The organism is Roseibium sp. RKSG952 (assembly GCF_009711355.1).
Window position 1 is genome coordinate 1 of record NZ_SMMF01000910.1, and the last position, 52,620, is coordinate 52,620.

General features: G+C 58.5%; 32 protein-coding genes. 24 read left to right on the plus strand and 8 right to left on the minus strand.

Annotated features, from left to right (window positions below; translation table 11 throughout):
- The first annotated feature begins 274 nt into the window (after positions 1-274).
- The 3 genes from E1297_RS18525 to E1297_RS18535 all read left to right on the plus strand — a co-directional run bounded on the left by E1297_RS18525 (position 275) and on the right by E1297_RS18535 (position 3,533).
- Positions 275-937: a protein-L-isoaspartate O-methyltransferase gene (locus E1297_RS18525; RefSeq protein ID WP_155140950.1), complete on the plus strand. Its 663-nt coding sequence runs from the start codon at positions 275-277 to the stop codon at positions 935-937.
- A gap of 245 nt (positions 938-1,182) precedes the next feature.
- Positions 1,183-2,580, plus strand: coding sequence for a TolC family outer membrane protein (locus E1297_RS18530; RefSeq protein ID WP_368669608.1), 1,398 nt, complete (start codon positions 1,183-1,185; stop codon positions 2,578-2,580).
- A gap of 257 nt (positions 2,581-2,837) precedes the next feature.
- Positions 2,838-3,533, plus strand: a complete 696-nt coding sequence (locus tag E1297_RS18535) for a PopZ family protein (protein ID WP_155140952.1) — start codon at positions 2,838-2,840, stop codon at positions 3,531-3,533.
- Positions 3,534-3,548: 15 nt separating this feature from the next.
- On the opposite strand, the gene E1297_RS18540 is transcribed toward E1297_RS18535, so the two are convergent.
- A complete protein-coding gene (locus tag E1297_RS18540) occupies positions 3,549-3,983 on the minus strand; it encodes a DUF1284 domain-containing protein (RefSeq protein ID WP_155140954.1) in 435 nt (144 codons plus the stop codon).
- A gap of 167 nt (positions 3,984-4,150) precedes the next feature.
- Here E1297_RS18540 and E1297_RS18545 point away from each other — a divergent pair, with 167 nt between their 5' ends.
- Together E1297_RS18545 and E1297_RS18550 are read left to right on the plus strand one after the other, a co-directional pair.
- Complete coding sequence (locus tag E1297_RS18545) at positions 4,151-7,006, plus strand: valine--tRNA ligase (RefSeq protein ID WP_155140956.1); 2,856 nt, start codon at positions 4,151-4,153, stop codon at positions 7,004-7,006.
- 128 nt (positions 7,007-7,134) lie between these two features.
- Positions 7,135-7,719, plus strand: a complete 585-nt coding sequence (locus tag E1297_RS18550) for a DUF2155 domain-containing protein (RefSeq protein ID WP_368669609.1) — start codon at positions 7,135-7,137, stop codon at positions 7,717-7,719.
- A gap of 57 nt (positions 7,720-7,776) precedes the next feature.
- Here the strand turns inward: E1297_RS18550 and aat are convergent, their stop codons facing one another.
- The 5 genes from aat to E1297_RS18575 form a co-directional block, all read right to left on the minus strand.
- On the minus strand, positions 7,777-8,466 hold the full coding sequence (gene aat, locus E1297_RS18555; protein WP_155140958.1) for a leucyl/phenylalanyl-tRNA--protein transferase: 690 nt from the start codon (positions 8,464-8,466) through the stop codon (positions 7,777-7,779).
- Between the two features lie 30 nt (positions 8,467-8,496).
- Positions 8,497-9,843: an acetyl-CoA carboxylase biotin carboxylase subunit gene (gene accC, locus E1297_RS18560; protein ID WP_155140960.1), complete on the minus strand. Its 1,347-nt coding sequence runs from the start codon at positions 9,841-9,843 to the stop codon at positions 8,497-8,499.
- 11 nt (positions 9,844-9,854) lie between these two features.
- The gene (accB, locus tag E1297_RS18565; RefSeq protein ID WP_155140962.1) at positions 9,855-10,325 is read right to left on the minus strand and encodes an acetyl-CoA carboxylase biotin carboxyl carrier protein; all 471 of its coding nucleotides are present in this window, start codon (positions 10,323-10,325) and stop codon (positions 9,855-9,857) included.
- 281 nt (positions 10,326-10,606) lie between these two features.
- On the minus strand, positions 10,607-11,401 hold the full coding sequence (locus tag E1297_RS18570) for a DsbA family protein (protein WP_155140965.1): 795 nt from the start codon (positions 11,399-11,401) through the stop codon (positions 10,607-10,609).
- A gap of 41 nt (positions 11,402-11,442) precedes the next feature.
- Positions 11,443-12,873 (minus strand): M48 family metalloprotease, encoded by a 1,431-nt coding sequence (locus E1297_RS18575; protein WP_368669611.1) that lies wholly within the window; start codon positions 12,871-12,873, stop codon positions 11,443-11,445.
- Positions 12,874-13,038: 165 nt separating this feature from the next.
- On the opposite strand from E1297_RS18575, the gene E1297_RS18580 reads away from it, so the two are divergent.
- Complete coding sequence (locus tag E1297_RS18580; RefSeq protein ID WP_196223353.1) at positions 13,039-14,202, plus strand: pyridoxal phosphate-dependent aminotransferase; 1,164 nt, start codon at positions 13,039-13,041, stop codon at positions 14,200-14,202.
- A 146-nt stretch (positions 14,203-14,348) separates the two neighbouring features.
- Here E1297_RS18580 and E1297_RS18585 read toward each other — a convergent pair whose 3' ends face one another.
- Positions 14,349-17,093 (minus strand): ribonuclease E/G, encoded by a 2,745-nt coding sequence (locus tag E1297_RS18585; protein ID WP_155140968.1) that lies wholly within the window; start codon positions 17,091-17,093, stop codon positions 14,349-14,351.
- Positions 17,094-17,699: 606 nt separating this feature from the next.
- Here E1297_RS18585 and E1297_RS18590 point away from each other — a divergent pair.
- From E1297_RS18590 to prfB, 3 genes are all read left to right on the plus strand, one after another.
- Positions 17,700-19,055: an N-acetylmuramoyl-L-alanine amidase gene (locus tag E1297_RS18590; RefSeq protein WP_244327806.1), complete on the plus strand. Its 1,356-nt coding sequence runs from the start codon at positions 17,700-17,702 to the stop codon at positions 19,053-19,055.
- A gap of 198 nt (positions 19,056-19,253) precedes the next feature.
- Positions 19,254-21,707 (plus strand): penicillin-binding protein 1A, encoded by a 2,454-nt coding sequence (locus E1297_RS18595; protein ID WP_155140970.1) that lies wholly within the window; start codon positions 19,254-19,256, stop codon positions 21,705-21,707.
- A 126-nt stretch (positions 21,708-21,833) separates the two neighbouring features.
- A protein-coding gene (gene prfB, locus E1297_RS18600) for a peptide chain release factor 2 (protein WP_155140972.1) occupies positions 21,834-22,965 on the plus strand; the annotation gives its coding sequence in 2 pieces (ribosomal slippage) (positions 21,834-21,902 and positions 21,904-22,965; 1,131 coding nt in all).
- A 201-nt stretch (positions 22,966-23,166) separates the two neighbouring features.
- Here prfB and E1297_RS18605 read toward each other — a convergent pair.
- Complete coding sequence (locus tag E1297_RS18605; protein ID WP_196223354.1) at positions 23,167-33,114, minus strand: non-ribosomal peptide synthetase; 9,948 nt, start codon at positions 33,112-33,114, stop codon at positions 23,167-23,169.
- A 468-nt stretch (positions 33,115-33,582) separates the two neighbouring features.
- On the opposite strand from E1297_RS18605, the gene tssB reads away from it, so the two are divergent.
- The 15 genes from tssB (at position 33,583) to E1297_RS18680 (ending at position 52,594) form a co-directional block, all read left to right on the plus strand.
- Positions 33,583-36,627 carry a type VI secretion system contractile sheath small subunit gene (tssB, locus tag E1297_RS18610; RefSeq protein ID WP_155140976.1) on the plus strand — a complete coding sequence of 1,015 codons (3,045 nt, stop codon included), beginning with the start codon at positions 33,583-33,585 and terminating at the stop codon, positions 36,625-36,627.
- Positions 36,627-36,968, plus strand: a complete 342-nt coding sequence (locus tag E1297_RS18615; protein ID WP_155140978.1) for a hypothetical protein — start codon at positions 36,627-36,629, stop codon at positions 36,966-36,968. The genes tssB and E1297_RS18615 overlap by 1 nt, the downstream gene beginning before the upstream one ends.
- Before the next feature lie 25 nt (positions 36,969-36,993).
- Entirely contained in the window at positions 36,994-39,120 is a 2,127-nt protein-coding gene (locus tag E1297_RS18620; RefSeq protein WP_155140980.1) for a type VI secretion system Vgr family protein, read from the plus strand.
- Between the two features lie 11 nt (positions 39,121-39,131).
- Positions 39,132-39,764 (plus strand): hypothetical protein, encoded by a 633-nt coding sequence (locus E1297_RS18625; RefSeq protein ID WP_155140982.1) that lies wholly within the window; start codon positions 39,132-39,134, stop codon positions 39,762-39,764.
- The gene (locus tag E1297_RS18630; protein ID WP_155140984.1) at positions 39,761-40,051 is read left to right on the plus strand and encodes a PAAR domain-containing protein; all 291 of its coding nucleotides are present in this window, start codon (positions 39,761-39,763) and stop codon (positions 40,049-40,051) included. Before E1297_RS18625 ends, E1297_RS18630 begins: the two co-directional genes overlap by 4 nt.
- A gap of 4 nt (positions 40,052-40,055) precedes the next feature.
- Positions 40,056-41,510 (plus strand): type VI secretion system-associated FHA domain protein TagH, encoded by a 1,455-nt coding sequence (gene tagH / locus E1297_RS18635; protein WP_155140986.1) that lies wholly within the window; start codon positions 40,056-40,058, stop codon positions 41,508-41,510.
- A 12-nt stretch (positions 41,511-41,522) separates the two neighbouring features.
- Positions 41,523-41,960: a type VI secretion system lipoprotein TssJ gene (tssJ, locus tag E1297_RS18640; protein WP_155140988.1), complete on the plus strand. Its 438-nt coding sequence runs from the start codon at positions 41,523-41,525 to the stop codon at positions 41,958-41,960.
- A gap of 30 nt (positions 41,961-41,990) precedes the next feature.
- The gene (gene tssK / locus E1297_RS18645) at positions 41,991-43,325 is read left to right on the plus strand and encodes a type VI secretion system baseplate subunit TssK (protein WP_209015850.1); all 1,335 of its coding nucleotides are present in this window, start codon (positions 41,991-41,993) and stop codon (positions 43,323-43,325) included.
- A gap of 22 nt (positions 43,326-43,347) precedes the next feature.
- On the plus strand, positions 43,348-44,799 hold the full coding sequence (gene tssL, locus E1297_RS18650; RefSeq protein ID WP_155140990.1) for a type VI secretion system protein TssL, long form: 1,452 nt from the start codon (positions 43,348-43,350) through the stop codon (positions 44,797-44,799).
- A gap of 3 nt (positions 44,800-44,802) precedes the next feature.
- Positions 44,803-48,390 (plus strand): type VI secretion system membrane subunit TssM, encoded by a 3,588-nt coding sequence (gene tssM, locus E1297_RS18655; RefSeq protein WP_209015851.1) that lies wholly within the window; start codon positions 44,803-44,805, stop codon positions 48,388-48,390.
- The gene (gene tagF, locus E1297_RS18660) at positions 48,390-49,088 is read left to right on the plus strand and encodes a type VI secretion system-associated protein TagF (protein WP_155140992.1); all 699 of its coding nucleotides are present in this window, start codon (positions 48,390-48,392) and stop codon (positions 49,086-49,088) included. The genes tssM and tagF overlap by 1 nt, the downstream gene beginning before the upstream one ends.
- Complete coding sequence (locus E1297_RS18665; protein WP_155140995.1) at positions 49,066-49,794, plus strand: PP2C family serine/threonine-protein phosphatase; 729 nt, start codon at positions 49,066-49,068, stop codon at positions 49,792-49,794. The genes tagF and E1297_RS18665 overlap by 23 nt, the downstream gene beginning before the upstream one ends.
- A 3-nt stretch (positions 49,795-49,797) precedes the next feature.
- A complete protein-coding gene (locus E1297_RS18670) occupies positions 49,798-50,808 on the plus strand; it encodes a hypothetical protein (RefSeq protein WP_155140997.1) in 1,011 nt (336 codons plus the stop codon).
- Positions 50,809-51,044: 236 nt separating this feature from the next.
- Complete coding sequence (locus E1297_RS18675) at positions 51,045-51,863, plus strand: M15 family metallopeptidase (RefSeq protein WP_155140999.1); 819 nt, start codon at positions 51,045-51,047, stop codon at positions 51,861-51,863.
- A 98-nt stretch (positions 51,864-51,961) separates the two neighbouring features.
- On the plus strand, positions 51,962-52,594 hold the full coding sequence (locus E1297_RS18680; protein ID WP_155141001.1) for a hypothetical protein: 633 nt from the start codon (positions 51,962-51,964) through the stop codon (positions 52,592-52,594).
- Positions 52,595-52,620 lie beyond the last annotated feature (26 nt).

A 52,620-nucleotide genomic window follows, 5' to 3' on the forward strand; every position in this document is an offset into this window, starting at 1 on the left:
TCCGCTGCGTCACCACTCCGCCAAGAGGCCCCGAAATGGTGTGAGGTCAGGCTTATCGGGGAGTTGCGGGGGGTTGTCAATCGGCCGATTGCGAAAATCCGTGTTGATTAGTGGATAGTGAGAGAATTCCCTGAAGGACCCCTTTGGATAATGGCCGAAAAAGAAGAGGTAAAACCGGTGCGTCTGGCATAATGTGGATCAGGTGCTTGTCACGAGGGGCACGTCTCGCTAATGAACGGCGCAGAAGTGCCCGGCGATGAGGAAGAGGGTTGACATGACGGACTATGCCCAGTCCCGTACACAGATGGTGAACACCCAGCTGCGAACCAATGATGTAACGGATCACCGGATCCTGGACGCAATGGAGATGGTCCCGCGGGAAAAGTTTGTGCCGGCGTCCAAGCGGGTCGTGGCCTATATTGACGAAGATCTGCCGATTGGCCCTGCCGGATCAGGGCGTTTTTTGTTGAAGCCGCATGTTTTTGGGAAGTTGATCCAGCTGCCCAACATCACGGCGGATGAGGTTGTGCTCGTTGTTGGTGCCGGTACGGGCTATGCGGCGGCGGTCCTGTCGAAGCTGGCGGCGTCGGTTGTGGCGGTCGAGGAGGATCAGGGCCTGGCGCAATCTGCGGGAGAGGTGCTTGTCGAGCTTGGCATCGACAACGCGGCAGTTGTTGAGGGTAAGCTTCGGGAGGGTTTCGCTTCTGAAGGTCCTTATGATGTCATTGTCATTAATGGGGCAGTGGATGTTGTGCCCGAGGCGATCGTCAAGCAGCTGAAAGACGGCGGACGTCTGGTGGTAATTGAAGGGCGGGGCGGTGCAGCCCAGGCGCGGGTCTATTTCAATTCCGGCGGAACGGTAAGCAGCCGGTTCGGTTTTAATGCATGTGCAGCCGTGCTTCCGGGATTTGAAAAGGCGTCGGAATTCGTCTTTTAATTTCATGGTCGGCGGGGACTTTCCCGAACTGGATAGTCTCTGATGGCGGCATTCAGGGTTTTTCACAACAAATCAAACCACTCTGACCAGTCTCCATTTCATTGTCAAAATTAGACTTTGTCTGTTGCGTTCTTGCCTCAGTCATTTCTTTTTGACCAGATACGGGGGGGTTCCGGTTGCGTTCGGAAATCCGGTCAGTTTACTTAAGTCCTATCAGTGCGGTGGGGTCGCTCAAGGAGCATCAGGTGTATTTCGGTTTTATGATGAGATCCGGTTTTGCGAAGTTACTCACGGCCACCGCCTTGTCTGCTGCAGGGGTTGGCGGTTCGGTGGTTTCGGCCAGTGGTGAGAGTATCCAGGAGGCCTTGGCCCGCGCTTATTCAAACAACCCGACCTTGAATGCGGCGCGCGCGACCTTGCGTGTGGTTGACGAAAATGTCCCGCAGGCACTCGCGGGTTGGCGCCCGACAGTCTCGGCATCAGGCACGATTGGACGGGAGGTCATTGATGCAGGCAGTTCAAGCAGTTCGAGCGGGTCACTCAATCAGGCCACAGGTTCGGTAACTGTCAGTCAAACGGTTTTTCAGGGTTTTCAAACCATCAACTCAACCCGTCAGGCGGAGTCCCTTGTCTTTGCGCAGCGAGAACTATTGCGCGAAACAGAGCAGGAAATCCTTTTAGATGCGGCCGAGGCTTATGTGACGGTCATTGAGGATACTGCGCTTGTTGCGCTTCAGCGGAGCGATGTGAAGTTTCTGGAAGAGCAGGTGCGGGCTGCAAAAGATCGGTTTGAAGTAGGTGAAGGGACACGTACGGACGTTTCCCAGGCAGAGGCCCGCTTGGCGGAAAGCCAAGCGACCCTTGCCTCTGCGATCGCAACACTCAACTCGGCCAGAGCGACCTATGTCCAAATTATTGGTGTCGAACCCAAGAACCTTTCAGCGCGGACAAATATCGACCGGCTCGTGCCGAAATCTCTGGAAGAAGCGCTGAAAATATTCGAAGAGTTCGAACCTTCCATTCGCGCAGCACGCTACGAGATGGACGCGGCGCTCTTTAATGTGAAGGCGACCGAAGGGCAGTTGTTGCCGACAGTCACTCTCGACGGAAGTTTGTCTCGGAGCGTCAATCCGTCAGCTTCGATCGTGGGTTACAACACTGCCGAAATCGTTGGGAGTGTCAGTATTCCGATCTATCAGGCGGGAACGGTAAGCTCGGAAGTGCGTCAGGCCAAGGAAGAGTTGGGTCAGGCGGAGATACAATTGGACGAGGCGCTGGCTCAAATTCGAGCGGATGTTGTATCGGCTTGGGGGAACTATCAGGCCTCCGAGCAGGCGATTGTTGCAGCCCGTGCTGCGGTCGCAGCGCAGCAATTGGCGCTTGAGGGTGTGATCGAGGAGCAGCGTGTCGGGCAAAGAACGACGCTGGATGTTCTTGATGCGCAGCGTGAACTCATTAGTCAGCAATCAGACCTGGTGACGGCTCAGGCAGACCGTATCACCTACGGTTACACTTTGGTGAGTGAAGTCGGAAAGCTGGATGCGGCAACGCTGGATCTCCCAGCCAAGCGCTACAACCCGGAACAGCACTATCGCGCTGTTCGCGGCAAGTGGTTCGGACTGCGTACACCTGACGGCCGGTAGCCGGCAATTTTGCCGGAAAGCCGGAGGCCGTTATTCAGACTGTTGCCGCAAGGACCTGCTGTGCGTACACTGTCGTCTGGTGATCTTGTTTGAATACGGAGCAGGTCTTTGAGCCTCGTTTTCAACGGGAAAATCTGTCGCGCTTAAGGTGATGGCTGTTCGCTTTTTCCTGACTTCCTCTATAGTCGCTCGGGACGAATCATAGATTGAATACGGTGTCCCTGGCGGATGCTGTAAAGGGAAACTGGGGGGGGTGCATGGCAAGGGCGAACCGGGCGGACGAACCGTCAATGGAAGAAATCCTGGCCTCGATCCGCCGCATCATTGCCGATGAAGAGGCTCCTGCAACGGGCGCGGGTGCCGTCGCCGCGCAGGGACACGCAGTCAAAAACATTGAGGAAGTCGGGGCGTCGGAAGATATGGGCAACAGCACGGAAATGTCCCAGGAAGATCTGGACAAGCTGTTCGATATGGATGGCGACGATGTTGTCGATGATCCAGATGAAATGGCGGCAGATGCAGTGCGGGATCAAATTTCCGGTGACGATGATATCCTGGAATTGACCGAAGATCAGGCCGTTTCCGATAAAGGCTCAGGGCACCCTGTCGAAAGCAGCAGTTCGCAGGACGGCGATGGCGATGTCTTTGATGAAGATGAGACCGGTTACGGTGCCGGCGAGCCTGCTTCGCATGGCATAACGCCAGAGCCCGAAGATGACTTGCCTCGGGTCTCTGACGAAGAGCCGCTGACTTCGGTCGCGACCGGTCAGGCGGTGCATGCGGCGATCGATAATCTGTCACACATGTTCGTCGGGTCGCAGGCACAAACGCTGGAAGACCTGGTTCGCGACATGCTGAGACCAATGTTGAAGGCCTGGCTTGATCAGAACCTTCCGCCAATGGTGGAGGACATGGTCAAGAAGGAGATCCAGCGCGTGACCCGCAGGCGCTAATCGAAAGCGAATTGGTCATTTCCTTGGTGCCGGGAATAGCTGGCATCCGGCATATCCGCTCGACGCTATGCCGGAGCACAGCTCATGCCATTCACAACCTGCACATGCCGTCCGAATCTGACCATCGGCGAATGCCTCTCGTAGATGGGAGATGTCGGCAGCGGCCAGGGTAAACCGGGGTCCCGGCTCTATGCGCCGCCGCAGCTGTTCTTCAATGTCGTGGCGAGCAAGCCTGTCGCGTTCCCTGACGCTGTCATTGAGGCAATGACAGGCTGAGGTGCCGAGTTCCGGCGCGCAGATATCATCCGGACCACTGACCAGAACGGCTTTCTCACCTTGTGACAAGCGCCGCACGATGCGGGTGTAGTTCGCAACAAATGCAGGCGAATAACCCTTTCCGGCGTATGTCAGCATGCAGAGTAGATGATGGGCGCGAAGTCTGATGGTCATGAAAAAAAAGCCGGTTCGGACTTGTGTGGGTTTACAGGAGTGCGAGCGCTTGCGCGTTTTGGCATTCGCGCGCAAACAGCCTTCGTCAGCGGTTGACTTGCGGCCCGCCTTCCGATTTACACGGGGGCTCACAAAACAAATGCATAATCTCCATTTGAGTACACCAGATGCTGGATAAAACCTATGACGCGGCGAGTGTCGAGCCGCGGATTTACGAAACCTGGGAAAAGGCAGGGGCCTTCAAGGCCGGAGCAGGCGCTCAAGAAGGGGCTCCGGCTTACTCCATCGTAATTCCGCCGCCGAATGTGACCGGCTCGCTGCACATGGGCCACGCATTGAACAACACGCTTCAGGACATACTGGTCCGCTTCGAACGCATGCGCGGCAAGGATGTGCTCTGGCAGCCGGGGATGGATCACGCCGGTATCGCCACGCAGATGGTGGTCGAACGGCAGCTGATGGAGCGTCAGGAACCCGGCCGTCGGGACCTGGGGCGTGAGAAATTCGTCGAGAAGATCTGGTCCTGGAAGGACGAATCCGGCGGCATGATCTTCAATCAGCTGAAGCGCCTCGGGGCCTCCTGTGACTGGAGCCGGGAGCGCTTCACCATGGACGAGGGTCTGTCGCGCGCTGTCCGCAAGGTTTTTGTCCAGCTCTACAAGGACGGCCTGATCTATCGCGGCAAGCGCCTTGTCAACTGGGACCCGAAGTTCGAAACCGCGATTTCCGATCTCGAAGTCGAGAACCGGGAAGTTGACGGCCACATGTGGCATTTCAAGTACCCGCTGGCCGGCGGCGAAACCTATGAGTATGTCGAGAAGGACGAAGACGGAAACGTCACGTTCCGCGAAACACGTGACTATATTTCCATCGCGACCACCCGTCCTGAAACCATGCTGGGGGACGGTGCCGTTGCAGTCCATCCGGATGACGAGCGCTACAAGCCGATCATCGGAAAGCTGTGTGAGATCCCGGTTGGCCCCAAAGAGCACCGCCGTCTCATTCCGATCATCACCGATGATTACCCGGATCCGGATTTCGGGTCGGGTGCGGTCAAGATCACCGGCGCACATGATTTCAACGACTATCAGGTCGCCAAGCGCAACGGGATACCGCTTTACCGGTTGATGGACAATGTCGCGGCCATGCGTGCTGATGGTGCGGCTTATGCGGAGTGTGCAAGACAGGCGCAGGAGATTGTCGAGACCGGGGACCTCCCGCCGGAAGCCGATGTGGATGCGATCAACCTGGTTCCCGACGAGTATCGCGGCCTTGATCGATTGCAGGCCCGCACAAAGGTTGTCGAGGCGATCAATGCGGAAGGACTTGCCGTCACCATCAAGGATGATGAGGGCAATGACATTCCCTATGTCGAATCGAAAAAGATCATGCAGCCCTTCGGGGACCGTTCGAATGTCGTGATCGAGCCTATGCTGACCGACCAGTGGTTTGCCGATGCCAAGACCATGGCCGAGCCGGCAATCGCAAGCGTTCGTGAAGGCCGCACGAAGTTTGTTCCGCAGAATTGGGACAAGACCTACTACGAGTGGATGGAGAACATCGAGCCCTGGTGTATCTCCCGTCAGCTGTGGTGGGGGCACCGGATCCCGGCGTGGTACGGCCCGGACGGAGAGGTGTTTGTTGCCACGAGCGAGGAGGAAGCTGCAGCGGAAGCCGCCACCCACTATGGCAAGGCGGTCGAGCTGAGGCGCGAAGAGGATGTTCTCGATACCTGGTTCTCCTCGGCGCTCTGGCCGTTCTCGACCCTCGGCTGGCCGGATGAGACGCCGGAACTGGCGACCTACTTCCCGACCACGACGCTGATCACCGGTTTTGACATCATCTTCTTCTGGGTTGCCCGGATGATGATGATGTCGCTTCACTTCATGAAGCAGGAGCCGTTCGAGACGGTGTATATCCATGCCCTTGTCCGTGACGAGAAGGGGCAGAAGATGTCGAAGTCGAAAGGCAACGTCATCGATCCTCTGGCACTGATCGAGGAGTATGGTGCGGATGCCCTGCGCTTCACCCTGACAGCCATGGCCGCTCAGGGGCGGGATCTGAAGCTCTCGACCAGCCGTGTGGCCGGATACCGCAACTTTGCCACCAAGCTCTGGAATGCGGCGCGTTTTGCCGAAATGAACGGCTGTGCCCGCCGCGAGGGTTTTGATCCGGCGTCTGCAACGCTGACGTTGAACCGCTGGATCATGACCGAGACCGGCCGGTGTGCCGAAGAGGTGACGGCGGCCATCGAGGGCTATCGCTTCAATGATGCGGCGGCTAGCGTTTACCGTTTTGTCTGGAACACGTTCTGCGACTGGTATCTCGAGCTGGCCAAGCCGGTCTTCAACGGCGGTGATGAAGCCGCCAAGGCGGAAACCCGGGCAACGGCAGCCTGGGCGATCGACGAAATCCTGAAGATCCTCCACCCCTTCATGCCGTTCCTCACCGAGGAGCTGTGGGAGCGGTTAGGTGACGAGGGCGCACAGGCTGATGGATTGCTGATGCAGGCCAGCTGGCCAAAGGCTGAGATGGAGGATGAGGCAGCGGCCGGTGAAATCAACTGGCTGGTGACGCTGATCTCGGAAATCCGCTCGGTGCGTGCCGAGATGAATGTGCCCGCGGGGGCCAAGGTCTCGGTTGTTCTGGCGGAGGCCAATGAAGAGACCAGGGCCCGTTTGAAGACGCATGAAGCGGCAATTTTGCGCCTTGCACGCGCAGAAAAAATCGAAACGGCTGATGAAGCCCCATCAGGGTCTGCCCAGATCATCGTCGGCGAGGCAACTGTTTGCCTGCCTCTGGCGGGGGTTATCGACCTTGGTGCGGAACGGGCCCGTCTCGGCAAGGAGGTCTCCAAGCTGGAAGGGGAGATCGCCCGTATTGAGAAGAAGCTCGCCAATCCGAAGTTTGTCGAAAAGGCACCCGAAGACGTGGTTGACGGAGAACGGGAGAAAAAGGCCGAGCTCGGAGAGCGTCTCGACAAGGTCAAGGTGGCGGTTGGGCGCCTGGCTGAGATCGGCTAGTTTGCCCTGAATAAACAAGGAGGTCCGGAAACGTGTCTTTTCCGGGCCTTATTCGGGTGTTACCGCGAAACCCAAGTGGAAAGTCAAAGCAGGCTTGGCGCGTTTCCGGATCCAGAATGACAACCAGAATGACGGCAGAATTTATGGGCAAGGTCCAAAAGCGAATGCAATCGGTTTTCGGAATGGCGATCGCATCATGCGCCGGATTGGTGTTTGCCGGTATTGCACATGCGCAGGCCCAGTTCGGGGCTCTGCCACAAACCGACGTCCAGCCCGGCAAAATCGAAAATCCGGTCGCCGTCTTTTCCGGGCTCGACAAGATCACCGGCCGTATCATTTCCTTTGATGTCTATATCGGGGAGACGGTTCAGTTTGGGGCATTGCAGGTGACCCCGAGGGTCTGCCATACCCGTCCGCAAACGGAATCGCCCATGACCACGGGTTTCGTGCAGGTCGACGAAATCACGCTCAACAATGAAGTCCGGCGGATCTTTTCCGGCTGGATGTATGCCGCGAGCCCCGGGCTTCATGCCGTGGAGCATGCGGTCTATGACGTCTGGCTGACCGATTGCAAGCTGAGCTCGGATGTGCCGCCGCCCGAGAACTATTCGGGTCCGGCGATCCGCGAAACGGTGGCCAATGCAGCCGATCCGCTCGCGGGATCCGATGACGGTATCACGTCTCCCGGAATACCCCGGCCGAAACCCTTTTAACGCTGGCTGCCAGAGCCTGATACCAACCGCCCGAATGATTTAATTCGGGCGTTGTTACTACCGGCGCGTGCCTGTGTTCCAGTTGTCCAGAACATTGAGGACTTCCGTACCCGTTGCATTGACCGGGAAGGCGAAAAAGTCCGTTTCAAGCTGCAAGGCGTAGTTCAGACGCGCAGTGTAGTCTTCTTGCGAGATCTCCATTGTGCCGAAACGGCTCAGGTGATCGGTGACAAACTGCGTGTCGAGCAGGGAAAAGCCGCCAACGATCAGGCGCGCGACCAAATGGGCCAGGCACACCTTTGAGGCGTCGGTCCGGAACGTGAACATGCTTTCGCCGAAAAACGCGCCATTCAGGCTGACGCCGTAAAGCCCGCCAACCAGCTCGCCATCCTGCCAGGCCTCGATCGTGTGGCAATGCCCCATGTCGAATAGCTCGCCATAGAGGCGCCGGATTTCCGTATTGATCCAGGTCTTGGGCCTGTCTGGCATCGGGGCGGCGCAGCCGTCGATCACGCCGTGGAAGTCGCTGCTGACGCGGATTTCGAAAACATCATTGCGGATTGTGCGCCGCAGGCGGCGGGGGAGGTGAAATCCATCCAGAGGAAGGATGCCCCGCCGCTCCGGTTCGAGCCAGAAAAGGCCCGGATCGTCGGCAGATTCGGCCATCGGGAACAGACCGCAGGCATAGGCCTTCAGAAGCACCTGCGGTGTGATTTCCATGACAATGTCGTCTTGATAACCTGCCATCTGCCGTCTTCATCCAACGGGCTGAAAGGGTCAGTCCGTCTTTTCCGCCAAGTACTTTTCCAGCCAGTGAATATCATATTGGCCGTTCGCGATGTCCTGATTGTCCACCAGGTCGCGAAAAAGCGGAATTGTCGAATTGATCCCGTCAACCACGAACTCGTCCAAACACCGCCGCAGCCGCATCATGCATTCGACCCGGTTGCGCCCGTGCACGATCAATTTGCCAATCAGACTGTCATAGTATGGCGGAATTTTGTAGCCCTGATAAACACCGGAATCCACACGAACGCCGAGGCCGCCGGGTGGGTGGTAGTAGGTGATCAGGCCCGGAGACGGCGCGAATGTGCGCGGATCTTCGGCGTTGATCCGGCATTCGATGGCATGCCCTTCGAACAGAATGTCCTCTTGAGACATGTCCAGCGAACCACCGGCTGCAATCCTGATCTGTTCGTTCACCAGATCGATCCCGGTGATCATTTCGGTGACCGGGTGTTCCACCTGCAAGCGGGTGTTCATTTCGATGAAATAGAACTCGCCGTTTTCATAGAGGAATTCGACCGTGCCGACGCCGCGGTATTTCAGCTTGCGCATGGCGTTGGCAACGATTTCGCCGATTTCGCTGCGCTGGCTTTCGTTCAGGCTCGGGGAGGGGGCTTCCTCCAGAACCTTCTGGTGCCGGCGCTGAAGCGAACAGTCACGCTCGCCCAGATGCACCGCATTGCCCTTGCCGTCGCCCAGGACCTGGATCTCGATATGGCGCGGCTTGCCTAGGTACTTTTCCATGTAAAGCGCATCGTCGCCAAATGCGGCTTTTGCCTCCGCGCGGGCCGTGGAGAGTGCGGATTCCAGCTCTTCTTCGGTGCGGGCCACTTTCATGCCGCGGCCGCCGCCGCCTGCAGCCGCCTTGACCAGAACCGGATAACCGATGTCCCGCGCGATGGCGTGGGCATCGTCTTGCGGGGTCACAGCCCCGTCAGAGCCCGGTACAACCGGAATGCCCAGATCCTTGGCGGTTTGCTTCGCCTGGATCTTGTCGCCCATGATCCGGATATGTTCGGCGGTCGGGCCAATGAACTCGATGTTGTGGGCTTCGAGGATTTCCGCGAAGCGGGCGTTCTCGGACAGGAAGCCGTAGCCGGGATGCACCGCGTCGGCGCCGGTGATTTCACAGGCCGCCAGAAGTTGCGGGATGTTCAGATAGCTGTCGGTTGCCGAGGGCGGGCCGATGCAGACACTTTCATCGGCGAGGCGGACATGCATGGCATCCGCATCAGCCGTCGAATGCACGGCAACCGTCGAAATGCCGAGTTCCTTGCACGCCCGCAGGATGCGCAAGGCAATCTCGCCGCGGTTGGCAATCAGGATTTTGGAGAACATGGGAGGCCCCTTTATTCGACGATGATGAGGGGCTCGCCGAACTCGACCGGCTGGGCATTTTCGACCAGAATCTGTTTGACGGTGCCGGACTTGGTTGCCGGGATATGGTTCATCGTCTTCATTGCCTCGACGATCAGGATCGTCTGGCCTTCGGTGACCTTGTCGCCGATTTTGACGTAATCAGGCGCGCCGGGCTCCGGTGCCAGGTAGGCTGTGCCGACCATCGGTGAGGTGATGGTGCCCGGATGCGGGCCTGCAGCAACCGCCTGCGCGGATGCATCCGCGGGAGCTGAAGCCGCTTGCGGCGCCGGGGCAGGAGCGGCCTGAGCGTAGGAGATGGGGGCTTCGATATTCAACTGGCGGGCGACGCGAATCCGGAAATCGTCTTGCTCGAGCTCGATCTCGCTGAGATTGGTCTCGTCCAGAAGGACGGCCAGATCGCGGATCAGGGCCGTGTCAAATTTCTTGTTATCTTTCGACATGTTACATTGGCTTTCGTGTTCGGGCCGCATGACATTTGCATCCATGAAACATTGCGCGATCCCGAAAGGATCCTGGCTCGGCGCGAACCGCAAACCCGGCCCGCGCGACGCAATCACTCACAGACACGCACGCTGAGCGCCGTTCCCAACAACAGGAGGAATGGAGCCGGCGCACAAAAACATGGCCCTTCCTTCCCAAAAGGCAGGGCCATGCACCTTATAAGGATTGATTGGACTTAGGAAAAGCCCTGATTAATCCAGAGACATGTTGGCGCTTTGTTTCAACAGCTTGTCTGGCCGCAATCGGACAAGGCGCTCACTTTTGACTGTAACGTATCGTAGCCGACAGCGCCCATCACGACATCTTCGCCGATTACGTAAGATGGCGTGCCGGTAAGGCCTAGGCGGTTGGCGAGGCTGTAGACTTCCTCGAATGTCTGACCCGCTTCGTCGGTTGCCATGGCTTCTTGCAACTTGGCCTCGTCGATACCGGCATCAATGGCGGCTTTGATTGCCGATGCCCGGTTGGCCTGCCCCCGTTGCATCATCAGGCTTTCGTGAAACGCGCCGTATTTGTCAGGGGCAACCGCGTTCACGGCGACAGCCACCTGAGCGGCCTCTACCGAGGGCTGGCCAAGCACCGGGAATTCCTTGAGCACGACGCGCAGCTCCGGGTTTTCGTCGATCAGGCGTACCATGTCGCCATAGGCGCGCTTGCAATAGCCGCAGTTGTAGTCGAAAAACTCGACCAGTGTGACCGAACCTTCCGGATTGCCCATGACCACCTGGCGGGTGGAGTTGAACAGGACGTCAGAGGCATCGGTCAGTGCCTGGCGGCGGGCTGCCGCTTCGGCTTCCTGTTGCCGCTTGTCCAGTTCGGTCAGGGCTTCGGAAATGATTTCCGGGTTTTGCAGGATGTATTCCCGCACGATTTTTTCGACCGCACCGCGATCGATCTCTTCAGACCGGGCCGGGCTTGCGACGAATGTCATGGCAATGACCGCGAACAGGGCCAGTGTGACAACGCTGGTTGTCATCCGGCCTCCGGTGCGGGAGACGCACGCAATCAGATTCATTTGGTGCTCCTATGAGGGCCTTTCTTCAACTGGATGATCGCTTAGCGGCGGCGTTCCAGCTGGGGTGGCTTGTATGACACAATATCATCGGCCTGAAGCCAGGACGGTGATCCGCGCTTCAAATTCTGTTGAGCGCGTTGTGCGTATCGCTTCGCGCCCTGAAAATCGCCGCTGACCATCAGGCCCTTCGCGGTTGCGAGGTCTGCCTGCGGGCGTTCTCCCTGACGTGAATGGGCTATTGCGAGCTGGCTGTAGGCTACGCCGGAGTTGGGGTCCCTCTGAATTGCCTTTTTCAGCAGGTTTTCAGCCTCGGGAAGGTTGGCCGGATTGTTGGCGGCGACGAGCGCATAGCCAAGCCAGACCATGAATTGCGGCTCGTTCGGCTTGATTGAAAGCGCCTTGCGGAACGGTGCGATGGCGCTGCGCGGATCTCCGCCTTCGAGGAGTGCCTGCCCCTTCAGTTCATGAAAATAAGGATTGTTCGGGTGCTGACGGATTAACTTGTCGATCTCTGGAACAGCTCCCTTGCCCCGGCTTTTCATCGCGCCGATGGCCCTTGCATATTGCGCGGCCAGGCTCTTGTCGGATCGCGGATAAGCGCGGGCGACGGATTGCGGGTGGCTTGTATAGGCGATCAGTTTGGCACGGACCATGTCGTGCCGGTACTGAAGCACCGGATCCTCGGCCTTGTTGAAATACTTGCTGTTGCGCGCCGCGTTTTCCAACGAATTGTGGCGGTCGCGGGCCATTGGGTGGCTTTGGGCGTAAGGGTCTGCATAGCGGGCGGAAAACAGTTGCTGTTCCGCCATCCGGTCAAATGTCTTCAGCATCCCGCGCGCACTTTGTCCGGTCGCATCCAGATATCTGAGTGCCGCCCGGTCTGCGGCCGCTTCTTCCCCGCGCTGGTAGGACAGGAATGTCCGCTGTCCGACAGAACCGGCGCCAAGAGCTGTGACCAGGCCGCCCTGAGCAACGCCGTCTGTGCCCGATGCCGTGCCCGCGGCGATGGCCCCGGCACCAAGCAGGGTGCCGATAACCGACATGATTGCCGCATTGGAGGCCGCTGCCCTGAGGCGAACGAGATGGCGGCCTTCAATATGACCGCTTTCATGGGCGATAACGCCAATCACCTCGCCGGGGGTTTCCGCTTCCATCAGGACGCCGATATTGATGAACATCCGGCGTGAATCGGGAACAAAGGCGTTAAAGCTCTTGTCGTTGACCAGAATGATTTCGGGCTCGGAACGGGCAATGCCGGCAGCGCGGAAAATCGGCTTGGCATAATCCCGCATCAACGCTTCCGTTTCAGCGTCTCGAATCAGGGACAGTTTTCCCCGTTGCGCTTCCGCGGGCGTGGGAGCGGCGATCGGGCTGGCCACGGCGGCAGCCAGTGCCAGAGCAAGAACCTTTCCGGGCAGTCGGGAACCTTTAGGGGACGTGAAATTGCGGAGCATGCGCGTAGAAACAGTCACTTTGTCGCTAAACCTCATGGGCAATCGGGCCAACGGCCATTTTGTCAGCGACCGTAGGAGCGCGTCCGGACCGGGTCAAGCACGGAGGTGATACCAAATGATCCGTAACTGGTGTAGGAACGGCAGCCTGAATGCGGCGTATCGCAGGGAAAATTGGAGTTTTTTATGGCAGCCCATGGCCTTGGACCCTCTCGCAGAAGTGATGTTGCCCCTTTTCTGGCCATGGATGTCCTGGCAAGGGCAGCCGAACTGGAAGCCGCTGGCCGGTCGATCATTCACATGGAGGTCGGACAACCGGCGGCACCAGCACCCAAGATTGCGAGACAAGCGGCTGCAGACGCGCTTGAAAATGGTGCGATCGGCTACACCCATGCACGTGGCATCGCCCCGCTTCGAAACCGCCTTGTCCGTCATTATCGGGATGCGTATGGCGTGGAGATCGAAGACAGCCGCATCATGGTCACGACAGGCTCGTCGGCGGGGTTTAATCTTGCCTTTCTTGCGGCGTTCGATCCCGGTGACCGGGTTGTTCTGACCGCGCCCGGTTATCCTGCCTACAGAAACATTTTGAAGGCGTTGGGGCTGGTTCCGGTGGAGGTGGAAGTGGGGCCGGAGACCCGATGGAGCCTGACACCGGAGTTGATTGACAAAGCCGCGCTGGATGGTCCGGTTAAGGGTGTTCTTGTCGCAAGCCCTGCGAACCCGACCGGGACCATGATGACGCCGGAGGCGCTGTCCGATCTCGTCCGCTATTGCGATGCAAACGGCATCTGGTTCATTTCCGACGAGATCTATCACGGGCTTGTCTATGAGTGTGAGCAGGCAACGGCCTTGTCTACATCCGGCAATGCCATCGTCATCAACAGTTTCTCGAAATATTATTGCATGACCGGATGGCGTATTGGCTGGATGGTGCTTCCGGAGGTCCTGGTCCGTCCGGCCGAGCGAATAGGTCAAAGCCTTTATATTTCGCCGCCAGAACTGTCGCAGATTGCCGCGATGGCAGCACTGGATGCCACACAGGAACTTGAGCGCGTCCGTCAGGGCTATGCCGCGAACCGTGACTTTCTGCTGGAGAGCCTGCCGGCTATCGGCTTTGACAAGCTGTTGCCTGTCGACGGCGCATTTTACATCTACGCAGACACGAGCCGTTTTGCGCCCGACAGCCTTGCGTTCACGCGGCGCATGCTGGAGGAGGCCGGAGTTGCCGCGACGCCGGGCGCAGACTTTGATCCGGTTCATGGGGCCGAGTTTACGCGGTTTTCCTTTGCCGGCCGCCTTGAGGACATGAGAGAGGCGGTCGAGCGTCTGAAAGACTGGCTGGCTTGATCCGGGTTGTACCGCTCAGCCAAGAATCCGAAGCCTTGCACGGTGTATAAAAAAGGCGGCCTTGAGGCCGCCTTTTGTCTTTCAGAGTGTCTCTGTTCACTCAAAAAATACCGGAGAGCTGGAGAGAATCCTTCAGCGATTCCGTCTTAAAAGAAGGAACGGCGTTGCCACCATCCGCCGCGCTTCGGCTTATCGTCTTTTTCTTCCTCTTCAGCCGTTTCACTTGTCAGAACCGGCTGTTTCGGAAGGGCCTGCTCGACCGGTTCGGCGTCGTCCGAAGGTGAGGCCGTGCTGGCGTCTTCAGTTTCAGATGCCTCGACCGCCGGTTCCGAAGTCTCTGCCCCGCCATTCAGGTGTCCGGCTGGCGTTGCTTCGGAAGTGCTCTCGAGGCTTTGGTCCGCTGCTTCCGATGTCTCGGTGGTGACTTCGATTGCAGCTGCTTCGACCGTCACTTCGCCTGTTACAGCCTCGGAAGATTCGCTCCCGGCCTGTTCAGGAGCAGCTTCACCTTCGGAAGTGGAGTCCGCTGGTGTGTCGTTTGACGAACTGTCCGTCTCGCTGGCTACGGCAGCTGTACCGTCGCCGTCTTCGGACGCCAGCTGCTCTGATTCGGTCCCGTCTTCATTCCGGCGTCCACGGCGGCCGCCCCGGCGTCCCCGGCGGCGTTTTCTGCGCGGTTCATCACCATCTTCGCCGGCCTCGACGCGGTTTTCCGTGTCTTCGTCCGTGGTTTCACCGTCTTCGCCGTCACCGTCCTGAGCGGCATTGGCTTCTGGCTGATCATCCTGAGCACCGCCCCGGCGGCGCTTGCGGCGGCGGCGGCGCTTGCGGTCCCGGTCGTCGGAATTCTCGTCCGATTGCTCAACGCGAGTTTCCTCTTGTGGAGCCGGTTCCTCCTCGATTTCAACCACATGTGGCTGGGCCATCGAGACATGCGGCTGCGGGATCTCGTCACGGTTTATCGGATCGGCGCGCTCCAGCACATAAAGCTGGCCATTGACCATGTCATCCGCATACACTTCGATCCAGACGGCAAAGCGGGTCTCCAGATCCGTCAGGTTGGAGCGCTTCTGGTTCAGGATGTAGAGCGCAACTGACGTGGTTGTGCGGATGATCAGGTTGTGGGTCGCACCTTTCAGAAGATTGTCTTCAAGCGAGCGCAGAACATGGAGTGCCACAGACTCCACCGACCGGATCATGCCGGTACCATTACAATGCGGGCAGGGTGTCGTGGAGCTTTCAAGAACCCCGGTCCGCAGGCGCTGGCGTGACATTTCGAGCAGGCCAAAATGCGAGATCCGTCCAACCTGAATCCGGGCGCGGTCGCTCTTCAGGCAGTCCTTAAGCTTGCGCTCGACCAGACGGTTGTTCTTGTTCTCCTCCATGTCGATGAAGTCGATCACAACAAGGCCGGCGAGGTCGCGCAGGCGCAGTTGCCGGGCAACTTCCTCGGCTGCTTCCAGGTTGGTCTGAAGCGCGGTGTCCTCGATATTGTGCTCGCGGGTGGATTTGCCCGAGTTTACATCAATGGAGACAAGAGCTTCGGTCTGGTTGATGACAATATAGCCACCGGATTTCAGCGTCACCTGTGGCGAGAACATCGCATCCAGCTGCGGCTCAACCCCGTAGCGTATGAACAGGGGGGACGGGTCGCGGTAGGGCTGGACGTTCTTGGCATGGCTCGGCATGAGCATGCGCATGAAGTCCTTTGCCTCCCGGTAGCCTTCGTCGCCTGCGACCAGAACTTCGTCGATATCCTTGTTGTAAAGATCGCGAATCGAGCGCTTGATCAGGCTGCCTTCCTCATAGACGAGGCTCGGCGCACTGGACCTGAGGGTCAGTTCACGCACGTTTTCCCAAAGACGCATCAGATATTCAAAATCGCGCTTGATCTCGGCTTTGGTGCGGCTGGCGCCTGCGGTCCGCAGGATGACGCCCATGCCTTCCGGCACATCAAGTTCGGATGCGATCTTCTTCAGGCGCTTGCGGTCGGTCGGCTGGGTGATCTTGCGTGAAATCCCGCCACCACGGGCCGTGTTCGGCATCAGGACAGAGTACCGGCCGGCAAGCGACAGATAGGTTGTCAGCGCAGCGCCCTTGTTGCCGCGTTCTTCCTTCACGACCTGAACCAGGATGACCTGACGGCGCTTGATGACTTCCTGGATCTTGTATTGCTTGCGTGGCGGCTGACGGCGCTCGGGAACCTCTTCCATCGCGTCTTCGGCGCCAACCGACTCAACCTGATCATCCGCGTCACCGTCGCTGTCCACATCGTCCTCCGTTTCGGCAGACGCATCTTTCCGGCGGCGGGACCGGCGGGACTTGCGCGGTTTTGCAGCGCTTTCTTCGGTTTCCGCAGCTTGCGAAGTCTCGTTTGCAGCTTCTTGCTCGCCAGATGCTTCAACGTTGCCGGTGTCGGAACTGCCGCCAGCTGCAGGGGCATCCGAAGGTGCGTTTTCGGACGGTTGCGTGTCAGAGGCGTCCGTTTCAGAAACCGCTTCGCTGACCTTATCGTTCGGCGTTTCGGTTTTTGCGGCCTTTGTACTGGTGCGGCGCTTGCGTTTCGGTTTGTCTTCTGTCTCCGAAGTGTCGTCCTGCTCGGGCTGTGCGGCTTCCGCCTCAAGCAGCGCCTGCCGGTCGGCAACCGGAATTTGATAATAGTCTGGATGAATTTCACTGAAGGCAAGGAAACCGTGACGGTTTCCGCCATATTCGACGAAGGCCGCCTGCAGGGACGGTTCGACCCGGGTTACTTTCGCGAGATAGATATTTCCGCGCAGTTGCTTCCGGTTTGCTGCTTCAAAATCGAATTCTTCAACCCGATTGCCTCGGACGACGACGACCCGGGTTTCTTCCGGGTGGGCCGCGTCGATCAGCATTTTGTTTGCCATAGGTACTTGTCTCCACGGCAGCGGTGTCTCGCGCGCATTTCTCGCGCCGGGCGGAAAGCGCCGTCCCTGCTGCCGTACTGGTTTCGAATAAGAAGTTTGAGGAACCTTTTATGGACGGAGCCGAAGCAACACCATGTGTGGCCGCTGAAGCGGTGCCGCACAGAATGTTGTTCTTCATTTGCATCACGTGGTTCCTGTGAAAGCCTCCAGGGCTTTCAAGTGTTGAATCGTTGTCTGTTCCCGGCGGAGTGGAGCAGGAAGACTGCCTTGGCCGCGCCGCGTTTCCGGATTGGCACCTTGCCGAAACTGTTCGCGGATAACTCGAATCAGATCGGCCGGCCGGCGCCGGGACCGCTAACTTACCTCACCGTTCAGACTGGCCCGGAAGCGTTCCCTGGCAGGATTGTGCTGAAATTCTGGCCTGCCGGAGCCCGGTGTCGACGAAGACGTGTGGAAACAATCCCAAATGCGTCAACGTGGAAGGTATCGATAGCGGATCGGAATCCGTAAGGTACTTTTACGTTTCTATCGGACTGTTTGCAAGCTATGTGAAACGCTCTAGTGAATTTAACGCCCAACGAAATTTCTGTTAAGGAGCCAGGGGTATTGCGCTTATTGACAGGCCACATGGACGAAATGGCACCATCACCGGACCGTTGCGGCAACCGGATCTTGATCGCATTCGCGGGCTCCGAACGCGCGCGTTTGTGTTTGCATGCCGTCATTCTTGTGCTTTTGACAGTCATATTGGGAGCCGGGGGCTGGAAGCCCGCCGCTCATGCTGCGTCACCAAAAGATATCCCCTCAATAACGGGAGCGCGGGTTGCAGGCGACGAAGTGCGGACCCGGTTTGTCGTCGATCTGGACAGACATACGCCTCCGGTTATCTCGGCGCTGGCTGATCCCTATCGTCTGATCATCGACCTGCCGGAAGTCGAGTTTCAGTTGCCCGAAGGCACCGGGCAGGCAGGGCGCGGGCTGATCACGGCGTGGCGATATGGCATGTTCGCCGCCGGCAAGTCACGAATCGTTCTGGATCTCAAGGAGCCGGTTTCGCTGGACAAGACCTTTGTCTTGCCTGCCGTCGGCGATCAACCTGCCCGAATGGTGATCGATCTCGTGCGCAGTACCCATCAGAGCTTCCTGGAGTTTGCGCAAGCCTCGCGGGAAAAGCGGAGCAAGTCAGCCGCGGCGGGAGTGAAGGGCGACCGGATCGACCCCGACGCTGACCGCGATCGTCCTTTGATCGTGCTTGATCCGGGGCATGGGGGCATCGATCCGGGTGCAAAGGGAATTGGCGGAACCCTTGAGAAGGCCGTGGTGATGGATTTCTCCAGTCTTTTGAAACGAAAGCTGGAAGAAACCGGCCGGTATGAAGTGCATCTCACGCGTCAGGCCGACACCTTTGTCTCTTTATCGGATCGTGTACGTTTCGGGCATGACATGGCTGCGGATCTGTTCATTTCCATCCATGCCGATTCCGTGAAATCTCTGAAAGAACAAGCCCGTGGCGCTTCGGTTTATACGCTCTCGGATCGCGCGTCGGACGATTTGGCCGAGGAGCTGGCCGAGCGCGAAAACATGTCCGACGTGATTGCCGGTGTCCAGCTGGACGCCGAACCGACTGACGTCACCGATATCCTTCTCGATCTGGCACGGCGCGAAACACGCAACTTTTCGGTCTACTTTGCGCGCACTCTGGTCGAAGAGCTGAAAAGCTCTGTGCGGTTGATCAATAACCCCCATCGCTCTGCCGGTTTTCGTGTGCTAAAGGCTCCCGATGTTCCTTCCGTGCTTGTGGAACTTGGCTATTTGTCCAACGAGCATGATGAAAAACTGCTGATTTCGGATGTGTGGCGTGAGCGCATGGCCGATGCAATGGTTGAGGCGGTCGACAGCTTTTTCCGGCCGCAGATCGTGCAGGATCAGACAGAAGCGGCCGCGAGGCCGATAAAGAACTGAGGCCTTGGCCGGAAGCCGGCAATGGTGCGCTGCATTGGGGCTGCCGCCTCAGCATCGCCATATTGCTGATTGAAGGAAAGCGACTTTAAACAGGGCGGTGGTATGCCGCTCGATTGGACACGGCCTCGCATGCTATCCACACTCGGATGTGGTATGGACGGTTAACAGAGTAACGTCGGGGAAAGACGGGCCCGCAATATGAAATTTCTTGTAAAGTTTTTTGGCTATCTCTTCGGGATCGGAGCAGCGCTGGGGTTGCTGGTTGCCGCAGGTGTGTGGATGTACCTGCAGCAGGTGAGCGAAGACCTGCCGGACTACACGGCGCTGAAAAACTATGAACCGCCGGTGATGACCCGGTTCCATGCAGCCGATGGTACCTTGATGGCGGAATACGCCTCGCAACGCAGGATGTTCCTGCCGATTCAGGCCATTCCGGACAAGTTGAAGCAGGCTTATATTTCTGCTGAAGACAAGAACTTTTACAAGCACTTGGGGATCGACCCGGAAGGAATTGCGCGTGCGGTTGTCCGCTATGCACAAAATATCGGAACCGGCCGCCGGCCGGAAGGTGCGTCGACCATTACCCAGCAGGTTGCCAAGAACTTCCTTTTGACGAACGAGGTCTCGATCGAGCGCAAGATCAAGGAAGCGATCCTGTCCTTGCGGATCGAGCAGGCCTACACAAAGGATGAAATCCTCGAGCTTTATCTGAACGAGATTTATCTTGGCCTCGGTGCCTACGGGGTTGCTGCCGCATCGCTGGTGTATTTCGACAAGTCCGTGAACGAGCTGTCGCTTGACGAAATGGCATACTTGGCGGCCTTGCCGAAGGCGCCAAACAATTACCACCCGTTCCGCCAGACCGACCGTGCCATTGCGCGCCGCAACTGGGTGATCGACCGGATGGTGGAGAACGGCTATGTCACGTTTGAAGAAGGCGAAGAGGCTAAAGCCAAGCCTTTGACCGTCAAACCGCGTGACACCGGCTCTAAAATCTATTCGGCAGAATATTTCACCGAGGAAGTCCGCCGGGAAGTTGCCGATATATTCGGTGAAAAGCGGCTGTACGAGGGTGGATTGTCGGTGCGATCGACGCTTGATCCTAAGCTGCAGGAACAAGCACGCGCCTCGCTCATGAAAGGCCTGATCGACTTTGACCACAAGCGTGGCAAGTGGCGCGGGCCTGTAACAACGATCGAAGCCGGTGCCGATTGGGGCGTCCCGCTCGGCAAGGTCGAGGCATTGGAAGACCTGCCGGAATGGAAACTGGCCGTGGTTCTGGAAACGGGTCAGACACAGGCGACGGTGGGTATCCAGCCGGAAAAGCTCGTCAGCGGCAGGCTGTCCGATGAGCGCAAGACAGGAAAGCTGTCTCTTGACACCATGAAATGGGCTCGTGTGAATGGCCGCGCGCCGGCGTCGGTCCCGGATGTGCTGAAGCCGGGTGACGTGGTCTATGTCGAGGAAAGCAAGGTTGCGCCGGGAGCTTTCGAGCTGCGTCAGATCCCGGAAGTGTCCGGTGCGCTCGTTGCCATGGATCCCTATACCGGACGCGTTCTTGCGCTGGTTGGCGGGTTCAGTTTCGACCAGAGCGAGTTCAATCGGGCCACTCAGGCCTATCGCCAGCCGGGGTCCGCGTTCAAGCCGTTCGTGTACGCTTCCGCGCTCGATAATGGATACACGCCCTCTTCGGTCATCATGGACGCGCCGCTCGAAATCAGTCAGGGTCCCGGTCTTCCGACCTGGTCGCCGAAAAACTATGGCGGGAAGTTCTATGGTCCGTCGACCTTGCGCACCGGGATCGAGAAATCCCGAAATGTCATGACCGTTCAGCTGGCGCAGGATCTGGGCATGCCGATTGTCGCCGAATACGCCAAGCGTTTCGGCATCTACGACAATATGCTGCCTGTGCTGTCCATGTCGCTCGGGGCGGGCGAAACGACGGTCATGCGCATGACCGCTGCGTTCGCGACAATTGCCAATGGCGGTCGAAAGATCCAGCCTACTCTGATCGACCGTATTCAGGACCGCTATGGCCGCACGATCTTCAAGCATGATAGCCGGATCTGTGACGGGTGTACCCAGGACGCCTGGCAGGGGCAGGACGAGCCGACCTTGATTGACGATCGTGAGCAGGTCCTCGACCCGATGACCGCTTACCAAATCACTTCGATGATGGAAGGCGTCGTCCAGCGCGGCACGGCCAGACGTGTGCAGGCGGTCGGACGCCCTGTTGCTGGCAAGACGGGCACGACGAATGATGAAAAAGACGCTTGGTTTGTTGGTTATACCCCGGAACTCGCGGTGGGCGTATTTGTCGGATATGACACGCCTCGACCGATGGGGCGCGGGGCCACGGGTGGTGCGATTGCCGCTCCGATCTTCACCGATTTCGTAAAACAGGCGGAGGCGGGGAAGCCGCCGGTCGAGTTCCGGGTGCCGCGTGGATTGCAGCTTATTCCCATTGACAAAAGTACAGGCCTTCGGGCTGCGGCGGGCGATCCGAACACGATCCTCGAAGCATTCAAGCCCGGTATGGCTCCGCCGGACAGCTATTCGGTGATCGGGTTCCAGGATACGATGGGCGCTCCGCACACTGTCTCCCCGGAAGCCGGGCAAGCAGTCCTGTCGGGCACGGGCGGCCTTTATTGATCACCAGTTGAGCCTCGCCGGGGACTTGAGATTTCGCCTCCTGAGGACTACATTCCGCCGCCAATTCACCGCCCGGCTCCGAACAAAAGGGGCCGGGCACTCTTTACCGAAAATGCGAGGTGTTCGATGCGCGCCGAAATGGAAGCCATCGTCGATGAAATCAAGCAGGCCATAAGCCTGCTGAGGAGGCATCTTTGACTGGGATCAAGCCCTGGTCAGATTAGATGAACTGAATGCGGCTTCGGAAGACCCGGAGCTTTGGAATGACCCTGCCAAGGCGCAAAAGCTGATGCGTGAACGCCAGCAGCTGGATGACGGCATCAATGGTGTTAAGGCGCTGGAGCAGGATCTTGCCGACAATATCGAGCTGATCGAACTTGGCGAGATGGAAGATGACCAGTCTGTCATCACCGATGCCGAGGATGCGTTGCGCGGCCTCAAGGACCGGGTGAACGGTCTCCAGCTGCAATCGCTGTTGTCCGGCGAGGCCGATGGCAATGACACTTACCTGGAAATCAATTCCGGGGCAGGCGGCACGGAAAGCCAGGACTGGGCCTCGATGCTGTTGCGCATGTACCGCCGGTGGGCGGAGCAACACGGCTTCAAGGTCGAGGTGCTGGAATATAACGACGGTGAAGAGGCGGGTATCAAATCCGCGACCTTGCTGATCAAGGGCGAGAATGCCTATGGCTGGCTGAAAACGGAATCGGGCGTTCACCGCCTCGTGCGTATTTCGCCATATGACAGCAACGCCCGCCGTCATACCAGCTTCTCAAGCGCCTGGGTCTATCCGGTTATTGATGATTCGATTGAAATCGACATCAATGAAAGCGATTGCCGGATTGATACCTACCGTGCGTCTGGTGCAGGCGGCCAGCACGTCAACACGACCGACTCGGCCGTGCGCATCACGCACCAGCCGACCGGAATTGTCGTTCAGTGCCAGTCTGAACGCTCGCAGCACAAGAACCGGGCGACCGCCTGGTCGATGCTGAAGGCGCGGCTATACGAAGCCGAGCTGAAGAAGCGCGAAGAAGCAGCCAACGCGGAAGCTGCCTCCAAGACCGATATCGGCTGGGGCCATCAGATCCGGTCCTATGTTCTCCAGCCCTATCAGCTGGTGAAGGATCTGCGGACCGGTGTTGAAAGCACTTCGCCTTCGGATGTTCTGGACGGCGACCTGGACAAGTTCATGGAAGCCGCTCTTGCCCAACGTGTCTTCGGTGGTGATCCTGTTGAAGTCGAGGATGTGGACTAAATCAGGTCGTCCGGGATCATCTGACAGATCAAATCAAGCGGCGCCTTTCGAGGTGCCGCTTTTGCTTTGACGGGCGGCCTGAGCGATCGGGCGGATCGAGGGAGCAGTCTTCCATGTTGGCTGGACAGCATGGCCGAGTTGCGGCCCCGATAGTTTTTTGGGTATCTTGCCTGCCTCATGTTAGGCTTCATGAATTGACTTTCAGTCCTTCATGGCACTTTCCAGAACGCCTGCGATCCGCTCAATATCGAATTTTGAATTTACCCAGTCCGCATGGGGACTTGTTAGCGGAATAATTGTCGTGTTCTTGCATCGAACGACATCGCTCAAGTGATTGTCCCGGGTTTGATGAACATAATAGTCCTCAATATCGAATTTTCTTACCAGGCTGAGCGCATCAGAACGTGCGTCCGGTCCGCTTGGCGTTTTCGCAACGCGCGTGGTCTTGAAGAGCACGATCCTGGCATCGGTTTGCCATGGCTGGATTATCAGGTCCTTGTTGTGAACAAGCGCCGATGCACGTGGGGGCGAGCCGGGGAGTTTCGAGAAGAGGTAATCATATGCCCTTTGCAGATTGAAGTAGGGGTCGACCAGTATGAGGTCCTCAACCGGCTCTCCCTGGGCCGAGAGCTGGCGCGCCACTTCAAGGGCGAGCGTTCCGCCAAAACTCCAGCCAAACAGGTGGTACGGGCCATGCGCTTGATATGCCTTGAGGGGTTCCATATAGGCACGTGCCAGAGTTTCGATCGTGACATTCTTCACATGATATGAAAGGTCAGAGTCCGCCAGGAAATTGATGAAATTATGAAATAATATCAAGTCCTCGCTTTTGAGCCGGGGCACTATGTTCGAATAGTAGCTCTCCGGACCACCGTGACGCGGAGGGAACATGAAAATCGCCCGCTCGGGGCTGTGCCTGTCGATGGCTTCGAAGGCTTTGAAATCCGGAAAGTCGCGGAACGAAAAGCGTGTCGGCAGGCAAGTGATCCGGGCAAGGCAGTGTTGGATGATCTTGACCAGATGACCCTTGACGGCCTGTGCGATGCGGTTAGCTATTTGCGGGCCGTGTGAGCAAAAAACCTGAATTCGCAGTTTTTGATCAACGACCGATGCCTTGACGTGAACAAACTCTCCTTCCTGACTACACGGAGCCATAGATACGCTCGTCAATTCGTCGGATATATGCCACGCCTGCCCCATGTGCTCGTCCGAGGTGCTGGCAAAGCTCAACGTGATTGACGGGAGATCCGAGTAGCGGATGTTGCTGTTTTCATCCGTGCAGAAAGATTCAAAACCAATGCCGTGATAGGGCGTGTCGCTCAGAAGCCGTTTGACGTGCTGAATGGTTTGGGAAAGATCAGCCTTCAGGTTCACGACAACAGGGAACATGGTCGTAAACCATCCCACTGTGCGCTGAACATCGAGCCCGGAATCGATTTGCTTGCGGCCATGTCCCTTCAGCGTCACGGCTTGCCGCGTAACTGCGCCGCATTCGTGCAATCCGCAGGCCAGCGCAGTAAGAAGAAGTTCGTTGACTTGGGTGTCATAGGCAAGATGACAGTCTTGCAGGACTTGCCGGGTCTCTTGCAGACCGAGGGTTGTTTCGGACTGGCCGTAAACGGGTGCTTCATTGGCAGTTGACACCAAAGCCGGGCCGCTCGGCAGGTCAGTCAGAAGCTGCCGCCAGTAGTGCCGCTCATCGGGATGGTGCGTTGCGTGGTGCCGAACGGTTTTCACCCAGTCGGCATAGCTGCTTTGGCCTTGCGGCAACGGATCACCATCGTAAAGACGCCGGAGGTCGTCGATCAGGATTGACCTTGAGACCGCGTCGGTGACGAGTTGATGCATGCAGATGAAAATGCGCGCGCTGCCGTCTGGATAGCCGTGCAGGTAACCGATGCGCCACAAGGGACCGTTTTCAAGATCTAAACGGTTTTGCCACTCTGTCAGACGTGTGTGCAGGTCATCTGTGTGGAGAGAAGAAACATCAGTGATTTCCAGTTCAGGGTGTTGTGAAGACCCGTCATGGCCGGCGTGCCAATGACCGGCTCCCGTTGGCTGATCGTCCGGGGCGCCGCGTCGAAAGCGCACCGTGAGGTTTGGATGTGCTGCAACAAGCGCTTTCAGACAGGATTTCAGCCGTTCCGGATCAAGAGGCGGCACGCGGACGAGCACGGTTTGGGCCCATAGTTGGGGATCTTGGATGTAGCCTTTGCCGACTTGTTCAAAAAACCATTCCTGTATCGGTGCGAGTTGGCGAAGGCCATCGGTAAATGCGGTCTTCTTGTCTTGAAAACCGATGGCTGGGGTTTTGGTTTCAATAAACCGGCTCAATTGCCGGATGGTCGGGTGCTCGAAAATGTCAATTATCCGGCAGGGAAAACCGGATTTCGACAATCGCGCACTCAATCGGATCGCCTCGATCGAGTTGCCGCCAATTCTGAAGAAGTTCGTTTCAACACCGATGCGTTCCAGACCGAGTATCTCCGACCAGATGGAACTCAGGCGGGCCTCGAGCTGGTTCCCGGGCGCTATATAGCAAGCCTCGTTCAACACAGCGTCCGGGTTGGGAAGTGCTGCCCGATCCAGCTTGCCGTTGACGGTCAAGGGCAGGGCGTCCACTTCGACAAACACAGAGGGCACCATGTATCCGGGAAGCCTTGATGCAAGGGCAGTGCGCAGGGTCTCGCCAAGCTCGGCCCTCTGCGCGGTGAAGGGTATGTTGCCGAAGCGCTGATCGGGTGAAGAGGGAGCCTCGAACAGTTGATCGCTGAACACATCCTGCGCGGCGTTCTTTCGCAGTGGCCGGAACAAAAGCGCATACTGGTCGGGGTGGCGGGAACCGGGGTCCAGGAATATGTCCAGACGATAGCCTTTTTCTTGCGCAAGGGTATGCAAAGCTTCGATCCCTAAAATGCTGTCGGAATCGATGTCGGCAGCGGCGAGGATTTTTGAGACCGGTGTCCCCCGGGCAGCCGGTTCATCCTGCTGCATTGCCTGACAGACAGCTCTGACCCGCTTGTTGGGATAGCCGTCAACAATCAGACCGTCTTCCATCTGCTGAGCAGATAACCAGTCTTTCAAGTCTCCAATTTCGGAATAGGCAAAACGGCGGAAGGCCGGAGACGGCGGTACGGCGTTTGGAGCCTTGTCTATCCAGAGGATCACATCATAGCGAAACCGGTTCATTTCGTGGCGGGCGTATCCCCGTTTCGGGAGGATCTTGATGTGACTGACCGCCGGGTGGCGGGTGCGGAGCTTGAGGAAATAGCCCGGATCCAGCAGGAACTCCTTGTCGCGCCGGGCCAGCCAACGGGCCTGTTTTTGTGTTTCCTGCAAGGATGTATCGGGTGACCGGTACGCCTGGACAGCCAAGTAAAAGCTCTCGACCAAACGCAAATCGCGCAGATCTCCGAGGAAGATCCTGCCATGGCCTTCCAGGCAGCTGATTGCCGCGTCCAGCATCTGTTCAAAATAGGCCATGCCGGGAAAGTACTGGGCGACCGAATTCACGATCACGGTGTCCACGGGTGTGATCCTGCTGCGTGTGCCGATCGAGGTGGCCTCGCCAACGAGTCCGGTGACCTTTCCGGCTTTGCCGAGCAGGGTTACCGTTTCGGTGATCTGCGAAATGGCCGACTCGGAAAAGTCCGTGGCCGTATAGTGCTGGCACTTGTCGAGGAGACGGTAAAGCAGCAATCCGGTTCCACTGCCGATTTCGAGGATGTGTCGGGGGGTGAGGTCTGCAATCCGCGCAACTGTTGCCGCTACCCACTCGCGCATGTCTGCTTCCGGAATGGCGCGCCTGGTGAATGAGCTTATCCAGCCTCCGGTGTCAAAGGTGCTGTCAGCGGGAGCTGTGCCACCGTAGAGGCTTTGATAGAGCTTTTTCCAATCCTTGACGACCGCTTCGCCATGGCTTTGGGCGAGCTTTTCCCGAGCTGTGTCTGATGGTACAAAATAGGCAACCAGATCCTGAGCCTGTTCCGGGCCCGGGCGATTGCGGGCCTGGACGGCTGCTTGCTCGACATCTCCTAATGTCACCAGTTTCTGTTCGATTTCGCTCAATTCAATGCGGTGGCCACGTATTTTGACCTGGAAATCGTTGCGGCCGACATATTGCATGTCGCCATTGTCGAGCCAGCGAACAAGATCGCCGGTCCTGTACAAACGTGTATGCCCTTGTTCCGCGTCGGATTCCGTGGCGAATGGATTGGCAATGAACCGGTCGCTGGTGAGCGCGGCGCGGTTCAGATAGCCTCGCGCAAGACCAACACCACCGACAAAAAGTTCACCAATGGCACCGATGGGAACAGGTTCGAGACTAGGGTCAAGCACATAGCACGTCACGTTGGCCATAGGCCTGCCGATATTGGTGTTTCCGTCTCCTGGTCGATAGGGATGCATGGCAACACCGACAGTGTTCTCGGTCGGGCCGTAGCCATTGATCAAGGTTTGTTCCCGTGACCACAATTTCATCACCGGCAAATCGCAGGCCTCGCCGGCAACAATCAGTGTTTTCAGATCCGGCAGATCCCGGTAAGGCAGAGCCTTGAGCAGGGAGGGTGGGAGTGTGGCGAGCGAAATGGCGTTGTTTTCGATGTAATCGAGAATCTGGCCGCCATTTGATCCAACACCATGCGCATAAACATACAGTCTTGCCCCATGCAGAAGCGCGCTGAAAATCTCTAAAGCCGAGGCGTCAAAACTGTATGACGCAAACTGAAGTGCGCGGCTTGTCCGGTTCAGGTCAAGGATGGCTGTCTGGTTCGAGATCAGATTCAACAAGGAGTGCTGTTCGACCATTACACCTTTGGGATTGCCCGTCGTACCGGAGGTATAGATCACATAGGCAAGGTTCGCCGACCGGCCGACCGGGCTCGGGTTGTATGGAGAACAGTCCGGCAGAGTATGCGTGTCACTCACGACAATGACGTGCAGGGCTTCAACAATTGGCGTGTTCCAGCCTTTCAGCTCCCGTAAATGGTTTTTTCGGGTCACCAGAAGTGGTGCCTTACTGTCTGCCAGCATGAACCGAACCCGCTCTTGCGGATAGTCCGGGTCGATCGGCACATAGGCGCCACCGGCCTTGAGAACACCCAAAATGCTGACAATCATCCAGGGGCCGCGGTCCAGATAAAGCGCAATCAGGGTGTCAGCCTGTAAAGTTTCACCTGATGCCGTATCGAAACGCTGCCTGATCGCATGTGCCAGCCGATTGGCCCGGGCATTCAGATCCCGGTAGGTGAGCGCTTCTTCCTCAAATACAATTGCGATGGCGTCTGGCGTACACTCGGCCTGTTTCTCGAACAATGCGGCCAGTGTCTGATCTTTGGGACAGTCTTTCTGCGTTTGGTTCCAGGTGCAGACAATCTGGTCGTATTCTTCTCGAGGAAGGAACCTGAAGTTCGATATTGCCCGTTCCGGTGAAGCGGCGACCTCAGAGAGCATGTTCTTCAGGTGTACTGCATAGCGGGTCATCCGTGTGCGCGTGAACAGGCTGGTGGCAAACTCGATACGTCCCTGTATTTTTTCTCCGCTGGCGTCCATGAAGACACTCAGGTCAAACAGAGCCCTTTTGAAGGTCTCTGTCAGGGAAACGGGTTCCAGTCCGTCGATCTGTTCTCCGGGGAAACTTTGAAGGCTGAAACTGTGTTGGAAGACGGGATGCCTGCTTTGGTCACGCTCGACTTCGAGGGTGCTCACAAGCAGCTCGAACGGGATGTCCTGAAACTGTTGGGCTTCGCTCAGTCGTTTCCGGACTGTTTCCAGAAAATCGAAAAACGGCTGATGCGGATCCACTTGCACCCTGAGGGGCAATGCATTCACGAAAAAGCCGATCAAGTCATCCACTTGAGGGTAGTGCCTGTTCGCCGTACCCCATCCCAGAACAAGATCGTTTTGGCGGCTGTAGCGGCTTAGAAGAATGGCGTAAACGCACCACAGAAGGGTATTGAGACTGACATTGCGGGCACTGGCCAAAGACCGGAGCCGGTTCGACAAGTCCGCGCCCAACGTAAAGGTCACAACGTCGCCCTGATAGTCGAACAAGGCAGGGCGCGGGTGGTCAGTCGGGAAGTTGAGTACCTCATGGCCGGCCAAACGCTCGCTCCAATACCCAAGCTGCCTCTTGAGGCGATCACCTGACATGTAGCCGCGTTGCCAGACGGCAAAGTCCTTGTACTGGATTGTCAGCTCGGGCAGGTCCAGCGGCGCATCTTCGACAAGGTGCCGGTAATGAGCGGCGAGTTCACGGGACAGGATTTGGGCCGACCAGCCGTCAAAGGCCACGTGATGCACCACGATCAGCAGAAAGGCCTGATCACCCGCCGTGAAGATATCCGCGCGGATGGGCGGTTCGTTTTCAAGATCGAAGGTCTTGTGGAGTGCGTTTTGCAGTGCGTTCGGCCAGGCGGTTTCAGCGATACGGTGCTCCGCAACACCAAAAGCCCGGGTCGAAACCGATTGATACCAGATCCCGTCTCTGTCCTGAACGAAGTGGCTGCGCAGCACCTCGTGACGGGCAACAATGGCGGCCAGGCTCTCCTTCAAGGCCGGACGGTTCACCGAGGCTGCGAGCTTGAACAGTCGCGGAGAGTGATAGGCACTTGCGCCCCCTTCATACTGCTCGATAAACCAGAGGCGCTCTTGCGCAAAAGACAGGGGATATTTCGATACCCCAATCGCTTTTGGGATGCTCAGCTGTGATTGCGACAGGCGGGCCAGCATATGCGCAAGAGCTTCAATCGTCGGGTATTTGAAGATCGCTGCGACTGTCAGTTGGTGGCCAAGGTGCTGGTTGATCCGTGTGACGAGGCGGATCGCCTTGATCGAGTCGCCTCCAATCCGGAAAAAACTGGCATCGGCCTTGATGCGTTCCAATCCCAGGACGTCCGCCCAGATTTCATGCAGCTGGCGTTCCAGATCACTTCGGGGCTCTGTACCAGTGTCTCGGCCGAGGGGTGTATCTGGCTCGGGCAGGGCCCTGCGGTCCAGTTTGCCGCTAGCCGTCAGGGGCAAGGCGTCCAGTTCGACAAACACGTCGGGCACCATGTAGCCGGGAAGTTTCGACAAGAGTGCGGTTCGTAACCGGTTTTCCAAGTCAGTGGCTTTTTGAATGGTTTTCGAGCGGACATAGTATGCGGCCAGAAACAGATCCCGCCCGTTGCCACGACGGCGCTTTGCCAAAACCGCAGCCTGAGCGACGGGATCCTGAGACGTCAGAACCTGTTCGATCTCACCCAGCTCAATGCGGTTGCCGCGGATCTTCACCTGGAAGTCGGCGCGGCCCAGAAACTCAAGTGTGCCGTCTGCCTGCCACCGGGCAAGGTCACCCGTCCGGTACAGTCTGCTTCCGGAACTTGTAAACGGGTTGGCGGTGTACCGGTCTGCCGTCAAACCGGGGCGCCCGAGATAGCCGCGTGAAACCTGGTCGCCGCCGATCAGGAGTAGCCCGGTGACGCCCACCGGAACCGGGTTCAGCTGCCCGTCGGCGACGTAGGCTTGTGTGTTCCAGACCGGGGAACCGATCGGCAGGACAGCTTCATTTCCTGTTGTGTGATAGGCTGTCACATCGATTGTGGTCTCCGTCGGGCCATAGAGATTGTGCAAGGCAATGGAACGCCCTTGTGCCTTGACGGACCGGTGGAACCGGCGGTTGTGTTGCGGTTGCAACGCCTCGCCGCTGGTGAAGACTGCGCGCAGTGACCGCAGGCTTCCCGTCATCTCGCCGCTTTCCAGACCGTCGAGATATGCCTCGAACAGGCTTGGAACAAAATGCAGAATGCTGACGCCGTGATTTTCAATTGCGTCAGCCAGAAGCCGCATATCCCGGTGGGCGTTCGGGGGAAGAATGGCAACCCGTGCACCGTGGAAGGCCCACCACAAGAGTTCCCAGACCGAAACATCGAATGTGTAAGGTGTCTTTTGGAGAAGAACGTCGTTCGCGCCAAGCGGAACATCGGACTGCATCCAGGCAAGACGGTTTTGCAGTTGCGCTTGACTCACCATCACGCCCTTGGGCTGGCCGGTGGTCCCGGATGTGTAGATCACATAGGCAAGGTTCTGCGGGCCGCTGACCGGTTCCGGCGTGTCCGAAGGACAGCTGACGCACATCCCGTCATCATCGACGGCGAGGATTTTCAATGAACCGGCCTTCGCTGCCGGTATACCTTCGAGTTGCGCGACATGCCGTTGCTGGGTGAGCAGCAATTGCGCCTGACAGTCTTCCAGCATGAACCGGACGCGCTCTTGCGGACAGTCCGGATCGATCGGCAGATAGGCTCCGCCCGCCTTCAATGCACCGATGATGCTGACGATCATCTCCGGACTGCGGTCCAGACAGAGGGCGACCAGCGTATCGGCGCCAAACGGTGCTCCGGTAGAGGCCTCGAATTGGCGGCGGATGGCATGCGCCAGCCGGTTGGCCCGCGCGTTCAGTTCGCTGTAGCTGATTGCCTCTTCGCAATATTCAAGGGCGATACTATCGGGTGTGCGTCCGACTTGCGTTTCGAACAGCTCCGTCAGTGTCCGGTCTGCAGGATAGTCCGCTTCGGTCCGGTTCCAGTGCGTAACTACGGTTTCATGTTCCTCACCGCCCATCACTTCGAAGGTCTCGCAGGTGCGGGTTGGGTCGGCCCATGCCTTCATGGCCAATCTTTCGAAATAGAAGGCCAGGGGCTCAAGCGTGTCCAGTCGCGTGCCGAATTGGGCGATGGCGAAGTCCCAGGATTGCGCCTGCCGGGAAACAATCAGAAGGGTATCGCACTCCTGAACAAGGTAGCGCCCTTGGCCGTTCAAGACATTGTCGATGAAATCCGGTGTTCCGGCCTCATCAAGAATGAAGCCCAGCTGGATGGTATTTTGCTTTGCATAGAGCTTCTTCTTGAGATCGAGTAGCTGGAAAGCTGGCTCGTCCGGTTTGTTTGTCAGGCGTGACAACAGCGTGTCAAAACGATCCGTTCCGGAAATCTCGGTCGGGGCCAGCGCCGAACTGTTCCCGTCGAAACGGACAAGGACCGGGGATGACAGCCCCAACATCCGAAATCCGAAAAGAAGCCATGCAGCCTGAAACAGGATCGCTGTATCATGGCAAGGAAGCGCAAGGTCTCGTGTCACGGGAACAAGTTCAATATGCCCCCGATCCACTTTCGGTGGGGTTTCGCCCTTCAGAAAGGAAAGTTTTGTTGCTTCAAGAGGCGAAAGGCATTCTGCGTTCGGAAGGGAGCTGAGGTTCGGGCCGGTCGAAGACGCCGCCTGGTTTGCCAGATCCGGCAAGAACGTAATGTCCTGTTTTCGGCTGGTGTAGCCATAGCCTTGCATCCTTGCGACGAGATCCGGGCTGAAATCGCGCACCGTTGCCTCGTCCCATCGGTAGGCAAGCGCGGGTTCGATCGTGGTATGCGTCAGAAAGCCGGGATCGAATGGCGGCTCCTCACTTTCGGACAGGATGTCCAGTTCATGCGATTGAGCATAGGGGTCGAGAGGCGCTTCGGGTTCCTCCAGCGCAAGCCATTTACAAAGATTTCGAACGCACCGCTGTGTATTCAAAACAAGGTCTTCGTAGTAAACGGTGTGTACTTTCGGTGCCGAAAGACGTTCCAGAAACCTGTCGATGTTGAGATTGGAACGGCTCCAGACATACTCGGCGATGGCTTCCGGAGTGTCGTCCTGCAGTTTTTCCCGTATTGCGGCGTAGACTGAAGTGAGGCCGGTGCGGGTCAGGGATTCAACGACTGCCGCAGGATGGCGCCTCAAGACCAGAAAGCGGGGGCTGTCCACCAAGGATGGAATGGATTCCAACCGTTCCGGCGATAGGCTGTAACCGGCGGTCTTGTCGATGATGTAGCGCGTACCGGCCTGTTCACTCAGATACTGATAACACTCCGATATGGTCGTGCCGTGATTGAATGCTGGGGGCGGCAGGTTTTTTGTGCCGGTTCCAGCAAGGGTTGCAACGGCATGATCGAAGCCTTGCAACAAGGAAGGGTGATCCTTGTAGTAGGCCTTCCGTTCGCCCAAATCCCGAAACCCTGCCAGATGCAGCTCAACGGGGGCAGAAATCTCGCGATGATTGCCGAGCAAGCGTACAAGCAGGGTAGAACCGGATCTTGGGGCTGAAAGGATAAAAATCCAGCTGCTCTTGTCCATGACACGCACCTCTCTGACGTTTCGGACCTCAAGCAGATACATGCGCATGCAATATTGCATACATTAGTATACAATATTACCGGGAGATGTTCATATCATTAAGGTGAAGTGATGCGCGCATGTGGTCTTTGAGGCGGCAACCGCTGCAGGGGAAAAGCCGCCGGTTCAGAAACCGTTTGCCTCCGGGTCGATGCGGAAAGGTTTATGCTCCCCGAACCGCTGTTTCCGGGCTGTAAGCCGGGGGGCAAGACCCGGCAGGAATGTGATGGCGGGTTGAGGCCAAGCTTGGATAGGGCAATCAAACCAAACACCCGCTCTCCCGTGTGGATGGTGCGCAAACCCTGCGCATGTGCTGTTTTTCTTAGAGGGAGGCGAACCAATTGGCTGTTGCCGCGCACTAACAGGTGAAATCGGTGCGGCATGCAAGTGTCCGTGCCGCAGATCCATGGTGCAGCAGAGAGCCTTGATATGTCGAAAAGCGGTCAGAAATTCGTCGCGCGCAACCGGGCGCCGCGGGTACAGATCGAATATGACGTTGAGCTGTATGGCGCGGAAAAGAAGGTGGAACTTCCCTTCGTCGTTGGTGTGATGGCTGATCTGTCCGGGGCACCGTCTGAAAAGCTGCCAGCGATCGCGGATCGCAAGTTTCTGGAAATCGATGTCGATAATTTCGATGAGCGCATGAAGGCAATGCGCCCGCGGGCAGCATTTACCGTCGAAAACACCTTGACGGGCAATGGCAATCTCGCGGTCGATCTGGAATTCGGGAGCATTGAGGACTTCGCGCCTGCTGCGATCGCCAGGAAGGTTGCCCCCTTGAAAGCCCTGCTGGAAGCCCGAACACAGCTTGCGCATCTTGTCACCTATATGGACGGCAAGACCGGGGCTGAAGAGCTTATTGCCAAGGTGATTGCAGATCCTGCGGTACTGGCCGGCCTCACTGGTCCGAAGGACCAATCGCCGGACCAGTCAAGCGATGATCGCGATGCAAGTCAGGCCGAAGTCCTTGAAAGCTTGCGCAAGACTGCTCCGGACGATGCTGCGCCGCACAGTGGGTCTGATGTCGAGACGGTTTTTGCGCCGCTGCGAAAAGAAGGTGTGGGTATCGGGGATGAGGCTCCGGACGGTGTTGGGCCTGTCCTCAGCTCTTTGCGTGATATGGCTGTCTTGGATGAAGGCCCCGGCGCCGCTTCAGAACGGCATGGCTTTGTACCTGATAACAGTGCGTGGAATGAAGCGAATGCGCTTTCAGAAGCCGAAGGAGATGACTTCTCTCTCGATGAATTTGCTGCGGCAAGTGATGCCGGGGATGAGCATTTCGATCCGGACGGCCTCATTGAAGAGACCGGCGCTGTTAAGGAAGTGCTTGATGGCCTTGAAGGCCACGAAATTGGAGAAGTTGAAGGCTCTGTTGAACCTGATGTTGCAGAATTTGATCTGGATGCGGACATCGATCTTGAGGCGCTTTTAGGCGAGACCGGCACAGGGCCGGACGGGCTTGAGGTCCATGAGGGCGGCGAAGCCGATGAAGATGTTGATCTTGACCTGTCCGGCTTCGATGAGGATTTGGATCCAGCTGCCGAGGAGAGCAGTCTTCCGGATTTCGATATGGATCCAACCGAGTCCGGCGAGGCCGAAGACGGTCCCGATGATTTGGACGATCTGGCGGCGCTGGAGGAAGATCGTCCGCAAGAACCGGACCCGTTCGGGAAGCTGACCGTGGAGCGGCCCGGGGATCTCGATGCGCCGCGCACAAAATTCCGGATCGCTCTTCTCGGTGACTTTTCCGGACGTGCCAGCCGCGGCGAGCTTGAAATCGGAGATGCGCTTGCAGCGCGCAAACCGGTCAAGTTCGATGTCGATACGCTTGACGATGTGATCGGGCGCTTTTCAACCACTCTGGTTTTGCCTCTTGGTGATGGCGGCACCGGTGTGGAAGTTGCGCTCTCCGGCATTGATGATCTGCATCCGGATGAGCTGTTTGAAAACGTGCCGGTCTTTGATGAGCTTGCAAGCATGCGGGATCGTGTTGCCCGTGGAGACAAGCAAGCCATTGCAGACTTGCGGGACTGGGCGTCGTCGTCAGAGGCGGGAAGCCACAAGAGGAAAAGGGCGAAAGGCGCGCAGGTTCCGGCCGGCTGCAAACTCAGCGACTTTCAAAACCTGATCGGCGATATCAAGGGCACCATGGCGCAACCGAGCCCGGCCTCGGAGTTGATCGGGCATATCGTTGCACCTCACATTGAAGCGGCTCCCGATCCGGATGTGGATGAGCTCCTCGCTGTTCTCGACGTTGCCCTGTCGGATGCCATGCGGACGATCCTGCATCATCCGGACTTTCAGGCGGTTGAATCCACCTGGCGCTCGCTCGAATTTCTGGCCCGGCGTGTCGAAACCGGAGCCCGGTTGGAGATCGTCCTGTATGATGTTTCCGCAGAAGAGTGGGCGGCAGATCTCGCAGCCCAGGAGGAATTGTCGGAAAGCGGCCTGTTTCGGATGCTTGCCGAAGAGCCCCGTCTGGACGACGCGCAGGGGCCGTTGTCAGCGGTCTTTGGGCTTTACACTCTGGAAGAAACGCCACCGCATGCGGAGCTGATGGCCCGTATGGCGAAGATTGCGGCCTGGATGAATGCGTCGTTTGTTGCTGCCGTGTCCCCGCAGTTTCTGGAAACGCGCAAGGAAGACAGGCATCCTCTGGTCGCCAGAACCTGGGACGCTTTGCGCGCGCTTCCCGAAGCCGCCCACGCGGGATTGATAGCGCCACGGTTTCTTCTTCGGCTGCCTTATGGACGCAAGACGGACCCTGTAGAGCCGTTCGACTTCGAGGAATTCACCTTGCGCAGTGGTTTGAAGGGAATGCTTTGGGCAAACCCTGTAATTCTGTCGGCCGTTCTCATGGCCGAGACGGCTTCGCGGGGCGGCAAGACCATGCGTCTTGGCGAGATCATGTCGATCGGGGACATTCCGCTTCACACCATGACCGATCAGTACGGCGACCAGATCGCGTTGCCCTGTACCGAACGTTTGCTGAATACCAGGACAATGGCCGATGTGGTCACCCGCGGTTTCATGTCGGTGTTGTCGATCAAGGGCCGTAATGAAGTGCGTCAGGGGTCTTTTCAGGCGCTCGGGGCAGGCGCATTGGCCGGGCCATGGGAGCTTGCGCCCGGCGCTGGCACCACAGCAGCCGGAAGCGCGTCCGTGACTCTGGGAAGTGCATCCGGCGCGGCCGGGGCAACCAGCGTATCACCGGAAACTTCAAAGCCGAAGGATACCTCGTCGAGCAGCGCTGATGCGGCTGATCTCGATGGTCCGGGAGACGGCGATGATGGTGATCTGGATGCACTTTTGTCCGGTCTTGGCGATGATGCCGACGGTGATGAGGGTAGCGGAGACGCTGACGATCTGGACGCGCTTCTGTCCGGTTTTGGCGATGACGCGGAGGGCAATGATGACAGCGGAGGCGATGATGATCTCGATCCGGAACTTGCCGCCCTTTTGGAGGATTTGTGATGAGCAGAGAAACCTCGATGACCGCCCCGCAACGGGATCTTCCGCAAGAGCCCTCAGGTGGCGCGGCGGCTCCTGCGGCAGACGGGGACCTGATCATGGCCCAGGTCGACAAGGCCTACTGGCTTCTGGAGGGAGAGGTGCATTTATATGCCATGCTTGCGGGCAAAAAGCCTTACCCGACGCCGGTCCGCTGCGTGCAGTTTGCATCCATGGCGCAGCTCGCCGCAGCGCTTCCGGAAGAGGGTGGTGTGGGCGCGTTGTGGAGCATCAATCCGGCGATCGCCGACCGGTTGCGGCGGGACAATGAACTGATCATCTCCAACGCCCCTGACCACAACTGACCACGCCCGGCGTCAAGGATTACGCATGTCGAAAGAAACCATCCTCGAAGGCAGGCCAGTTCGCGTCGAGCTTCCCAGCAAGATAAAGGGATGGCTCATGCGGGCCCAGGTCGATGACGGCCTGAGCCAGATCACCGAAACGACCATCGAGTTCATGTCCCCCGATCTCGACCTTGACCTTCAGAAGGTCATGGGCGAACGGTTCCGGCTCGAGATCGATGCGCCCAAGGACAAGGTCCGTTATTTTCAGGGGCGTTGTGTGGCCGCCGAGTTTCTGGGATCGCATGCGGGCAGGGGCTATTACCGCGCCAATGTGCGGCCCTGGCTCTGGTTCCTGACATGCACGTCGAACTGCCGGATTTTCCAGGACAAGTCCGTCATTGATGTGATCAAGGACATTTTTAAAGACCACGGCTTTCCGGATTTCAAGGACAGGACAAAGCACACATACAAGAAGCGGACCTATTGTGTTCAGTACAGGGAAACGGATTTCGCCTTCATCTCCCGATTGATGGAAGAGGAGGGGATCTATTATTTCTTTGAACACGACAAAACCAAGGAAACACTGATCCTTGCCGACGACGCAAGCCCGCACAAGTCCATCGAGGATCATGCGGACATCGACTATTTCATGCGGGAGAGCACTTACCGGCGCCGTCAGGACCATGTCTTCGAATGGCGCGGCACCGAGCGGATCCGGACCGGCAAGGTCACGCTTCAGGACTATGATTTTGAAAAGCCGAAATCGGATCTGAAGACCAGCAAGGCACTGCCGCACGGGAAACATGCCTATAAATCCTACGAGGTCTACGACTATCCCGGCGGGCACGGCGACAGTCAGACCGGCGAGCATCTGGCCAAGGTCCTGGTGGAAGGGTTTGCGGCGCAGACCCACCGCACGCAAGGCGCGTGCAACGTGCGGCAGATGGCCGTTGGCGGCAAATTCAAGCTCAAAGAGCATCCAAGAAAAACGGAAAATGACGAGTATCTGGTGGTGTCGGCCCGCCATCAGCTCCAGATCGATGCCGATGTTCTGGATCAGGAATACGTGCAGAACATTCTGGGTACTGAACTCGATTTTGATGCCGCCAGCAGCACAGACATGTATCGCTGCACCTTCGAGGCCCAGCCGATCAAGATCGCCTTTCGCGCGCCCCCGGTTACACCCCGTCCGCAGCACCCCGGTGTCCAGACCGCGATTGTGGTCGGCAAGAAAGGGGAGGAGATCTGGACCGATGAATACGGCCGCGTGAAGGTCCAGTTCCACTGGGACCGGGAAGGACGCCGCAACGAAATGTCCTCGTGCTGGATCCGAACGGCGGTTCCATGGAGCGGAAAGGGCTGGGGCATGATCAGCGTGCCGCGCATTGGCCAGGAAGTGGTGATCCAGTTCGAGGACGGCGACCTCGATCGTCCGATCGTGACCGGTATGATCTACAACGGTGACGCGAGGGTTCCCTATCCGTTGCCCGCAAACCAGACCCGGAGCGGGATGAAGTCGCAAAGTTCCAAAGGCGGTAACGGTTTCAATGAACTCGTGTTCGAAGACAAGAAGGACGCGGAGTTCGTGCGGTTTCAGTCCGAGCGCGATTTCGAGCAAATCATCAAGAACAATGCGGAAATCACTGTCGGGCTGGAACACAAGAGCGGCGGCACATTCAGGCAAACCATCCACGGCGACAAGACCGAAACCATCCGCGAGGGCAATCACAGCTTCAGCGTCGCGAAGGGGCAGGAAACCATCGACATCGCCAAACTGCGGCGGACGAAGATCGGCGGTGACGACACCTTGACCGTTCTTCAGGATCAGGCGCTCTCGGTTTCCGGCAAGAAGTCCGACGCAGTCTCCAAGGACTATGACATTGATGTTGGGGGCGCGCTGCAACTGACTGCGGCTTCGAAAATCACGCTGAAATGCGGTGGATCCACGATCGAAATGACACCTTCCAAAGTCACGATTTCGGCTCCGCAGCTGGACTTCAAGGCGAGCGGCATCGCGAAACTGACAGCGAACGGCATGTTGAAGATGGAGGGCAAGGGGCAAGCCACCCTCAAGGGGTCGGGCATGTTGAAACTCGAAGGGGGCGGCATGACCGAAGTGAAGTCCTCCGGTCTGGTGATGGTCAAGGGCGCCCTCACGATGATCAACTGACGGGAGCTGCCATGCCTTCTTCTGATGCCTTTGCGGATCTTGCAAAACTGCCGGCAGTCCCGGCTGCCAGGATTCTTGCGCAAGCCAATGCGGTTTTGCAGACGCCACTTGCGTTGCCGGTCAGCGCGCCGGTCACCGAAGTGCTTGCGGCCCTCGATGAACACTCGGCACTAGTCGATATGCTGATGGTGCTGGCCCACGCCCTTCCAGCGCGCGAAGCGACATGGTTGGCCTGCCTTGCCGCCCGGGACATGGTGCCTGAGGGACAAGCGCTTCCACCGGCGCTGAAAGCCGCCGAACGATGGGTCTATCAGCCCGGTGAAGAGACCCGTGCGGGCGCACGCGCAGCATTGGATGCCGTAAGCAACGAAGACGAAACGGAGCTTTGCGCCATGGCGGCTGCGTTTTCGAACGGCACACTCGGCCCCGGCGAACTGGAAGACTTCGAAGCGCCTCCCGGTGCGGTCGGCACGGCCGTCTTCGGCATGTTGCTGAAGTCGCTGTTTCACGACGACGACAAGGCGGACCGCCAAGGGCAGGTGCTTCTGGCACGCGCACTCGATATTGCGCGCGGCGGCAACGGCAATGTCCCGCCGTCGCCCGTAAAAACCGGCATAAAGGCGAATGAGGAGGGCCTGCAATGACGCTTCCCGCTGCCCGGGTGGGCGACAATCATGTCTGTCCCATGGTCACGGGTGTCATTCCGCATGTGGGCGGGCCAATTGTCATGCCTGTTCCGACCGTCCTGATCGGCAAGATGCCTGCGGCAACGGCAGGGGCCATGGCAGTCTGCGTCGGCCCGCCGGATGTCGTTGCAAAGGGGTCGGCCAAGGTCCTGACCGGGAAAAAGCCGCAGGCCCGCATGGGCGACAGTTGCGCCCATGGCGGAGCAATCGTCATGGGTTGCATGACCGTTCTGGTCGGGGGGTGATTACATGAGGCTTGTTCTGCATTTGCTCAGCTCCGGATCTCTGCCGGGTGGTTTGTCTTGCATCCAGATGCAAGACGGTGCGCTGACCATCGGCCGGGGCGAGGAAAACGATCTTTCTCTGCCTGATCCCGACCGGGTGCTTTCAAAGCGCCATTGCGCGGTGGAAGAACGCAATGGCGACTATGTTTTGATCGACGTCAGCACCAACGGGACATTCCTGAATTATGGTCTGGAGCGGATCGGGGAGTTTCCGGCGCCCCTGAATGATGGCGATGTGATCCTCGTGGGGGCTTACGAGCTCAAGGTGGAGATCTCAGCCGGGCAGAGCCAACAGGTTTCGTTTGATCCCCTGCCACCGGCACAGAACAGCTTGCTTTTGCCTGAACCCGAAGCAGCGGCCGGTCCCCCTGCCGATTTCGGCGATCCTCTCGACGGCAGCAACGAACCCTGGGACCCGTTTCTGGATGACCCTCTGGCGCCTGCGGTTCCGTCTTCGGATCGCGCGATCCGCCATGATCCGGATTTTCTGGATGATCCGCTCGATGTGCCGGAGGCTCCTTCCGACCCGTTTCTGACCGGTGGACCCTTTGCGGACGGCCCATTTGATGTGCCGGGCCCGCGCTCGGTCGCCGACCATAATCCGGCGGTACAGGACCACTTCAAAACGCCCTCTGTGCGCAGACCGTTGATCCCGGATGACTGGGACGACCTTGTTCCGGATGCAAGGCCCGTGATTGAGCGCGCGCCCGAACCGGCACCGGCGTTAAGGCCAACGCCTGCTCCGGCAGCTCCCCCCGAGCCGCACAGAGGTGATTTGCGGGAGGCACCGCATTCTTCTGCAATAGCGTCTGAACCTTTTGCGGGCCAACAGGGCACCAAGGGGAATGACGCGGCGCTTGCATTTCTGGCGGCAGCCGGCGCGGCACACCTGACCATTCCGCCGGAAGAACTGGAAGAAACCATGGCGCGTCTTGGCCGTGTCTTTGCTGCATTGATTTCGGGCATGCGGGAAATCCTGCTCGCGCGCGCCTCGATCAAGAGCGAAATGCGCATGACGAGCACGATGATCAGTTCCGACGGGAACAACCCGTTGAAGTTTTCCGTCAGCCCGCAACACGCGGTTGAGGCAATGATCCGTCCGTCGGTCGCGGGGTATCTGCCGGCCGAATCCGCGGCCGAGGAAGCGCTCAGGGATATCCGGGCGCATGAAATCGCGATGATGTCGGGCATGGAAGCCGCACTCAAGGACTTGCTCCACCGCCTGAGCCCGGACCAGCTCTCCGGCCGGATTGCAAACGGACCGGTCCTGGGATCGTTCCTCGGCGGCAAAAAGGCAAAATACTGGGAAGCCTACGAACAGATGTTCTCTCAAATCGCGAGAGAAACGGAAGACAACTTTCAGTCCACCTTCGGCCGGGAATTCGCACGCGCCTATCAGGACCAAATTCAGAAGCTTTGAAGGACCAGACACATGGCATTCAAATCCGCATATGCGGCCGTCATCGGGCTGCTTGTGCTGACCGGTTGCGTCTCGACCAGCCCGTCGCCGACCACCGTGGACCTTGCGATCACCGGCAGCGCCAACATGAACGGCGGAGCACCTGCCAAGGTCAAGGTCTACTATCTCGCATCGACGGCCGAGTTCGGCTCTGCCGACTTCTTCACGCTGTTCAACACGCCCGAAGCAGCCCTTGGCGGCAGTCTTGTTGCGATGGACGAATTCCAGCTCGCGCCGGGCCGGACGGTCACCGGCATCCGGTCCGTCAACGGAACGCCAACGGCGGTCGGCGTCGTTGCCGCGTTTCGTGACATTGACAATGCCCGGTTCAAATCCGTCCGCAGTCTCAAGCCGAATGCTGCCAACCGGGTTCGTGTAACCGTGTTGGGCAATTCCGTGTCTGTTCAATAAGGCCTGTCCGGGCAGAGGAGTTAAGTGAGCGTGTCCTGGGATAACAAGGTCGTCTGGCAGGAAGGATTGTTCCTGCAGCCACACCATTTTCAGCAGCAAGACCGGTATGTTGAATCTCTGGTCTCCGGGGTGGCGGCGACGGTCGTGCCATATGCCTGGGGCTTGCGGGAACTGACACTCGATGAGGAACTGCTCAAGCTCGGCAAGATAGCGCTGAAAAGTTGTGCGGGCTTCACTCCGGACGGCATAAACTTCAGGATACCGGGCAAGGAAGATCATCCGGTTGCGCTCGACGTTCCGAAAAACGTCAAGAATGCGGTGGTTTATCTGGTGATCCCGATCCGCCGCCAGGCTGCGGTCGAAGTGGATTTGCGCGGTGAACCTCAATCAGCGGCCCGGTATACGGTTGAAGAGATCGAGATCACCGACACGATGGGCCTTGATCGGCGTGCCGTTCAGATGGCGGTCGGCAAACTGAGAATTCAGTTTGCCCTCGACCTGGATGATCTCGACGATCACATGATCATTCCCGTCGCACGGATTATCGAGGTGCGGCAGGACCGGGAGGTCGTCCTTGATCGTGCATTTATCGCCTCATGCACCGATGTTCGCGCCGCGCCGCCGCTACACGGGTTCCTGCGTGAACTGGAGGGCCTGCTTGGCCACCGTGCCGAGGCTCTGGCCGGGCGGCTGAATCAGAGTGGAAGCGCCAAGGGTGTTGCGGAGATTTCCGATTTCCTGCTTCTGATTTCCGTCAACCGGGCCTTGCCGTCGATCCGGCATCTGCTGGCGATTGAAAATGCCCATCCGCATGCTGTCTACCAGACGCTTGTGAGCCTGGCTGGTGAGCTGGCGACCTTCATGACGCCCGAAAAGCTCTCGCCGCAATTCCCCGACTATTGCCATGGCGATCTGACCAATCTGTTTCAGCCCCTGTTCCGGACGCTGCGCCAGATGTTGAGCTCGGTTCTGGAGCAGAATGCGGTTTCGATTCCCATAGAACCGCGCAAATATGGCGTGTCGGTCGCGATGATCAGCGACAAGCGCCTGCTGTCCTCGTCAACCTTTGTGCTGGCAACCAAAGCGGCGGTTCCGGCCGAAAGTGTGCGCCGTCATTTCCCGACACAGGCGAAGATGGGGCCGGTCGAAGAGATCCGGCAGCTGGTCAACTCGGCTCTGCCCGGGATTGGCCTGCGTCCTCTGCCGGTCGCTCCCCGTCAGGTCCCGTACCACGCGGACGTGGTTTATTTCGAGCTCGACACCGGCAGCCCCTACTGGAAGCAGCTGACCACTTCCGGCGGTCTTGCAGTCCATGTTTCGGGTGAGTTTCCCGACCTTGAAATGGAGTTATGGGCAATCCGCTGAGAGCCCGGCCCAGGAGCGAGCCATGAACCGCGACGATCCTTTTGCAGAGCCGTTTGATACGGAAAAAACCGTCATCCGCCCCAATCCGGGCGGCCGCCGGTCAGCCATGCCCCCGGCGATGCCCCCACCGCCCGGAGCTCAATCCGGACATGCGCCCGGCGGTCCTGTGCCGCCACAACATCCGGGACCGGCTGCCGCGTCCGGCAATCCCGGGCCGGGCGCACCGGCTCCGGCCGCAGCCCCCCCGGCGCATATCCGCCAAGGCGGCGCGGTACCGTTAAGTTCGGCCAACACAGGCATGAACCCGCTCAATGCGGCCGCTTCGCCGCTGTTTTCCCTCGTTGCGCGGATCCGCAACCGGGCACAGCATGCCGACCCGGCGGCCTTGCGTGAAAGCGTTGTCGCGGAGATCAGGGCCTTTGGCACCGCCGCGCAGCATGCGGCCATCCCGGTGCAAACTGTCCGGATAGCGCGGTACGCCATCTGCGCCACCATTGATGATGTCGTGCTCAATACGCCCTGGGGCGGGAACAGCATCTGGACGCAGCAAAGCATGGTCGGCACGTTTCACAAGGAAACCTACGGCGGCGACAGGCTTTACGACATCCTGTCACGGCTTGAAAAGTCACCGGCCGAGAACAGGGATCTGCTTGAATTTCTCTATGTTTGCCTGAGCCTCGGTTTTGAGGGGCGCTTGCGCGTGGCGGACCGGGGTTCTGAAAAACACTTTTCTATCCGCGAGGGGTTGGTGCGCCTCATCCGGACTTACCGGGGGCCGGCCGATCCGTCCCTGTCTCCGCATTGGAAAGGGACAGATATCGGGCAGCAGGTTCGTTCCATATGGACGCCCGTCTGGATTTACGGAGGTGCGGCGCTGGCTGGCATGTCCCTCGTTTTCTTCACACTATCCGTTCTTCTGAGCGCAGACACACGCCAGTTGAGCACCAAGATTGCGGCCCTCGATTTTCAGGGACCCATCACCCTTGACCGGCCAGCACCTCCGCCGCCACCGCCGCCGCCTGCACCCGAAGAGGTGAAGACGATTGAGGCCGTGTCTTCGTTTCTTGAGCCTGAAATCAGGGCCGGTTTGGTGAGTGTGGCGACCGAGGGCAACACGTTGACTGTGCAAATCGCGGGCGAAGCCATGTTCGCCTCTGCGTCCGATCAGCTCGCGGGCGCCTATGAGGGCATCGTCGACCGGGTGGCACGTGCCCTGAACGACGAGGCTGGCCGGATCATTGTGGCCGGTCATTCCGATAATGTGCCGATCAATACCGCCCGGTTTCCCTCCAACCTTCAGCTCTCTCTGGCGCGGGCGAAGGCTGTTATGGCACGCATTTCGAGCACACTTGCAGATCCGGCACGCATCAGTGCGGAAGGCCGCGCCGACAAGGAGCCGATTGCCTCCAATGATACGCCGGAAGGCAGGGCCCGGAACCGCCGCATCGAAGTCATTCTAGTCAAGGCAGGTTGAACCGTGTTGCGCAAATTCCAGTCACAAGCCGGGAATCCGATCTTACTCCTGACCCTGTTCAGTCTGGTTCTGGGGGCGACGCTGTTCTATCTCGGCCCGCTTCTGGCCGTTGGAAGCCTGCGTCCCTTTGATCCGCTGTCCAACCGGTTGATCGCGGTGGGAGCTATTGCTGCGGCAACCGTCATCACCATTTTGCTCATCCTCCTGCGCCGCCACCGGCGGGAGCGTGAGTTGACAGAAACGATCACGGCACAACCGGCGGCAAAAGACCGGACCGGTGAAACGGTTACCGCCGAACTTGCAGAACTGCGCAAGCGCATGACCGAAGCGCTCGGGGTCTTGCGCCACAAGGGCTTGCGTGGACGCCTCGGCATGCGCCACCTTTATCAGCTTCCCTGGTACATCATCATCGGGCCACCGGGTGCGGGCAAGACGACCGCGATTGTCAATTCCGGCTTGCATTTTCCGCTGGCGGATCGCATGGGCAAGAACGCCATCAAAGGTGTCGGCGGCACCCGGAACTGTGACTGGTGGTTTACCGACGAAGCGGTTTTGCTGGACACGGCCGGGCGCTACACCACTCAGGACAGCAACCGCGACGCCGATGCCGGAGCATGGTCCGGCTTTCTGGACATGCTCAAGAAACATCGGCGCAGACAACCGGTCAACGGCGCGATCATTGCCATCAGCCTCTCTGATCTCTCCGTGCAGGACGAGGAAACGCGCCGTGATCATGCCACGGCCATCCGCACGCGGCTGCACGAATTGCGGGAACGGCTCGGGCTCAGGTTTCCGGTCTATATCCTGTTCACGAAAGCGGATCTGATCGCCGGGTTTCAGCAGTTTTTCGACAATCTCGGAGCCGTGGAGCGTGAACAGGTCTGGGGGGTTACGTTTCCCCACGACCGGAAAGAGCAAGCCGCAGCGCCGATGGAGAGCTTCAACAACGAGTTTGATGTTCTGCTCGCGCAGCTTTCCAATCTTGGTCTTGAGCGGATGCAGGCGGAGACAGACTATCAGCGCCGCAGCCTGATTGCCGGCTTTCCGGCCCAGATGGCCTCCTTGCGGGATGTCGCGGGTGCGTTCCTGACAGATATCTTCCGGGAAAGCCGGTACGAGGATAACCAGCTTCTGCGCGGGGTCTATTTCACGTCCGGGACCCAGGAAGGCACGCCGATCGACCGCTTGATGACGGGCATGTCGCAAACCTTCGGGATTGGCCGGCAAGCGATCGGGTCAGGACAGGGCAGGGGCCGCAGTTATTTTCTGACGCGCCTGATGAACGGTGTGATCTTCCGCGAAGCCGGGCTGGTCTCTGCCGACGACAAGCTGGAGCGCCGCCACCGCTGGGTCAGGCGTGGTCTTGCTGCGGCCTGCGTGATCAGCCTGATCGGGTCGGTGACCCTGTGGGGCAGCAGCTTTTTGGGCAACCGGGACCTGATCGCCGCGGCGGGCAACCAACTGAACACGTTTGAACTGCTTTCAAGGGAGATCCCCCGCAGTCCGATTGCGGATGCAGACTTGCCACCGGTTGTCCCGGCCTTGAACAGGCTTCGTGATCTGCCGGGCAATCCGGCTGCCAGCGATCCAAAGGTGCCGGTCAAACTCACCTTTGGTCTTTATCAGGGGGATGCCATCGGCACTGAATCGGCGCAGGCCTATCGCGGCGCCCTCAATGCGATGCTGCTGCCGCGGCTTTTGTTCCGGCTTGAGGACCAGATCCAGAACAACATGAACAACAAGGAGTTTCTGTTCGAGGCCTTGAAGGTCTATCTCATGCTGGGTCTGCAAGGTCCGATGGACGCCCGAACCGTTGAACATTGGATGCGCGCCGACTGGGCCCTGTCATTCCCGGAGGATGATACCTTGCGGGCAGATCTCGCAGGCCATCTCGAGGAGCTTGTCAATCAGCCGATGCGCGAGATTGCGCTGAATGGTCCGCTTCTGGATCAGGTGCGCGCCTTGCTGGCGGAAACACCGCTCGCCGAGCGGATTTATCAGGGCATCGTCAAGGCCCCGGGCGCTCGTGCTCTCCAGCCGTTCCTGATCACGACTGCAGGTGGTCCGGCTGTTTCGCGGGTGATGCTGCGCGCTTCGGGGCAACCGCTGAGTGCGGGTATTGACGGGGTCTATACCCATGACGGGTTTCATGACTACTTCCTGCCGCAACTTCGCACAGTGGAAGACCGTGTCAGGTTTCAGAACCTGGTATTGGGGCCGCGGGCCGTCGATGTGAACCCGCAGGTCCTCGAGCGGCTGGAACGTGATGTGCTCGCTCTCTACGAGAACGATTTCGTAACGCAGTACGATGAACTGCTCGGCGATGTCGACATCATCCCGATGGAAGGGCCGGGGCAGGCCGCGCAGGTGGTGAATGTCTTGTCCGGCCCGGCGTCGCCGATACGGAACATACTTGAATTGGTTGCGAGGGAAACCAGACTGACAGTCTTGCCCGGACAGCAGCAGGTCGCACAAAATGCGTCTTCTGCGGCTGCGGATTTGGCGCGCAGCGAGGTGATCTCTTCACTTGATGCTCAGGAGCAGGCGGTATTTGACGCCCTCAGCTCCGCTGTCAGTGGCGGTGGCGGCACCGCAGAACCTGAGCGCCCTGGCAGGTTTGTCGAAGAGCGGTTTGCAGCCCTTCATGACGCTGTTGATGGAATTGATGGGACGACCTCCCGGATGGACGACGTTTTGCAGCGCATGACCCGCGTGTTTGATGCGCTGAACCGGATTTCGCTCGGGCAGAATTCCGGATCGGGGATTGCCGGACAAGGACAGACTGCCGTTCAGGAGCTTCAGGTCACACTCACACAGCTTCCCAATCCCTTGCAGCGCTGGGCCGCGCAAGTGGTGGCGGCCTCTTCAGGTGCGGCTGCCGGCGGTGTGCGTTCGGAACTCAATGCCAAGTGGAAGGCGGACGTGCTTCCCTTTTGCAAACGTGCTCTGAAGGACCGTTACCCGTTTGTTCGGCAAGCGAAGGCGGATGTCGCCTTGCAGGATTTCGGACGGCTGTTTGCGCCGGACGGCCTGATCGACAGCTTTTTCAAGAACAACCTTGCGCGGTTTGTCGATACATCCACCAATCCCTGGCGGGCCAAACGGGTGAACGGAGCGGATATCGGGATTTCCAATGCTGTCATCGCCCAGTTCCAGAAGGCCTCGGAGATCCGGGACAGCTTTTTTCTGTCACCGGGCTTGCCGTCCATCACCTTTGACATCAAGCCGGTTGCGCTTGATCCGAATGTCGAACAGGCAATCCTGGAAATCGAGGGTCAGCCGGTCACGTATGCCCATGGACCGCCGGAAGTAACGCCTCTGACCTGGCCGGGACAAAACAGCGGACGGACACGCGTTGCCTTCACGCCCGCCCGGCTGGATGTCAACAACAGCATTCAACGGGAGGGACCCTGGTCCTTGTTCCGGTTGCTCGATACGGCCGAGGTGCGCCGCACAAACGTGTCGGATCGCAACCGCGTGATCTTCAATCTGGGGGGGCGGATTGCAATCTATCAGTTGCGCACGGGTTCGGCACTGAATCCCTTCACCAACGCTGCCCTCAACAGTTTTACCTGCCCGGGGTCGCTTTGATGCCATCCCGGACGTGGATTGGCTGGTATGGCAAACTGCCGTTTCTCGGTGACTTTACCCGCTCTGGCCTTTCACCGCGTTTCATAGCGGCGTGGGACGGCTGGATGCAGGATCTTTTCTGCGCGGGCCGCTTGGCGCTGGGCGCACGGTGGCAGGCCTGTTATCTGACTGCGCCGATCTGGCGGTTTGCGCTTCCGGGCGGGGTCTGCGGTCCGGAACCGGTGGCAGGCATTGTCATGCCCAGTGTCGATCGTGTCGGGCGGATGTTTCCGCTTTGTCTTGTCTTTGAAACACCACTTTGTTCAACTTTTGTTCTTAGTGCATTGGCTCCGGTTTTTGAGGGCCTGGAGCAGGCCGCACTGGATGCGCTTGAGGATGGTGCCACGTTGACATGGCTGGAAAACACACTGGCCGGAGTGTCCGGTCAGATCTCTGTTTTGGAAACTCCCGGTCTTCTTTCCGATTTTGCCAGCGTGCCGGGTGATCCTGAGGCGAGGCTGCCTGCGCGGTCTGCGGCCAGTGAACCATTCAGCTACTGGACGAGCACCCATGAGGGCAGGACCCGCCAGATAACGGCTGCCAGAATGCCGTCGGGTCCGGAATTGGCCAACGCATTTTTCGACAAGGATGCTCCGGTCTGGAGCACAACCGACCAGATTCTTCAGAGATACCGAAATGACGCAATCCGAAAGTGTTGACCAAAGGCGTTTTGGCGCGCTGACCCATATCGGGCATGTGCGGCAGGTGAATGAGGATTCCATCCTCTGCCGCCCGGATCTCGGGCTGTGGGTGGTGGCCGACGGTATGGGGGGACATGCGGGCGGTGATTTTGCCAGCCGGACCGTAGTCGCTGCCCTTGACCGGTTGCCGCGGGATCTGGAACCGTCCGATGTGATGCGTGAGGCTAGAAAGGCGCTGCAAGAGGCTCACGAGAGCATCCAGTCTGAAGCGGCCAGACGGCAATCGGGCGTCATCGGGTCGACCGTGGTCCTGGTGGTTTTGTCTGAACAGCATTTCATGTGCCTTTGGGCTGGCGACAGCCGCCTCTATCGTCTGCGGAACGGTGTTCTGGAGATGATCAGCTTAGACCATTCCATCGTCGGCGAGTTTGTCGAACAAGGCTATATCACCTGGGATCAGGCGAAAAACTATCCGAACTCCAACCAGATCACCCGCGCGGTCGGCGTCGGCGACATGCTTGAAATCGACAAGCGCCGGGGAGACATCCGGCAAGGGGACCGGTTCCTGCTCTGCAGTGACGGATTGAGCGAATATCTGACCAGTGCCGAGCTTCAGGCCCATCTTGAAAATGGAGATGTCGAGCAGGTTCCGGACCGGCTCTTGTCGATTGCACTGGAAGGCGGCGGCGCGGACAACATCTCGATCATTGCAATCGAGGTGTGACCCATGCCCTGTTTCTGCACTGTTCCGGCGGACACTCTCCGAAACCGCTTCATTCCCGGCATCATGCCGATCTTTCCGGTGCCGCCCGCACTCAGACTGGCGGCGGCAATTCCGGCCCTTGAAGAGCGCCTCGACATGCAGATCGAGACAGGCATGAACCCGGTGGTCTTGCCTAACCTGGATTTCGGCGGCGGCCCGATGATCCAGATGGCGATGACGCTGTCGATGATGGCGGGAAATTTCACCCTTGATGATATTCCGCAATTGCAGGCCGAACTGGAACAGGTCTCCAACAGCATCGTGAGCAATGTCTGGCCTCGGCTCGGCTGGCTCACACAGCTGAAACTCCAGCCCTTGATCAACTATGCGATCATTGCCCGGCTGGTGATTGATCTGGAGGACATGGGACTGGATCCGCTGGAGATGCAGGCACCTCCGCCGACGAGCATGGTCAACAGTTTCAGTTTTGCACTTCGGCCGCCGCAGCTGAAAATGGCGCGGCTGTTGGGTGGCTTGCCGCCGCTGATGCAGATGAACGAAGCGTTGAACCTGCCGCCGCTCGGGGATCCCGGGGCCTTGTCGGTGCTTCAAAACCGGCTGCAGGGGCTCGCGAGCTTGACCCCGCCGAGCCTTGTCATTCCGTTTCCGATCCTGACCAAGCTGGCCCTTGCACTTGAATCCCTGATGACCATCGAAGAAGCATTCGATGACGCTTTCTCGCCCCAGACGTTGCGCCGGATCGATGCGATGCTGTCGGTCTGGTCAGGATTTCACATCCCGATCCCCTTGGCCGCGTTGGCCTTGAGGGAAAAGCTCGACCTTTTGCCTCCCATGGAGGACATCAGGCTGGGCGAGCAGATCGCCGGAGGGCCGGGAATTGTACCACTGCTTCAATTCTCGCCGCCGAAACTGGCGATCGCCCCTTTCATGAACGTTCTCCTTGCTCTTCAGGGATCCATGCAGATGGCGCTCGACATGGAACCGTTCGACATGTGCAGCATGTGCAGCTGCTAGCGGCAGAGCCGGGCCGCGAGAGCGGACCACACATCCGTGCGGCCGGTCAGACTTCCGGTCCGAACCTTTTTCCCGGCCGCAGGTACTCAGCAATAACGGCAGACGGCTGGTGTGTGACCCAATCGGGTTGCGTGCCGGACACTGCCATCCTTTGCGCGGCGTCTCCGCCGGTTTTCCGGCCGGAGATCCGTATTCTACCGGCGCCAGCCGCTAGCGGTGAAAGTGAGTGCGATCACATGAGGTCCCTGTCCGTATTCCTGCTGGCCTTCTCGATCGTGGCCGCGCCTGTGGTCTGGCACTTGTCGAGACAGCTGTTCATGCCGCTGCCGCCGGTTCCTGTTTTCGATACCGGCGATATTGAAGCAGAAGTCTCTCAGCTGCGCGCGCAGGTGGGTGATTTGCGCAAACGGGTCGATGCGCTGGATGCACGGATGTCCTTGGGGCTAATAAGCAGTGCGGCAACCGACACGCCGCAACCGAGGAATCCAGGCGCTTCTGACAGTTTGAAGGACTCTTTTGCCCAGGTCGTTCTGATTGCTGACCGCCGGTCAGCCAATGATGGCCTGTCGTTCGCCTCTCCATCCTTCCTGCAGCAGTTGATCGGGCTCCCGCGCAAGGGACTGACCGATGACTGCCAGCCGGCCACAAATCCCAGGCTCAAGGAGCTTCTGCTGACCGAGGATGTCGGGCCGATCAATGCCCGGATGCTCAAGCCCGCCCTGATCTCGCTGCGTCAGGTATTCGCCAATGTGCAAGTGTTCGAGCCGGAGCTTTATGCCCGCATCAAAAGCGCTGGCTCGCTGTGTGTCCGCCGTATCCGCGGCTCGATCGGCTCCGCGTCCGCCCATGCCTACGGACTTGCGGTCGACATTAATATCGATGGCGTTCTCGACACACTCGCAGATGGGAAGACGCAGCTTGGCCTGATCCTGCTTGCCGATTTCTTCAAGAAGGAAGGCTGGATCTGGGGCGCGGGCTTCAGCCGCGAAGACTCCATGCACTTCGAAGTGAGCCGGGAAAAACTCGAACAGTGGCGGCGGCTCGGAGAGATCTGAGTGCCCGTTCCCCGTCACGGGATCGTTCCGGGACAGTCAGCTTCCGGCGGTCCGCCTGACACATCTTCAACCATCCCCCAACCAAAAGGAGACATCCGTTGATCCGGATCGGAAATAAAACTTACCCGAATTCACTCAGCAGTATTCTGGCAGATTCCAAGCTTGCACCGGTTTTTGAACAATTTGCAAAAAAAGCAATTATTGAAGAAAACCTCAATTTTTATCGAGACTCATCCCGGTCTCTTGATTCCAGGTATCTCTACAAGACATACATCGCCGAAGGTGCCGAAGAGCAAATCAACATCACCTCAGACAAGCTGGCGACGGCGAAAAGGCTGGCAGACGCGAACGATTGGACATCGGATGACTGGGCGAGGCTGATCGATGCCTGCCGGGTAGAAGTCAATCGTTTGCTCACGGATCATAACCTCTCCAAAGCCGGGGATTCATCATTCTGGAAGTCGGACATATTTTGGGCCCACCATGAAAGCACCGGCGGACAGCGCGGTGACGCGTCGGTGGAGGTTGACGATGCACCCGGGGGCCGTGCCCTTTGGAACGGGGATCAGGCCGCCTACGCTCTTGGTTTGAACCATCCCGCGCTTCTGCAGGCTTTTTTGAACGCTTACCGGAGCCAGGGCCTCAACAACAAGACCCTGGCGGCCATGCAGGCCTATTTGTCCAAGGAGGGCAAGTCGTGGAAACCGCTGGAGTTCATCAAGCTCCTCTGACCTGCCCCTTTTTTCAGGGCCACTCG

Excerpts from the sequence above, each read along its gene's own strand:
- E1297_RS18630 (WP_155140984.1), top strand. The coding sequence starts at position 39,761 with ATGACGCTTCCCGCTGCCCGGGTGGGCGACAATCATGTCTGTCCCATG.
- E1297_RS18675 (WP_155140999.1), top strand. The coding sequence starts at position 51,045 with ATGAGGTCCCTGTCCGTATTCCTGCTGGCCTTCTCGATCGTGGCCGCG.
- accC (WP_155140960.1), bottom strand. The coding sequence starts at position 9,843 with ATGTTCTCCAAAATCCTGATTGCCAACCGCGGCGAGATTGCCTTGCGC.
- tssL (WP_155140990.1), top strand. The coding sequence starts at position 43,348 with ATGAACCGCGACGATCCTTTTGCAGAGCCGTTTGATACGGAAAAAACC.
- E1297_RS18595 (WP_155140970.1), top strand. The coding sequence starts at position 19,254 with ATGAAATTTCTTGTAAAGTTTTTTGGCTATCTCTTCGGGATCGGAGCA.
- E1297_RS18585 (WP_155140968.1), bottom strand. The coding sequence starts at position 17,093 with ATGGCAAACAAAATGCTGATCGACGCGGCCCACCCGGAAGAAACCCGG.
- E1297_RS18545 (WP_155140956.1), top strand. The coding sequence starts at position 4,151 with ATGCTGGATAAAACCTATGACGCGGCGAGTGTCGAGCCGCGGATTTAC.
- accB (WP_155140962.1), bottom strand. The coding sequence starts at position 10,325 with ATGTCGAAAGATAACAAGAAATTTGACACGGCCCTGATCCGCGATCTG.
- E1297_RS18580 (WP_196223353.1), top strand. The coding sequence starts at position 13,039 with ATGGCAGCCCATGGCCTTGGACCCTCTCGCAGAAGTGATGTTGCCCCT.
- E1297_RS18525 (WP_155140950.1), top strand. The coding sequence starts at position 275 with ATGACGGACTATGCCCAGTCCCGTACACAGATGGTGAACACCCAGCTG.
- E1297_RS18535 (WP_155140952.1), top strand. The coding sequence starts at position 2,838 with ATGGCAAGGGCGAACCGGGCGGACGAACCGTCAATGGAAGAAATCCTG.
- tagF (WP_155140992.1), top strand. The coding sequence starts at position 48,390 with ATGCCATCCCGGACGTGGATTGGCTGGTATGGCAAACTGCCGTTTCTC.
- aat (WP_155140958.1), bottom strand. The coding sequence starts at position 8,466 with ATGGCAGGTTATCAAGACGACATTGTCATGGAAATCACACCGCAGGTG.
- E1297_RS18570 (WP_155140965.1), bottom strand. The coding sequence starts at position 11,401 with ATGAATCTGATTGCGTGCGTCTCCCGCACCGGAGGCCGGATGACAACC.
- E1297_RS18620 (WP_155140980.1), top strand. The coding sequence starts at position 36,994 with ATGTCGAAAGAAACCATCCTCGAAGGCAGGCCAGTTCGCGTCGAGCTT.
- E1297_RS18665 (WP_155140995.1), top strand. The coding sequence starts at position 49,066 with ATGACGCAATCCGAAAGTGTTGACCAAAGGCGTTTTGGCGCGCTGACC.
- E1297_RS18625 (WP_155140982.1), top strand. The coding sequence starts at position 39,132 with ATGCCTTCTTCTGATGCCTTTGCGGATCTTGCAAAACTGCCGGCAGTC.
- E1297_RS18670 (WP_155140997.1), top strand. The coding sequence starts at position 49,798 with ATGCCCTGTTTCTGCACTGTTCCGGCGGACACTCTCCGAAACCGCTTC.
- tagH (WP_155140986.1), top strand. The coding sequence starts at position 40,056 with ATGAGGCTTGTTCTGCATTTGCTCAGCTCCGGATCTCTGCCGGGTGGT.
- tssB (WP_155140976.1), top strand. The coding sequence starts at position 33,583 with ATGTCGAAAAGCGGTCAGAAATTCGTCGCGCGCAACCGGGCGCCGCGG.
- E1297_RS18550 (WP_368669609.1), top strand. The coding sequence starts at position 7,135 with ATGACGGCAGAATTTATGGGCAAGGTCCAAAAGCGAATGCAATCGGTT.
- tssJ (WP_155140988.1), top strand. The coding sequence starts at position 41,523 with ATGGCATTCAAATCCGCATATGCGGCCGTCATCGGGCTGCTTGTGCTG.
- E1297_RS18615 (WP_155140978.1), top strand. The coding sequence starts at position 36,627 with ATGAGCAGAGAAACCTCGATGACCGCCCCGCAACGGGATCTTCCGCAA.
- E1297_RS18605 (WP_196223354.1), bottom strand. The coding sequence starts at position 33,114 with ATGGACAAGAGCAGCTGGATTTTTATCCTTTCAGCCCCAAGATCCGGT.
- E1297_RS18540 (WP_155140954.1), bottom strand. The coding sequence starts at position 3,983 with ATGACCATCAGACTTCGCGCCCATCATCTACTCTGCATGCTGACATAC.